Below are 55,533 nucleotides of genomic sequence, written 5' to 3'. Positions count from 1 at the left end.
GCGGCCGTATTTGCAGCAGCGCCCCGGGCAGATTTGGCGGGCTTGCGCGGGCCGGTCGGCACCGAGGCACCCAGCCCCATGGCGGTCCAGAACAGGGCCAGTGCGGGCACGGCAATGATGATGGCAAACAGCACGGTGGTGACAGCCTGAGGCTGCGCGCCCGTGACCAGTGCAGCCAGCGTTGTGAACAGCGAGCCAATCAGGCCGCCCAGCCCGGTTGGCAGGGGCCAGCTGGCCGGCATGGCGACAAAGGCCAGCACGCCGGCGCCCAGCAAGGTTGCGCCGATCCAGCCCAGCAGGCGCAGACCCATGCGGGTAGGCATGCGGCGGCGGGCAAAGGTCCAGCCCCACAATGCAGGTGGCACCAGCATGACGAGCGCGGCCAGACCAAACACCTGAAACAGCGTGTCGGCGATCACGGCGCCCGGAAAGCCCAGCCAGTTGGCGGCGGGTTTGGCGGTGGCATAGGTAAAGCTTGGATCATCGACGGACCAGGACGCCAGGGCGGCCAGGCAGATAGCGACCAGTGCCAGAACCAGCAGACCAGCGACGCGCACGGGAATGCGAATCGCCAGCGCCGGTGGCGGCGTGGGCAAGGGCTTGGTCGAGGCGCGGGTGCCACGCTGTGGCACTGAGCGAATTTCGTCGAGTACGGGCGAAGGTGAGCTGGGCATGGGCGTGTCCGAAGTGGCCCGGCACGTTCCGGGCTCAATCAGCGGCCATGCTAGTGGGGTCGGGTTAACCCAAGGCTAACCATCGCCGCGGGCGGGCGAAAACCCCTGTGGGACAACAAAAAGACCCGGCGGTGAGCCGGGTCCGGGATGGTTGAGCGCGGAGTGCAGCCCGTGCTGTTTGCGAGTGGGAAGCCTCTGTGGCGGGCCAAGAGGGACACGAGCCGCACGCCGCGCTCAACCAGTCTCGAGACAGGTCCCGGCGGCAGCGATCCGCCGCCGGGCCTTGCGGGACTAGTTGTTGTAGGCGCGTTCGCCATGGGTGGAGAGATCCAGACCATCGCTTTCGGCCGAATCGGGCACACGCGCGCCGCCAAAGATGGCCTTGACGATCAGCATGGCTACCAGGGCCACCACACCCGACCAGACCACGGCGATCGCCACGGCAGTCAGCTGGATCATGAACTGGCCACCGATCGCGTAATCGGCCGCTTCGCCCAGCGGGTAGCCGCCAAAGGCCGGCGCAGCAACAATGGCAGTGCCCAGGGCACCCACGATACCGCCGACACCATGGATGCCGAAGACGTCCAGGCTATCGTCATATTTGAGCATGGGCTTGAGATTGACCACGGCCCACAGGCAGACCACGCCAGAGACGGCGCCAAGCACGATGGCGCCACCGACACCAGAGAAGCCTGCAGCCGGGGTGATGGCCACCAGACCGGCAACGGCGCCGGATACCGCACCTAGCGCAGAGGCATGACCACGGGTGATCTTTTCACCCAGCGCCCAGGCGAGCGCACCAGCGGCGGGCGCCAGAACGGTATTGATCAGCGCCACGGCTGTCAGCGCATTGGCTTCGAGATTGGAGCCGGCATTAAAGCCGAACCAGCCGAACCACAGCAGGCCGGCACCGACATAGGTGACCATCAGATTGTGCGGGGCCAGCGGCTCTTTCATATAGCCAAGACGCGGGCCAAGCACGATGGCGGCGACCAGGGCGGCGACACCGGAATTGATGTGCACGACGGTGCCACCGGCAAAGTCATAGGCGCCCAGATTGAACAGCAGGCCGGGACCGGCCCAGACCATGTGCGCCATGGGGATGTAGGAGAAGGTGAACCAGATGGCCAGAAAGGCCATCAATGCGCCAAACTTCATGCGCTCGGCAATGGCACCCACGATCAGGGTCGAAGTGATGCAGGCAAAGGTCAGCTGAAACACGACAAAGACCATTTCGGGCAGCTGGAAGCCAGCCGAGAAGGTGTCGATCGTGGAATCAAGGGTGACCCCGGAGAGGAAGAATTTGGAGAAATCGCCGACAAAGGCGGACAGGCCTCCTTCGGTCGGGCCGGCAAAGGCCAGCGAATAGCCATAGGCCACCCACAAAATGGCGATCATGGAGAAGCCGAGAAACACCTGGGTGAGAACCGACAGGATGTTCTTGGCGCGCACCAGGCCACCATAGAACAGAGCCAGGCCCGGAATGGTCATGACGATCACGACCATGGTCGAGACCAGCATCCAGGCCACATCGCCCTTGTCCACGACCGCAGCCGCTTCAGCGGCGGGCGCGACGGCGTCCTGGGCAAAGGCTGGCAGTGCCAGCAGAAGGGAGGCCAGTGCAGCGCCCCCGAGGATTTTAGACGTCTTCATCTTGGTTTCTCCGATGACGCTTAGAGGGCTGACGCGCCGGTTTCACCGGTGCGAATGCGGGTGACGGCCAGCAGATCGAGAACGAAAATCTTGCCATCGCCAATGCGGCCGGTCTGGGCGCTGTCGCGGATGGTGTTGGACACGTCATCGGCAATGGCGTCGTCGACGCCGATTTCGAGCTTGAGCTTGGGCAGGAAGTGCACGGCGTATTCGGTGCCGCGGTAGATTTCCGAGTGCCCCTTCTGACGGCCATAGCCCTTGACCTCGGTGACGGTCATGCCGTGCACATCGAGCGAGGAAAGAGCCTGACGAACGTCTTCGAGACGGGATGGCTTGATAATGGCGATTACCAGTTTCACGTGTGCCCCCTTTGCAGCTTGGCGCTTGGTCTGGATGGTCCAGTAGACTCAAGCGCCGTGCCAACTGGCACGGCGCTTTAAAGCTGAACATTTCCAAGACGTTACAGGCTGGTGGCGTGACGAACCGCAAATGGCAGCAGGATTTTGCCTGCCATTTGTGCAGAAAGCGCAATGACTGTGCATTTTTCAGGCATTGCTTGTCGCAGGGGTGCGGCCCACGGTTTTGCGAGTGGGAAGCCTCTGTGGCGGGCCAAGAGGGTGAGCCGCACGCCTTCGACAAGGAAGGCCGAAGTGGAAGGCCGGGCGGGCCCGACCTTCCCAAGGCGTATTACTTGAACTCTGGATAGGCTTCGATGCCGATCTCGGAGAGATCCAGACCCGCATCTTCATCTTCAGCCGATGGGCGCAGACCCATGGTGGCCTTGAGGATGAACCAGATCACGAAGCTCACCACGAAGACGAAGACACCGACGATGGCGATGGATGCCAGCTGACCACCGATGGTCGCGTCAGAGTTGGTGAAGACCACGGCGATAGTGCCCCAGATACCGGCCAGCAGGTGGACGGGGATAGCACCGACAACGTCGTCGATCTTGAGCTTGTCGAGCATTGGCACAGCCAGCACGACGATCACGCCGCCAACGGCGCCGATCAGCGTTGCAGTCCCCAGACCCGGGGTCAGCGGCTCGGCGGTCACGGCCACAAGGCCAGCCAGCGCACCGTTGATGACAAAGGTCAGATCGAACTTCTTGTAGAGGATGCCCGAGAGAACCAGGGCAGCCAGGGCACCACCGACAGCGCCGGCATTGGTGTTGGCCATGATGCGACCGACATCGGCCACGTCACCCACCGAACCCATGGCGAGCTGCGATGCACCGTTAAAGCCGAACCAGCCGAGCCACAGGATGAACATGCCCAGGGTTGCCAGTGGCATGGACGAACCAGGCATGGCGTTGGCGGTGCCGTCAGCATTGTACTTGCCACGACGGGCGCCGAGCAGAATGGCACCGGCCAGAGCGGCCCAGCCACCCACGGAGTGCACAACGGTGGAACCGGCGAAGTCAAGGAAGCCGAACTGGCTGTCCAGGAAACCACCGCCCCACTTCCAGGAGCCAGCGATCGGGTAGATCAGGCCGGTCAGCACAACGGTGAAGACCAGGAAGGGTGCCAGCTTGATGCGTTCAGCCAGCGTGCCCGAAACGATCGAGGCAGCGGTGGCGCAGAACATCACCTGGAAGAAAAAGTCCGAGCTGGTAGCAGCGTAGGAGAAGTCATCAGCGCCATCAGCGGTAATCCCTACAGCCTCAAGAACGGCGATACCGAAGGCGCCGAGATAGCCGCCGGTTTCGTCAGAGCCCATGGCCCAAGTGCCCAGCGGATACATCAGATTGTAGCCGATGAGGTAGTACATCAGGCAGGCTATGCCGAAGAGCGAGATGTTCTTCAGCAGCTGCATAGAGACGTTCTTGGTGCGCACCATGCCCGCTTCGACCATGGCAAAGCCAGCAGCCATGAAGAATACCAGAATGCCGCCCAGCAGCATCAGCAGCGAGTTGAGAATGAAGACGACGTCAGCGGAGACGCCTTCACTGACCGTTTCGACGGCTTCGGCTGCAGCTTCCTGGCCAAGTGCCGGAAGGGTGAGCAGCATGCCCGCCAGGGCAACGCCCCCGAGCAGGCGCCACGGTGTTTTCTGACCTGTCATTGTTCTTGTTCTCCGGAGAATTCGATTAAAGCGCTGACGAACCGGTTTCACCGGTGCGAATGCGCGTTATGGCCAAGAGGTCGAGCACGAAGATCTTGCCGTCGCCGATGCGCCCGGTCTGGGCACTGTCGCGGATCGCGGTGGTGACCGGATCGGCCAGATCGTCGTCAACGGCGATCTCGACTTTGAGCTTTGGCAAGAAGTGCACCGCGTATTCCGTACCGCGGTAGATTTCGGAATGGCCCTTCTGGCGTCCGTAACCTTTGACTTCGGTGACAGTCATGCCGTGGACGTCCAGTGAGTTGAGGGCCTGACGGACCTCCTCCAGACGTGATGGCTTGATGATCGCAACAATCAGCTTCATGTAATCTCCCACAGCGCTGCAATGTCTTTACGGCCAACTAGACTCAAGACCCGTGCCAGAATTGCGCCGCAATCGCTAGACGACTGAAATCTTTGCCATAATCTGGATGGATACTGTTTCTGACCGCTGATTAATCAGCGCCAGCGCAAAGTGAGTGCACAAAATATTGGCAACTGCGCAAGTTTTGCCCAAAAGCTGCTCAGCTTGGCAGCGTGGCCAGATCGGCGTAGGTGTCTGGCCAAAACTAGGAGGCCGGAATGGGCGATCAGGGTCGTTTTGATGTCATCATCGTGGGCGGCGGGCCGGTGGGTCTGACGCTGGCCCTGGCACTGACCCAATCGGCTCGCGGCATCCGCGTGGCGCTGGTCGACCGGCGCCCACTGTCAGTGCCGCGCGACAATCGTGCCTCGGCCATTGCCGCCGGCGTGCGGCGCGTGTTCGAGGCGCTGGGGGTGTGGCCGGACATGCTGGCCCAAGCCCAGCCGATCCACTCGATGCGGATTACCGATTCGGGCGAGGGCGACATTTCCCGGCCGCTATTCCTTACCTTTGATGGCGATGTCGCCCCCGGCGAGGCGTTTGCCCATATGGTGCCCAACAAGGTCAGCACCCAGGTGCTGATGGACAAGCTGGGCGATGCAGCCCGCATTATCGCCCCAGCCGAAGTCACCGGTTACAGCACGCAGGGCGATCTGGCCGAACTGGCGCTGACTGATGGCCAGCTATTGAAGGCGCCGCTGATCGTGGCGGCCGATGGTGGCCAGTCGGCGCTGCGCGGCATGGCAGGCATTGGCGTGACCGGACATGATTATGGCCAGACCGGGCTGGTCACCACCATTGCCCATGATCTGCCCCATAATGGGGTGGCTTATGAACACTTCCGGCCCGCGGGTCCATTTGCCAGCCTGCCGCTGCCCGGCAATCGCTCTTCGCTGGTGTGGACCGAGCGCCACGACGCCTCGAAGCGCTATCTTGATCTCGACAATGATGCGCTGGCCGGCGAAATCGAAGCGGTAATGGGTGCCACGCTGGGCGCGGTGAGCGTTGAGGAAAAGCTGATGGGCTTTCCGCTGCGATTGCAGATCGCCCGTGCCTTCATTGCGCCACGACTGGCACTGGTGGGCGATGCGGCTCATGTGGTGCACCCGATTGCCGGACAGGGGCTCAATCTTGGGCTCAAGGATGTGGCAGCATTGGCCGAAGTGGTGATCGAAGCGGTCCGGCTGGGGCTCGACCACGGCAGCGACGATGTGCTGGAGCGCTATCAGAGCTGGCGTCGACTCGATACGGCCAGCATGGCGGCGATGACCGACGGGTTGAACCGGCTGTTTTCCAATGATGTGGCGCCGGTACGGGCCCTGCGCGATTTCGGGCTGGGGCTGGTGGATCGGGCCGGGCCGGTCAAGACCGCGCTGATCCGCACGGCCGCAGGGGTATCCAGTGGCGGGCCCAGGCTGTTGAGCGGCCTGCCGCTCTAGCCCAGACGGCGCAGCACTGTCAGCGCCTGCTCGCGTCGAGCCCACGGCACGAACAGATGATCATGGTGATAGGCAGCCACCACATTGGCGCTGATGCCCACGCCGGTCAGCGCCGTGGCCATGGCCGCCGTCATGCCGACAGCCTCAAGCGCCGAATGCACCATCATGGTGATACGGGCCCATTGGCCGGCGCTGTCGAGCCCGGCCGCTTCCAATTGGGTGCAGGTGGCGATGATTGTCATGCCTTCGGCCTCGCGCAACAGCCCAAAGGGCGTGATACCGGCGGGGAGGGTCTGATCGGCCCCCAGCAGTGCATAGCCATATGGATCTGGATCGAGCATCGGATCGAGCCCGGCCAGCAGGCGCGACAGATCGGTTTCACCGCTCATCGCCATCGCCCCCAAGATCGGGCAGGCGGCGCAGCGCTTCGGGATCAACACTGCGCGATTCATCAAGGCTGAGCAGCGGCACGCCCCTGGTAATGGGAAAGGCCAGTCGCGCTGCCACCGAGATCAGCTCGGTGCGATCGGGCGACAGCGTCAGCCGCGTCTTGGTCAGCGGGCACACCAGCATTTCAAGCGTCTTGATGTCGAAGACGTGGCGCGGGTTGGCGGGCGAATTGGCCATCAGTTGAGCGGCGCCGCACCACCGCCGGTGCCGCGCGCCATTTCATATTCCGTCATGGCGATCAGCGTTTCGGCGCGTTGTTCGAGCGTGGGCGCTTCGAGCAGCACCTGCTTGTCGGCCGGGCCATAGGGGCCCACCATGCAGCAGAAATTGACCAGATCGGCGGTGCCGGTGCGTTCGATCTCTTCGAAATTGAGCTCGATATTGGCGAATTCGGCATAGTCGCGCATCAGTTTGACGAAGCGCTCGCGATCGACCTCGTCCTCGCCGAAATCGCGGGTGAAGTCGAAGGCAAATTCGGCAGCATCGACCACGCCCTGGCGATAGGGGGTCATCACGGTCAGCTCATGGGCCAGCCGGAAGCGGGTGACGCCCTCGAGAATGATGAAGTAGCGCCCTTCCCCACTTTCCTCGAAATGGGTGATCCGCCCCAGGCAACCAATGGCCTGCAGCGGATCGCGCCCGCGCGGGCTTTCCTCGCTGGTGTCTTCGGGCTGGATCAGCCCGATCAGCCGGTCGCCGCGCAGGGCCGCGTCGACCATATCGACATAGCGCGGCTCGAACACATTGAGCGGCCGGTGCGAAAAGGGCAGCAGCAGCGCGCCCGAGAGCGGAAAGATCGGCACGGATTTGGGCAGGTCAGCCGGAGAGGCTGGTCGCTTGAGCATGGAGCCTCCTTGCTTACGAGAACAGGGCTGCCGAGAGCATACGGCGCCCCTTGGCGGTGGCGGGGTCCTTGGGGCCCCAGGCCTCGAAGAATTCCAACAGCTTGGTACGGGCGCCATCCTCGTTCCACGTGCGATCACGCTTGAAGATGGCAATCAGTGCCTCGGCTGCCTCGACGCGCTTTCCCTCTGCATTGAGAGCCAGTGCATAATCATAACGCGCCTGATGGTCGTCTGGATTGGTGGCGAGTGCTGATTCGAGCGCTGCGGTATCGCTGAGTTCAGCCGCCTCGGCCTTGAGGCGCAGCGAATTGGTGATGCTGGCATAGGCCTCACCACTGCGCTTGTCCTCGGGCACCATGTCGAGCGTGGCCTGGGCCTGCTCGCTCTCCCCGGCAGTCAGATAGACCTGGGCCAGACCGATCAGCGCCTCGGCATTGTCGGGCTGGTGCTGGATGACCATGCCAAAGATCTGCGCAGCGCTGCCCAGATCGCCAGCGGCCAGTGCTTCATTGGCGCCTTTGACGGCGTCGGCAATCTGCGCCTCGATCGAATTCTCGGCTGCGGCGGGCGCGGGGGCGGCGGTGATCACCTTGTCGGCAAAGCGGCGCACCTCGGCTTCGGGCATGGCGCCCATGAAGCCATCAACGGGGCGACCACCGGCGAAGGCAAACACGGCCGGGATGGACTGCACGCCAAGCTGGCCGGCAATCTGGGGGTGCTCGTCGATATTGATCTTGACCAGCTTGATGGCGCCGGCCTTTTCGGTGACCACTTTTTCGAGTGCAGGGGTCAATTGACGGCAGGGGCCACACCAGGGCGCCCAGAAATCGACAAGCACGGGCTGCTGGTTTGAGGCATCGATGACGTCGGCCTTGAACGCGGCGTCACTGGATTCCTGAATCAGCCCCGGTGCAGGTGCGGCATTATTGGCGGCGGCGGCGACATCGATGATCGGGGTGGACATGACAAAAAGGCCCTTGCAGCTAGGCGAAATCTGGAAGTTCGGGGCCCTTCTTGCGCCCGCAAACCGCGATGTGACAAGCCCCTCAATCCACAAGACGACACGAAGATGACGTTGGCGTCAAAATGTGGGTTGCAATCGGGCAAGTGTTTAGGCATATAGGCCCGCGTCGGCGGCGCACAAGAGTGTCGCAGGCAACGGAGCGCGGGTGTAGCTCAGGGGTAGAGCATAACCTTGCCAAGGTTAGGGTCGTGGGTTCGAATCCCATCGCCCGCTCCAAAAATCCTCAATGAGGATAATAGCTTATAGGGCTCGCTTCGGCGGGCCCTTTGCTTTTTCCGGGTTCATGCTACCACTATGCTACCAAAACAGGTGGCTTGCATGGCGTTCAGGGTCAAAAACTACAATCCTCTGCCGGATCTTGCCGAACTGACCACGGTTGTCCCCGCCGAGGACGACACCGCCACTTCGCATCAGCTGAATGTGGAGCTTCGCATTCATCCTCACGAAATCGAAGATGAGGTTGGGACCGTCATGGTCAGCTTCACAGAAGCAACTCTATCGCTGGAGCTGTCGGGGCTGAGTGTAGTCCCCAAAAGCAAATTGGGGCAGCCATTGGTGACGCCAAATGTCCGGAAGATAACAAGAGAGAGAGTTATCACCGCAGCGGTCGATGAAACGAAGGAAGGTCGCGTCGCGCTTGGGGCAACGCTAAATGCCGTAACACCTGAGGGCAGTGCGGAGTTGTCACGCGGCTCTTCCACCAATGTTGCCCAGTCAACCACCGTTACCGACTCAGAAGATATCACTTCGTCGCACATCCCTGTAAAAGCTATCGGTAACGACAATTGGCTGATCAGAGCCGATGGGGGCGGCCCACTCGATGGGGTTTTTCTGGAGTACGATACGCTGTGTGAAGTGACCGCGACTTGGGGTCAAAATCACCTGTCAATGACGTCGTCGCTCTACGTAAGGCAGCGACATGCAAAATTTGACTTCACCCCTAAGCCCGGTCTTTTCTCTGGGCTAAAATCTCTCAATCAGCGAAGACTGATGGAAATACTGATTTCCAAAAGTTTGCATAATGCCATTTCGGAAGCGCCCTTTTCAGGATCAATTTGCCTAGCTGAATCCGAGGCGTCTGATGAAGAATAACCCTTTTGCAAACGGCCTATTTTCGAATGCGGTTGCCACACAAATTGAGAACTTGGCAGACGCCGCATTCGCTTCATTTGAGGGCCAAGTTCTGGCGGCAGGTTTGCGGCGGCAGTCGGATCTGCAATTTGCAGACTTAAGCGGCGTCGACCTAAGCCACTCAAATCTTCAAGGATTTGACTTCACCGGAGCCGACCTGAGGGGCGCCGGGGGCATCAATGTTAAATGGGACCACACCACAATCTTCGACGGAGCTGACTTAGATGGGTCCGTTTTTGCTGCACCAGTGCGATTAGCGCGGCTGTTTGACGAGAACCTTAAAGCCCAAGACTTACTGCGACAGCTTCAGCGAAGCGGTACCGACAAAGCCATAATCTGGGTGGCCGACAACCTCTTGCGTGGACAGGAGGCCAGCTCGCTGGCTCAATTGATCGGGCAAGTTCTGTTTCTCACCTCAGAGGACACTTTTCTTAGATCTCAGCTTTTGTTCTTTCTCAGTTCGCGGCTGCCGCCAAGTGCCTTGGCGGAGCTTGTGACGGCCTCACTTAGTAATCACCATGAAAGTGGCCCTGTAGTCCGCGCCGCTCTGAATGTTGTGCGGCGGAGGAAATTGCAAGCCGATGCTGGCATTCGGCAGACAATATTATCTCTAGTCAAATCACCGAACTCGTCTATTCAGACTTCCAGCTTGTCCGCCATAATGCGAAGCGGCGTCCTTCCAAGAGAATTGGAATACATAAAGCTCGCAATGGAAGAAAATGAGCAACTTAGAAAAATCTATATTACTGAAGTTTCACATATACGGGGACCGGAATTTGATATTGTGACGCGCCACCCGGTTCATCGCGACACTTATAGTTTTGGACAGAAGATAACATCTCTTGAAATATATCTTATAGCAAGGCGATGGCTGAAGCTTGAGGCCAACACTCTAGAAGCACGGAAGGGCGTCCCGCTGCACAAGCGCTCCCCCGCATCGGAGACTTTCTCGGAATCCGCCGTCAGGGAACGCATGAAGTCCGTCATTGAGCTTTGGGACTCGCTGAAGCGGTGGGGCATACACTTCTCGTTTGACAGGCAGGCACCAAGCTCGCCAATACCGAATCTGCCCACTGAGAATACTCAGATGGTGGCCGGAGCGATCCGGTTGAATTTGGCACCTACGCGTAACCTAGCGGACTGAGACCGATCGGTGGGGCGCCATCTAGCGACTTATCGTAAACTGCAATTGCTATCAGCTTGAATGCATAACAAACATTGACCGGCAACAAGTCGGAGCAATTCACCATGCATACCAAGCATTCCAAGCCGCCACGCACCGGGGCGCTTTCATTTACCGATATCGCGGATGGATACGAGGCCATCCGGCGTCTCCCCGATGATGCGTTACTGACCCCACAGCAGGCAGCCGAACTTATGGGGCACTACGGAGTACCCGTGAAACCCGCAACCTTGAATCGTTGGCGATGCGTTCGGTCCGATGGCCCGGCCTTCCGCAAAGTTGGCCGCCGGGTGGTCTATACGGCTGGCGCGGTCCGCACCTACGTTGGCGCCCCGGCCTAGCTGGCCTTTGGTGACGTGCCCACCCGTCACCAATCGACGAGGCCCCGCCGCTTTGCACAGCGGCAGGGGTAGAAACAACCAAAACGTGGGAAATTCCATGAATATCGCCGAACAGCCGACGTCGCAAGTCGACGCGGATCGTACCTCTATTGCCAACTGGCTGGACGAAGAGGGTTTGGATTGGATTGCGCGTGCGGCCATGGCGCCTAACGACACTGGTCTGCCCGAACTCCGAGTCTGGCCTAGCGGGCACTTGAACGATTTTGGCCAAGCGGAGCTAGTTGGCCGCTGCCAATTGTGCGGGCAGCTTCACCAGCACAGCTTGGGCGGCTCTTTTCATCGACTGCCCCATTGCTCAATGCATTTGCCCCCGTTCTCAAACGGCGCGTCTAAGCCGCTCTTCTATGTTCTGCGGCCCGACTCTAGCGCCATGCCGGAGGATATCGCGTACGAGCTCTCCGTCGCGCACAAGCGTGTGGACCTGCTGAACCAAACGGCCAGCGCGCTACGGCAATCGCGTACCGCTAACATGCTTCAGCTTCGCGAGTCGGGGCATCGGGCCAAGATGCCCTCCAAACGCAAGTCTTGGTCGAAGGCGGAATTTGAAGTGACGTTTGCCGCACTCATTGCGTGCGGAGTTGTCGATGAGCGGGCCGCCATGATGGCCCAACATGGCTCCCTCACTCAAGAGCGCGCTGGTCGCAACGCTTTGGCGGCCTACATTCGCGATTTTAAGCATCCCGTTTCTAAGACTGGAGCAAACTCCATGCGTCGCCGTCTTTGCTTAGCATGCTTCGATGCGCACCGGCGCGTGGGCCGGGGTGAGTGCTAGTGTCATCACTCACGCTAGACGCGCTTGGCGAAGCGTTTGACATGGGCGCTACGCCCTTCGCCGAAGCGGCGACGCTGTCGGATGGGGGAAACCTGCCAATCTCGCCCGTCGTCCGACCGGGCCGACAGCCCGCTCCGCAGGCATCGCCGGTTATCGCTGCCTCCCCCTTTCAATGGCGGGAAGCGACGGCAATCCCGCCGCGCCAATGGCTGTACGGCAAACACCTGATACGCAAGTTTGTGTCGGTAACAATCGCCCCCGGTGGCGTCGGCAAATCTACCTTGGGAACCACTGAGGCTCTAGCCATGGCTGCCGGACAAAATCTCCTAGGTGATATTCCGCACGAGGGGCCCTTGAATGTCTGGGTTTGGGGAGGTGAAGATCCACTGGAGGAACTGGAGCGACGGTCGGTCGCTGCGATGCAATTCCACGGCATCAACCCTCATGACCTTAGTAACCGCCTTTTTATTGACAGCGGGCGGCACCTCTCACTTCGGCTGGCAGCCATGAAAAATGGCGGCGCCGAGTTGGCAGCCGCCACACTTGATGCGCTGGAGGCCGAAATCCGCAACCGTTCGATAGACGTGTTGATCCTTGATCCCTTGGTGTCCACTCATGATTTGGATGAGAACGCCAACGGTCCGATGGATCGGCTTATTAAGGCGTTGGCGGCAATTGCGGACCGTACGGCGTGCGCAATTGAGCTTGTACACCACTCCCGCAAGCTCAATGGCACGGAAGCCGATGCGGATAGCGCGCGTGGTGGTTCGGCCATCATCGGTGCCGTCCGTTCGGCACGAGTACTGAACCCGATGTCGGCAGATATTGCCAAAAGCTTCGGAATAGAGGGAATTGGCCGCCGGTCCTATGTTCGGATTGATGATGCCAAGGCGAATCTGGCACCGCCCGGCGTGGCCCGTTGGATGCGTCTCCAGAGCGTTGGCCTCGGCAATGGCGTGGATGGTCGACCGGAGGACTGGGTAGCCGTTGCTGCCTCTTGGACGCCACCGGACATGATGGCGGGCGTGACCGTGGAAACTCTGAAGATGGTGCAGCACGCCGTTCACCAGAAAGACTATCGAGCCAGCGCAACGGCTTCAAATTGGGCGGGACATGCAATTGCTTCGCTGCTGAATGCGGACAGCCGAACGGAGCCCGGCAAGTCGAAGATCAAGCGCGCAATTAAGGAATGGTTGGCTTCGGGCGCACTCACTGAGACTACGGTATACGACGGCCGGGCGGGCCGCGACGTACCCGTAATTGAGGTCGGGCAATGGGTCGATTGACAACCACCACACTCAATAATCCAACTGTGGAGGACTGTGGAACCGTGGGCGCGAACCGAGGTCCAAAGTTCCACACCACACTCTCTATAGAGTGGTGTGGTACTGTGGTGCGGTGGCGCTGCGGCGGAGCTTCACCCTTGTCAGATTGTGGTTGCCTGAAATGAAGGTCACTCACTCAGTGGTGGCTTGGGACCACTGGTTCGCAGAACGACGGCTGATTGCCGCTCGTGAGGAACTCACTCGTACAACGCTAGAAGCGGAAGCGCGCAACCCAGGCATCATACTGGTGGTTGACCGTCAACTGGGCGCCCCGGAGTCTTACAAGCGGACAAAGACAGCGAAAGCGGACCGTGAACGAGAGATCAACGGACTACTTGCTGAGGTTTACCGGCACTTTGATCGCTCGAATGCCGAACAAGGATTGGCACCTATCAACAGCCAGTCTGCAGCCCGCATCATCGTAACTGCTATGGGGCAACATGAGGTCTCGCGGTTTGCCTACTACCAAGGCAAGGAACTTCCGGTCGGCCAGCCAGCGCGTGGATTTCAGTTGCTTTTGGGGCTCCACACGTTCCGGGCAGGCAAGGCCCAGCGCACTCCGTCGGAACGCTCCATTCGGCGCAAATTGGATGGCCTACGCGCATCAGGAAAAATTCGGCGCTAAGGCCAAAAAACTCGATGTCTTGGCCACGCTTCGACGTGAAGATGGGGCAAGAAACGAGAGAACGAGATGCCAAACATTGACCTAGATCGTCTTCGCAACATGGTCTCGCATAGCGCGGCGTATGGGAGCCGAAGTCGGGACTTGTATCAGCGAATTCGCGACACGGATCAAGATATCCAGCGCCTAGAGCGAGATCAAATCGCAGCGGCAGCACATTTCGCTGCGGGGCATCCTCAACTGACCCGTGCAGAGGAAGCGCTTGCGAAGGCACGAAGCATCAAAACCACTCTAGTGGCCGAAAAAAACAGACGCCGACGAAAAGCACAATCTAAGCGGCCGATTGGCCAACCGAGGCCTTGAATATGCAAAGTCGTTGGGCGTGCTGCCGCCCGACCTTGAAGAGGAAATCTGAAGATGGCTCGTTCGAGTATGTTGGCAAAAGTCGCAGGCTTTATGGATGGCCACAAATCGGCGGTTGGCGAGTTTCAGTGCGCCGTTGAGGGACTTCGGAGCAAGCTTCGCGACCTTCAAATGGCACGTTCTGCCACCAGTCAGGCATTTGCCAGCGCAGAAGAAGTGCGGGCACGGATTGCGATGGCATTGGACTCAGAAGAGGCCAGCGCGCGTGCTGTTTGGCCAGAAACGCTTTTTTCTGGTGCCAACTTCGATCCAAACAACGCGGCCCGCTTCATGTCTGGCGTTTCGAAAGCTTCAGTTTGGGGGGCGCTTTGCATTGGTGGACTGCGCTCGACCGTAGAAGACGCACTAATCGCCGCAGAAATGGACAATGCCCACATTCAACGGCTGACAGATGAAGAACGGGCCTCCGCTTTGTCTGAGATCGACCGTGAAATTCATGAAAGCGAAGTCATGATTGAGAAGTTCATTCGGGCGGCTGAAGGAGCAGGGATTGTCATAACTCGCGATGAAAATGCCCGCCCCGAAATCTATCTGGCCCAGGAGCTATAGCGATGGCGAAGGTAACAGAGACGATGCTCGAAAAACGACGCCGCGTATTTGCAGACAAACGATCAGCGGGTCGTCCCGGACTCGATAGGTCAGTGGCAATCGACCGGCGCGAGCTATGGCGTCGAGCCCATGAGAAAATCAAAGCGGAGCAAACACTTTCCGCCGACCTGCTGTTGCGGCAGCAGTGAAATCAGACACCGCTGCTAGGGATCCTCACCCCTAGCAACGGAGTGCTGGAGCGGGCGACTTCGTTCGGTTCAACTTCCCACCCGGCAGGCGGTGCCGGGTGGGGCCCCCTCCCGGGTCCTTCCCATAGGGGCGGTAGGTGAGGGGGACATTGCAGCGCACTAACTTGCTAGCGGTAGAAGTTCCTAGACCCTTCGCATGAATATTCGTGACGAGTACCAATTTGGGATCTATTGTGGACTTTCGCCTAGGGTATTCACGTATCCGCATCCGCACGTGCCGTTGCCCAGATCAAGATCAACCCCATTTCGCCGCTGGCACCCAATGCGGGTCCCGTTTGGGGAAGGCGATCTGGGGCACTTTCGTAGGGTGATTATGGGTATGCTATTCATACTCAATTCCGCCCATTCTCAACGCAGAACGCACCGCATGAACATCGGCGGCGGGCACTTCATCGCTGAACAACAACAGCACCCCGCACTCTGCCGCCTTACTGAACAGGACCTCTTCCGCAACGACTGTCCAACCGGCTTCACGGAACAGCGAAGCGACTTGGGTGTGGATCGTGGTCGCCTCGGTGGCGCCGATTTCCCGCGTGATGCGTACCGAGCGCTTCTCTGCGATGATTTGGCCAAACAACCGTTCACCACTGGCCTTGGTGAGCCCATATGGATGCGGCACCGGGTATCTTTCCGCGCCGGTATCACACGCCGAATCGTGCTGAAGTTTCATCTCAAGGGACTCAATCGTCTCCTACAGTACGGCGATGCGTTCGCTCTAGATAAAACGGGCGATTGCCCATCCAAGCGTAATGCTAGCAATGACGACGGCCGTGGCAATCCATGGCGCCTTCGAAAGCAGCGGCCATTCCCGTTGAAGAATTATAAAAGGATCCATTTGCACTCGATATCAGACCGCAACGGCCCATGCTATTAGGCTGCATTCTGACTCCGTCCATAATCAGTGCGTTAAGGCGTGGTGAGGGAGTGGCCGCCAACTTACCGGATCGGTAATCTCATGGGGAAAGTCACGAAACTGATAGATAGATGCCTGCCTCGAAGCTACTGGTTGCTGATGGAAAGCGAACTCATAACTGGCCTAATCATTCTGTCTATCGGGGGCATGTTCTGGCTCGCCTACACGCATCCCCACCAGTTTTTGGCATTGGCTGCTATTTTGATGATATCAAGCGTCCTAACGCTTGGTGGCATGGCAGCGTATAACATGGGCTACAATGCTGCTGTTGGAGAGGTGCGCCTTTTAACGGCGAACGCGGCAGACAGCGCAATAACGATGCAGTTAAAAACTGATAATTGGTGGCTCTACTTAGTAGGAATGAACCTCTATTTGATCGTCCTGCTAAATTTGGAGCGGTTTGGATTGACGGCCACGCGCGGCAGCAGCAAAGATCCAAAATAGGCTTGGGATAGGGGCTTCAGTGCGCCGCGCCATCCTTTGCCAGGCTTCGATCTTAAAATCAGTGCTGATTTTCCATTCGACGCGACGCAATCTCATGGTCAGGCACCAAGAGGCAAGCATGGTGCCGATCAATCTCAACCTTTTGTAATTCTGCACCAGCCAGCGCAGCGCCGCTGTGGCGGAAGTTCGGAGCGTCCAGTCCGCCATTGATAGTAGCCGGGCCAAGCTCGCCACACTGCCTAAGAAGCTAGCGTGCGAAGAAAACAAAGGCATTTTGTACTCGCCATCTAAGGCCTTAGAAGACCGCAGGGCGTGACATCTGGCCGGTCAAGGCTCAGCGTAGTTCCGACCATTGGACGCATCTCGGTTTGCAGACGCCATGCTCGAAAACGCCCGGAAGATGTTCGCTAACCCAAAAAGCATCAACAGCTGGCCACGCCGAAGCTGGAACACCGAGATTTGAGGTAATCCTGCGCCAGCGAAATACGCCGCAAGGCCCCTATCACCCTGTCCATCGACCGTCGGGACCAAATTTATCAAGATACGTGCCCGCATCCGCAAGCCCCACGGCGTGCCACACTGTCTCAAACGCCGGTTTTAGTGCGCTCGAGTATGCTGCATAGTTAGAAAAATCGCTGATTTCCACCGGCGGCAACGGGAGAACCGCTCGGTCAAACTGGACCGGGTCATCGTAAAAAAACTGATTCTCTGACACACCTAGGTAGGCACCATGCATGTCCATCAATGTCAGCATGAGAACAACTGGACTTGCTGCGCCGGACTGCTGAATGGCGGCCATATAGCGGAACACGCGCTGCAGAACGTGGCCCACGAAATCTCTTGCGGGCAGGATGACGAGCGCATCCCGGTTCATTAGCGTACGAACTTTGGTAGCTTCAATAATGCCGTCCCTAAACATTTGGGTGTAACCAAAGCACTCAACGCCGTTGCGGATGTTCGCGAAGCCATCAAAGTTGACCCGTGGCTGTCTGGAGTCGGTGCCAAGGGGCAAGAGAAGGCTTTGGGTGCGCTCGTCGATCACAACCTGTTGCACGTCCCCCGAGAATGCTGACAGGGGCAGGACATGAAAGAGCAACTTACCGCGCTCATTGGCCAGAGGAACAATGCCTTCGTTGGCCTCAATTCTGGCTATTCGCTGATCCCGAAAAGCCTTCATCTTTTCGCGTACTGTAGCGCCGTTCGCAAAGAGAGCCCGTAATTCTTCGACACTTACCTCGTGGGCACCGGCAGACGATCTGACATAAAACCGGTTGCTGCCTTTGAAGCTAACCCTGTGAGGAGGGTTCCAGCTTTTAGGAACGCGACAAACAAAGACGTGGCCCCCGCTGACGGGCACAGCTTTAAAGCGAACTCCAACAATGCGTGGCTCAATGGCTGAGCGAACCAAATTTTCCAGTCGTTGAAGTTGTTGATCGGGATTACCCAAAACTGGTGTTAGCCCTGTCGCGGAACCTTGATCCTCAACCACGCCAATGAGGAGATGGCCTCCAGAGGAGTTCGCGAAGGAGCTTAGGTCCTTCAAAAACTCTTTCTTGTCCGCATCGGCATCGCCGTACATTTCTCGCTTGTACTCTATGAGAGCTCCCTCAGGCACGGAAGCCTCGACCAGCTTGTCTAGGTCCACCCGCTGGATTTCGTCAAAGTTCAAGTTACCCAGCATAAGTCGGCCTCCTTCTTAACGTGGTGATTTTGCTATCCGGCGCTCAAGGCTAAGTTTCAGCAAATTGACGGGCGAGCGGACAAGGATTTTGCATTTTTACGTGGCGCGGGTCCGGCGGACTTCGGCCGGGCGGCAAGGATCATGCTTCGGCGCTGCGACCGCGATACCGACCCGCGTATAGTTGCTGGACGGGAGCGGCTTAGTGCAGGGACATCAGGCCTCAAGAGGTTTCGCGTACGGTAGTCGCTGTCCGTAGTTGGATTTGCAGGCAGGACAAACATAAACCACTCCGCCCGCGCCTTTGCTTCGATCCTGCACAAGCTGGAGGAACAAGCCTTTCCTTTCGCATTGTGGGCAAATTGGATAGCCTTCCGCGTTGCCGTCTGGATTGGCTAAGTAGCGGTATGCTCCTCTGTCCACCAGCTTGGTTTGTCGGAAAGTTAGATCAGCCTTGAGTTGAGTAATTTCTTGATCTCGTATCGACGCTTCTTCGCGCGCATCTATGATCTGAATTCTAACGTCCGTTAGTTGCTCCATCAGCGCCACGACCTGAGCTTTGAGCGCAGCTTCGTCGAAACTTTTGTCTAACGCGCGCAAGTCTTTCGCGATCGTTAGTGCGGTGGATACACCTGACAATGCAGCAACCCAGTCAACCATGCTCGTTCTCCCAAAAGAATGCTGCGAAAGACGTTAGCCCGCCTTCTCAGCCGCCTCTATGCCGCGCTGAATGCGAGCGGTGAGCACGAAAAGGAAACTGGCCAAAGCTTCCGCAAACTCGACCGATTGCTTTGCTTCGTCGGTGGAAACGTGGGGACTTTCTTTGTCGGCGTGGCGCGGGCGATTGGAACCAAGTCGCACTTCGTGCGCCCAGTCGGACATGGCTTTAGTAAGAATATTCTGCTTCAGCGCTGTGTCGATGCGCGAGTACAATGACCCTTCAGTTAGGTCGTGCGCTTTCAGCATTGCATCGACGGCACTGCCTGCCATTACGGCAGCAGCATCGGGCGCATGTAGGGTCTCATACGCCTGCTGTAGAAAGGTTCTTGCTGGCTCAGGAATGTCATCGTGCGCCACCTTTGCCTCAGGCCACATCGCCTTGATGATAAACTTCTGCGGCGTGTACATAATTCGGGCCACAACTACATACTTACATGTGCCACAACGAAATGCGGCCCAGCCTAACGTACCAACATGCTTGAAACTGTCACTCCAAACCGGCTCTAGGTTGGGAGCCGCTACAGAGCAATGTGGGCAGCGCGTCAGATCATTAATCTTGCTGTTGGGCTGATTGCCCGTCTGCGACACACCGGTTCCGGTCCAAAGTTCCGTCATAATCTATATTCCCCACAGGTTCGTGAGAACCCAAATGCATGATAGCTAGCAAAATTCACAGGCGCAAAAGCCAAATGGCTGACGCAAGCGAACGCATTGTCATACATGGTCGGCCGCAAGTGAGGCTCTGGAAGTATAGACTTTCGGTTGCTTGCCGCTCATCGCCTCGACAACCGCAGCGCTGGCCCGGTTGGCGGCAAGCTGCGCTGGGCTTTCAGCAATATGCGCATAAATAGAAGTAGAGCGCGCGTTGGAATGGCCCAACATGGCGCCAACGATCAAAAGAGCTTCACCAGAGGACGCCGCTATTGATCCAAGTGAGTGACGCAGCGTGTGGGGCGTGACGCCTTGCAAGTTGGCTTTGGCAGTAATTCTGGGCCAATATCGCTTCAACCCCGAATAGCTCGCGTCTCCCTTTTCGGCTGGGAACACCCACGGCGAGTTTGAGGAAGCGGTCTTTTTCAGCTTGGCCAAGAGGGCCATTGCCTCCGAACCAATCGGTCGGTTGCTCCTGCCGGTTTTGGTGTCTTGCAGCCTGAAGAACCCGGCACCTAGGTCGACTTCTGACCATCGGAGTGATGCGATTTCCTCTTTTCGTGCGCCGGTCAGGGCCAACAACCGTACAATGTTGAGCGCCTTCAAGTTCACACCGTCGGCCTCAAGCTCATCAAGCGCAGCACCCAGCCGTTGCAGTTCTTCCGCCGATAGGAAGCGCGTGTTTTGCTCGTCCGCCTTTGGCACCTTGGCAATCAGCACCGGATTGGCGCTCACGATGCCCTGCCGCACGGCAAAAGTGAATACCGCGCTAAGGTCGCGCACCACCTTGCGCGCTGCCCCGGCGCCACCAGACGCGATTACCTTGCGGTAGGTCTGCCCCTTGGTGCCGATAACTTCCACCGTCCGAGCGGTCTTCCCCAGCTTCACATCGCGGAAGAAGCGCTCGACGTCTGACGGCGTAACGCTCTTAGCTTTCAGGCTGCCCAACAACGGCACAACATGAATTCGAAGCCTTGCAATGGTGTTCTTTGCAGTTGCGGGTTTCATTGGCTGGCCGCCGCGTTTGCCACGCTGAACGATCAACCCTTGAAGGGCGTAGAACTCGACTAGTTGCGCCATGGTTTCAGCCTTTCGGCTTGCCTGCTTTTCTGCGGCCGGGTCGTTTCCTTTTGCAACTTGCCCGAGAGCATTGGAGGCCTCTTGGCGCGCCTCATCTAGCGTTAGCGTCCCAACACGGGCAATCGTGAGCCACCGTACCCGCGCCTCATCTCGTGTTCGGTACTTCAAGACATACGTCTTTGTACCCCCGGCAGATGCCCGGACACCAAACCCGCGAAGTACGGAATCCCAAGTCGTTTCACTTCCGGCGTCCGGCGGCTCAATGGCGGCAACTAGGGCCTTCGTAAGCTTGGGCATGTGGCGCTCTCAACATTCGTGCTACCAACTTGCTACCAAATTCGAGCAATCTATGGCAATCCCGAAAACACACTCCTCAACACAAACAGAATACAGAAAATGTGCATATTCAATGGGTTAGTCTATCAACTAGCATCAAGAGACATCATCAAGCATCTAGGCGTATCAAAGGCAGATAACCTTGCCAAGGTTAGGGTCGTGGGTTCGAATCCCATCGCCCGCTCCAAAATCTTCTCTTCCGCGAGAGAGGATACGATGAAAAGGCCGGACAGCAATGTCCGGCCTTTCGTGTTTTGCGCACCAGCTTTGTTTCGTGAGCCGTTTTGACACGGGGGCCTTGACGGTGTCCCACGGCAAAAGGCCGGCCCCTGGGGACCGGCCTTTGATCACACATGCAGCGTTCTGGCGTCCGACTAGAACTCGCCTTCGGGATTGGCGCCGATGGAATGGATCGACAGATCCGCGCCGCGGCGCTGCTCGGCATCGGTGAGGCGAATGCCCAGCACGCGCTTGGTCAGCCAGTACAGCGCAAAACCGGCGATGAAGGCGTATCCTGCGGCCATGGCGGTGCCCAGAAGCTGGCTGAAGAAGCTGACGCCCCCCATGCCGCCCAGGGCTTCGAGACCAAAAACACCCGCTGCAACACCGCCCCAGACGCCGCACAGGCCGTGCAGGGGCCAGACGCCGAGCACGTCGTCGATCTTGAATTTTTCCTGGGTCAGGGTGAAGCAATAAACGAAGATGCCACCGGCAGCGCCGCCGGTGAGCAGGGCCCCGATGGGGTGCATGACGTCGGAGCCGGCGCAGACCGCAACGAGCCCGGCCAGGGCACCATTGTGGATAAAGCCGGGATCGCGCCGTCCGACAATGGTCGCCACGACGATGCCGCCAACCATGGCCATCAGCGAATTGATCGCCACCAGACCGGTGGCGCCTGCCACCGATTGCGCCGACATCACATTGAAGCCGAACCAGCCAACACAGAGCAGCCAGGTGCCTAGCGCCAGCCAGGGAATCGATGAGGGAGGATAGGGGCGGCCCTGAGGGCCATAGCGCCCGGTCCGGGCGCCCAGATGCAGCACGGCCGCCAGTGCCAGCCAGCCGCCGACGGCATGGACCACCAGAGAGCCGGCAAAATCATGCACCGGCGCACCGAAGGTATTGGCGAACCAGTCCTGAATGCCAAAATTGCCGTTCCAGACAATGCCTTCAAAGAAGGGATAGATCAGCCCGACAATGATCGAGGCGGCCAGCACCTGCGGCCAGAATTTGGCGCGCTCGGCAATGCCGCCCGAGATGATTGCCGGAACCGCTGCTGCAAAGGTCGCCAGAAAGAAGAATTTGACCAGTGCAAAGCCCTGCAGCGGGAAGGCCGCATCGGCGCCGCTGAGATCGGCGGCGCTCATGAAGAAGGTCACGCCATAGGCGACCCAATAGCCGATGAAGAAATAGGCGATGGTGGAAAAGGCGAAATCCACCATGATCTTGACCAGGGCGTTGACCTGATTCTTGTGGCGGACAGTGCCCACCTCGAGAAAGGCAAAGCCGCCATGCATGGCAAAGACCAGAATGGCCCCGAGCAAAACGAAAAAGACGTCGAGACCGACACTGGTCGTGTCCATCGGCAGATCCCCCCAAAACACGAACGCTTGAAATACGTTCTTGGCGGGGATGTATCGGAAAGCGGGCCGACGCTGTCAACGCCAAGCTGGCGCTGAAGGCCAGATTTGGCGGCGCCAGTGGCAGCCGCCATATCTGGTTGTGCAGTGACCCAGCGCCCCGCTCAGGCCAACGCCTGTGCCATGGCCTTGAACAGCGGGACGCCCAACAGGATATTGAAGGGGAAGGTGATGCCCAGCGACATGGCCAGGGGTAGGCCGATATCGGCATCGGGCAAGGCCAGTCGGATGGCGGCCGGCACAGCGATATAGCTCGCACTACCGGCCAGGATGCCCAGCGCCGCGACCGAGCCGGTATCGAGCCCGATCAGCGTGCCGACCAGCACACCAATGGTGCCATTGACCAGCGCCAGCGCGATGGCAAGTCCGGCCAGAGGCGGTGTCAGGCTTTTGGTCTTGTGCAGGAAGCGGGCCGCCACCAGACCCATATCGAGCAGGAACAGGCACAATATGCCCCGGAAGGCGCCTTCAAAGACGGGCTGGATGGGGGCAAAGCCCTTTGGCCCGGCGATCAGGCCGATGGCGAAGCTGCCCACCATGAGCAGAACCGAACCATTGGTCAGGGCCTCGCGCAGATGACCTTTTGGACTGGCCGAATCGGTACTGGCGGATTTGCGCACCAGCCAGAGCCCGGTCAGGATGGCGGGCGTTTCCATCAGCGCCAGCACGGCCACCATATAGCCCGCCGGCGGCAGGCCATGCGCACCCAGAATTTCGACACCGGTCACGAAGGTGACCACGGAAACCGAGCCGTAATGGGCGGCGACGGAACCGGCATTGAGTGGATCAAGCTTGCCCAGCCGACGCAGCACCCAGAAGGCGGGCAGCGGCAACAGGAAGCTCAGGGCCACGCCGGCGACACCCGCCAGTGCCAGTTCCGTGGTGAAGCCGGACTGGGACACCTGCACGCCGCCCTTGAGCCCGATGGCGGCCATCAGATAGAGCGCCAGCGCCTTGCCCACGACGTCGGGGATGCTCAGATCGCTGCGCACCAGAACGGCAAGCGCACCGAGCACGAAGAACAGGATCATGGGAGAGAACAGGGTTTCCATTGGGGTCTCAAGAGTTTTTGTCAGACGTCACTGGCGCTGATGTAGTCCGCAAAAATCATTCTGATAAATTCATTGATCAGATCGAAACGATCTATAAAACAGAACAATGAACAGCCTGAACTATAAGCATTTGCGCTATTTCCTCGAAGTTGCCCGGCAGGGCAATCTGACCCGCGCTGCCCGCATGCTGGGCGTGGCACAGTCAGCTTTGTCGACCCAGATCCACACCCTCGAAGAACGGCTGGGGCATCATCTGTTCGAGCGGGTCGGGCGCCAGCTGGTGCTGACCGAGGCGGGCCGGATTGCGCAGGACCATGCCGAAGCCATCTTTGCTGCAGGCGATGATCTGCTGGCGACGCTGCGCGTGGGTTCGGGGCGGCGACAATTGCTGCGGGTGGGGGCGCTGGCGACGCTGTCGCGCAATTTCCAGATCGATTTCGTGCGGCCCTGTCTGGGCCAGCCGGACCTTGAAGTGATTCTGACCTCGGGCAGTCTGGCCGAACTGGTGGGTCAATTGCGCCATCTCGAACTCGATGTGGTGCTGTGCAATGCGCCGCCCGCCACCAGCCCCGCCGATGGCCTGATCGTTCACCGGCTCGCCCAGCAGACCATCAGCCTGTTTGCTGCGCCCACGCTGGACTGCTTTTCGCTCTCGCTGCGCGATGCCCTGGTCAGCCAGCCGGTGATCCTGCCCACCGGCGCAAGCAGCATCAGGGCCGAGTTCGACGGGCTGTGCGATCGTCTGGGGGTGTCGCCGGTGATCGTGGCGGAAGTGGACGACATGGCCATGTTGCGTCTGATGGCCCGCGAGGGGATTGGCCTGGCGCCCCTGCCCGCCATTGTCATTCGCGACGAGCTTGAAGCGGGCATGCTGCGCGAAGTGGTACAACTGCCAGCCATTCGCGAGGCGTTCTACGCCCTGACCTTCCAAAGGCAGTTCCCCAGCCGCGTCGCCGACGCGTTGATAGCCTCGGCATCAAGCTGGCGAAACGAAGCGGGCAACAACGCTACCGACCCCTGATCAGCATCAGGGGTATGGTTTGATGTCCATCAATGCACTTGGCTCACCCTTGGGTTTCAATCCAAGGGACGGCCTTGGTCGATCCGGGCCTGGTCCAGTGCGCCCCCGCCCTGTGGCAATGGCTGCAAATCCTGAGGAGACAGCGATGACAGTATTGATTGCCTATGCCACCAGCGAAGGGCAGACGCGCAAGATTGCCCGCCATATCGCAGACCGGATCGCCGATGGCGGCGGGGCGGTAGAACTTGTTCACGTTGCCGATGCGGAGGAGATCGAGCTGGGCCGGTTTGATCGGGTGATCCTGGCCGGCTCCATTCATATCGGGCACTACCAGCGTGCCCTCTCAGACTTTGCCGCCCGGTATGCCGATCAGCTCAACAGCAGGGCGACACTGTTTGTCTCGGTATCGCTGGCGGCCGCTGGTCACGACGCCGATGACTGGAACGGCTTCGAACCCATACTGGACGACTTCAAGGCGGCGACGGGCTGGACCCCGGGGCACGTGGCGCAGGTCGCCGGTGCCTATCAGCCGTCCAGATACGACATTTTCCGGAGGTTCGTGATGCGCCGCATCGTGGCATCCAAACAGCCAGCGGGAACCGATCTGGACGCCGACAAGGAGTATACCGACTGGCCGGCGCTGGACGCATTGGTCGATGGATGGATCAGGACACCTGCGCAATAGTCCGAGCGGACAGCCGGGCCAGGGCCCGGCCGTCCGGCCCTCTTATCAGGGCAGTTTGTGTCCCGCCGCGGTGAACAGGCGATACCATTCCTGACGGGTCAGGGTGACGTCGGCACCAGCGGCAGAATCGGCGACGCGGCCGGGATTGGTGGTGCCCAGAACGACCTGGATATTGGCCGGGTGGCGGATGATCCAGGCCACGGCAATGCCGGTCGGGGTGACGCCATATTGGCCAGCCAGTTCGTCGATGACGTCGTTGAGTTCGGCGAAGTTCTCGCGATCGCCCAGGAATACCCCATCGAAGAAGCCCTTCTGGAAGGGCGACCAGGCCTGCAGCATCATGTTGTTGATACGCGAATATTCGAGCAGACCATTATCGCGGTCGATCGACTGATCGAGCCCGGCCATATTGGCCGCCACGCCCTGGGCGATGAGCGGCGCATGGGTGATCGAAAGCTGCACCTGATTGGCAACAAGCGGCTGCTTGACGGCGGTCTTGAGCAGGTCGATCTGGCCGGGCGTCTGGTTGGAGACACCGAAATTGCGGACCTTGCCGGCAGCAAGCAGCTTGTCGAAGGCCGATGCGACCTCGTCGGGCTCGACCAGCGTATCGGGGCGGTGCAGCAGTAGCAGATCGAGATAATCGGTGCGCAGCGCCTTGAGTGAGCCCTCGACAGATTTGAGGATGTGCTCCTCGGAGAAATCGAAATAGCCCTTGCCGATACCGGTCTTGGACTGGATGAAAACATCCTCGCGCTCGGCCGCATTGAAGCTGATGGCTTCGCCAAAGCGCGCCTCGCAGGCATGGCGGGCGCCGCCATAGATGTCGGCGTGGTCGAATACATTGATACCCGCGTCACGCGCGGCGCCGACCAGTGTCTGGACTTCCGCATCGCTCATCTTGGGAATGCGCATCATGCCCAGCACGACGCTGGACAGGGTGCGGTCGGTATGGGGCAGTTGATAGGTCTTCACGGGGCAAATTCCGGGACGGAGAACAGGATGCGTTGAATAGCCCAAACCTATCAGCCGCCGCCGTGCCTGACCATGTCGGAAGGGGCGATACCGCGCAGTCGCGGGGCTATTTTTTGGCCGGAGGCAGCTTTTGTTTATTGGGCTTTGGCCTGACCCGGATCCTGAGCGTGCCGCCCGTGGGGTGCTGAATGTCGAAAGCGTTGGCGCCGCGTACCAGATCGCTCAGCTTGCGAAAACCGTAGGTGCGGGGATCGAAGTCCGATGCCAGATTGGACAATTGACTACCCACCTGTCCCAGCGCCACCCAGCCGTCATCGCTTTCCATCTGGGCGATGATACCGCTGATGATTTTTGTCGCCGCTGCGACCGGTTGCAGCGATCGGGGTGCAGCACTGTCGGCGGCCACGGTTGGCGTGGGCAGCAGGTTCTCGGTGTAGATGAAACGCCGACAGGCCTGGCGGAAGCTCTCGGGGGTTTTCTGTTCGCCAAAGCCGAATACATCAACGCCCTGCTCGCGAATGCGGGCGGCGAGCCGGGTGAAGTCGCTATCCGATGACACCAGACAAAACCCGTCGAGGCGGCCACCATGCAGCAGATCCATGGCGTCGATGACCAGGGTGATGTCGGAGGCGTTCTTGCCTATGGTATAGGCGAATTGCTGTTGCGGGATGATGGCATGTTTGGCCAGCACATCGATCCAGCCCTTTGAGCGCGGGCTGGAAAAGTCGCCATAGATGCGCCGCACGCTGGCCTCGCCGATCTTGGCGATTTCTTCAAACAGACCATCGGCAATCTTGGCCGATGCATTATCGGCATCGATCAGTACGGCAAGGCGCAAAGAACGTGGCTCTGATGGCATGGCGACCCCCTCAAATCATCGAGGATAGCCCATTGATCAGCCCTGTGCCGATGCTGATCGCGCGAGATGGTTGAGCAATTCCTTGGCCGCGGCCGCGCCGGCGCGGTTGGCGCCGATGGTGGAGGCTGAGGGGCCGTAGCCGACCAGATGGATGCGCGGGTCGCGGGCAACCTGGGTGGCCAGCCGCCCGGTCATGGTGATGCCACCCGAGGGTTCGCGCAATTGCAGCGGCGCCAGATGGTCGAGGGCGCTGCGAAAGCCGGTGCACCACAGGATGACATCGACGGCCTGCTCGCGCCCATCGGCCCAGCGCACGCCGGTGGGGGTCATGGATTCAAACATGGGCTGGTTGTTCAGCGCGCCGCGCTGTTCCATGGCCGCAATGGCCGGGCTGCGTGGCAGGCCCGTGACCGACACCACCGAGCCCGGTGGCAGGCCGGCGCGTACGCGGTCTTCGACCAGCTTGACGGCAGCGCGGCCATCCTCGGGCGTGAAACTGCCGTCGCGGAAGTGCGGCGGGGTGCGGCTGACCCAGCTGGTGGTGGTCACCCGGGAGATTTCATCGAGCAGCTGGATGGCGGAAATGCCCGCGCCGACCACCATGACGTGCTGACCGGCAAATTCGCTGGCCGTCTGGTAGTCGCGCGTATGCAACTGGCGACCGGCAAAACTGTCGGCACCGGGATAGTCGGGGATGAAGGGTTTTTCCCAGGTGCCGGTGGCGTTGATCAGGCCGCGGGCGGAGTAGAGCCCGTGATCGGTTTCGATGCGCAGGCGCTCGCCGCGATTGCACACCACCCTGGCCGTGCTGGGGCGCTGCACCTGCAGGTCGAAGCGGTCTTCATAGGCGGCAAAATATTGCGGCACGGCGACCGCGGCCTGCACGCTGGGGTCTTCGCCCGCACTCTCGGTAAAGCTCATGCCGGGCAGATCGTGCACCCGGTTGACCGTGGACAGCGTCAGCGAGGGCCAGCGAAACTGCCAGGCGCCGCCGGGCCGGGGCGCAGAATCAAGAACCAGGAAATCGCGATTGGGGACCAGCCCGGCTCCTTTGAGATGATAGGCAGCACTGAGCCCGGCCTGCCCGGCGCCGATCACCACGATATCGAGCTTGCGCGCGATGCGGATGGCGGGTGTAGGGTCGGACATGGCGGGCTCCTGCTGGACCGCTACCATGTCGGGCAGTGCGGGCACATTGCAAGGCGCGCAACTTCCCGCCGTCTGCCGAGTTCTGTTTTCAACAAGGAGACTGGCAATGACACATGTGACCTATGACGTGGTCGAACACGATGGCGGCTACGCCTACAAGGTCGGGGACGTGTTCTCCGAGACCTTCCCGACCCATGATGCTGCGCACAAGGCGGCGGAATCGGCAGCCCACCGTCAGCAATTGGGCGGCGAGACCGAGGCAATCCAATATCAGGGTGCCAATGGCAAGTGGCATGAGGAGCTGGCGCAGGGCGGCGACCGGCCCGAGACTGATGTCGAGGATAGGCTGGACGACTAATCCCTCACCCCAAAAAGAAAGGAGAAGTCACCCATCAGGGCGCTTCTCCATTCTGCATCGCCAGGGAGGCGGAACTGTTGGACGGCTGCGCTAGATCGCGTCGCCGGCCGCATTGAACAGATGCAGGCGCGCGGGGTCGATGTGCACCGCAACCGTTTCACCCAGCTCGACGGCGCGCTGGCCCTCGAGCACGATATTGATGGGCTGGTTGTCCTTGGTGGTCGCATAGACCACGGTCTGGCCACCCAGATTTTCCACCAGATCCACGCGGACCTCGGCCAGCTTGGTGCCGCTGCCTTCAGCCAGGGTGATGTGCTCGGGCCGCACGCCCAGCGTGGTGGCGCCGTCAACGGCACGGCCGATTTCGAGCGCATTGCCGGCAACGGTCAGCTTGCCGCCTTCGCTAGTGGCGGTCAGGAAGTTCATCTTGGGCGAGCCAATAAAGCCAGCCACGAACAGGTTCTTGGGGTTATTGTAGAGCTCGAGCGGGGCACCGGCCTGCTCGATGACGCCTGCGCGCAGCACCACGATCTTGTCGGCCATGGTCATGGCTTCGACCTGGTCATGGGTCACGTAGATCATGGTGTTACCCAGATCATTGTGCAGCTTGGCGATCTCGACACGCATCTGCACGCGCAGCTCGGCATCGAGGTTGGACAGGGGCTCGTCGAACAGGAAGATGCGGGGCTCGCGCACAATGGCCCGGCCAATGGCCACGCGCTGGCGCTGACCGCCCGAAAGCTGCTTGGGCTTGCGCTTGAGCAGCGGCTCGATCTTGAGGATCTCGGCAGCCTTTTGCACGCGCTGCTCGATCTCGGCCTTGGGCATCTTGGCGGTCTCAAGACCGAAAGCCAGGTTCTGATAGACGTTCATGTGCGGATAGAGCGCATAGCTCTGGAACACCATGGCGATGCCGCGGCGGGCCGCCGGCACATCATTCATGCGCTCATCGTCGATGATCAGATCACCGCCGGTAATCGGCTCGAGCCCGGCGATCATGCGCAGCAGGGTCGACTTGCCGCAGCCCGAGGGGCCCACAAACACGGTGAACTCACCGGGATTGATGGTCAGGTCGATGCCGTGCACGACTTTGACGTCGCCATAGGACTTGATGATGTTGCGCAATTCGATGTTGGTCGACATGGCGAACTCCTAAGCGGTCCGGAACTGAGCCGGGACCCAGCTTTCATAGAGGGAATGGCCGGGGCCGAGCGGTAGGACGACGTCCTCGCCCGTTGCCGATGAATGGTAGAACGCGGTCACCAGTTCGAGCGAGCGGCGCGAATCGGTGCTCGTGACGGGCAGCGGCGCGGCGCCGATCAGGGCAGCGTGGAAACGCTCCATCTGCGTCTGGAAGCGCGATGGCACATGCTTCCAATTGGCGAGCAGGGCGTCGATCTTGGCCTTGGTCTCGTCATTGCGCGGCTGGATCTTCCAGAGCTTTTCGCCGGGATTATAAGCGGCGTGATCGCTTTCGAAGGTCACATTCTCAAAGGCCAGACGAATCCGGGTGGTATCGTCGGCGGCGCCCAGCGTTGCGGTCAGGCTGGCCAGAGCCCCGCTCTTCATCACCAGCGATGCCGAGATGGTATCCTCGACCTCGATCGGATTGACGCGGGTGGCGACACGGCCGAACACCTGGCTGATATCGCCCATCAGATAGGTGAACAGGTCATGGGGGTGGATGGCATGACCCATCAGCACACCACCGAGTTCGGTGGCCCATTTGCCGCGCCAGGGCACAGCGTAGTAATCGGCGTCGCGGCGCCAGAAGGTTTCCACCGTGCCGGTATAGGCCTTGCCGGCCAGACCTGCATCGATAATGGCCTTGGCCTGCTCGATGCCATCGCCGAAGCGATACTGGAACACCGGCATCAGCTTGCCCTTGGAGATCTTCTCCTGGGCCATGACTTCATCAACCTGGGCGAGCGAGCCGACCAGCGGCTTTTCGCAGATGACGTGCTTGCCAGCCTTGAGCGCGGCCATCACCATGGGATGGTGCAGCATAGGCGGGGTGCACACATCGATGATGTCGATATCGTCCATGGCCAGGACGTCGTCAAAGTCGGTGACGCGGCGCTCAATGCCGAATTCATCGGCAACGGTGCCCATGCGCTCCTGGTTGAGATCGCACAGCGCGACCACCTTGAACTTGTCGCCATTGGGCAGATAGCCCTCGACGATGTGGCTGCGGCCAATGCCGACGCCGATAATGGCTACGTTGAAAATCTTGCTCACTGTGCCCACTCCGTGCCGCGCTCAGCCAGTTGCTGAGCCGTCAGGGCCAGCTTCATGGCGTTGAAGCAGCGCTCCTGCGGCATGGCAGTCTCGGTGCGGTTGCGCACATCGTCAAGGAACTGGCGACCGAATGGCAGATCGACATCGGAGCAGTCGATATGGCGTGGGCCTTCGGCATTGACGATGAACAGGTGGTTCTCGCCTGGCTTGCCGGCAATATCGATATATTTGCGCAGTTCGATATAGCCTTCGGTGCCCAGAATGGTCAGGCGGCCATCGCCCCAGGTCGGCAGACCCTTGGGGGTGAACCAGTCAACGCGGATATAGCCGGTGGTATCAGGTGTCTTGAGCGCCACGTCGCCCACATCCTGCAGGCCGGGACGGTGCGGATTGGCGCGGTTGGCGACGCTGGCCGAGACGATTTCGGCATCCATGGCATCCGAGAAGAACAGGAACTGCTCGAACTGGTGGGCGGCGATGTCGCACAGAATGCCGCCATAGCTCTGACGATCGAAGAACCAGTCAGGGCGCGGATTGTTATTGAGTGCGTGGGGGCCAAGGCCAACGGTGTTGATCACCTTGCCGATGGCGCCCTGGGCAATCAGATTGCCCGCTTCAACGGTCGCCCTGACTTCGAAGTGCTCCGAATAGAGCACGGCATAGATGCGACCGGTCTCGGCCTGCACCTTCTTGATCTCGTCGAACTGGGCAAAGCTGGTCATGCCCGGCTTGTCCGAGAGCACGTCCTTGCCATGCTGCATGGACTTGATCGAGATCGCGGCGCGGTCGGCAGGGATAGCCGCCGTGGTGATCACGGCGATGGATTCGTCTTCGTAGATTTCCTGGGGGTCAGCAACGCGCTTGGCCTCGGGAAACTTTTCGGCAAACGCTGCGGCCAGATCGTCTTCCACTGCGTGGAAGGCGACAAGCTGGGCGCCGGCGCGCTTGAGGCACTGCACCTGGCCGTAGATATGGCTGTGGTTGATGCCGATAGCGGCGAATTTGATATCAGTCATAGGTCTAGCGTTTCATACCGGTAGTGGCGATGCCCTCGATGAGCATGCGCTGGAAGAAGAGGAAGAACAGGAAGATCGGCACCAGGCTGAGCACGCTCATGGCGAACAGTCCGCCAAAGTCGCTCTCACCGGTACTGTCGGTGAAGGTCCGCAGACCCAGCATCACCGTGTAGGACTTCATTTCGCTCAGATAGATCAGCGGGCCAAAGAAGTCGTCCCATGTCCAGATGAAGGTGAAGATGGCAGCGGTGGCCAGCACGGGCGTGGAGAGCGGAAGAATGATCTTCCAGTAGATACGCCATGGCGAGCAGCCATCCATCTGTGCGGCCTCATCGAGTTCGCGGGGCAGACCCCGGAAGAACTGCACCATCAGGAAGATGAAGAAACCATCAGCCGCCAGGAATTTTGGCACCACAAGCGGTAGGAAGGTGTTGACCCAGCCCAGGCTGCGGAACAGCACATATTGCGGGATCAGGGTCACCTGATAGGGCAGCATCAAGGTCATCAGCATCATGGCGAACCAGAAGCTCTTGAACTTGAAATTGAGGCGCGCAAAGGCATAGGCGGCCATCGAGCAGGCCAGCACATTGCCCACAACCGACAGCCCCGAAATGATGAAGCTGTTGATGTAGAAGGTGCCAAAGCTGGTGCGCAGACCATTCCAGCCACGAATATAGGAGTCGATGCTCCAGCTACTCGGGATGATGCTGGCCGAGGTGAAGATCTCGTTTTCCGGGCGGAAAGAGGCCGCCAGCAGCCAGAACAGCGGATAAAGCATCAGTATCGACGCGGCGAGCAGCGCCACATGGATCAGTACCGAGGTCATCCTGGAGCGGGTCGGCGACTCGTTGCCGGTCACTACAGTGAGTTGGGCCGGGACATCACTCATCGTAGTGCACCCAATATTTTGAGGTCAGGAAGGAGAAGGCGGTAAACAGACCGACCAGAGCGAGCAGGACCCAGGCCAGTGCCGAGGCATAGCCCATCCGGAAGAAGCCAAACGCCTCCTGATAGAGATAGAGCGTGTAGAACAGCGTCGAATTGATCGGATTGCCGGTACCGCCCGAGATGATGAAGGCGGGCGTGAAGCTCTTGAAGGCTTCAATGGTCTGGATGATGGCGTTGAAGAACACCACCGGGGTCAGCAAGGGCAGGGTGATCTTGACGAACTGCCGCCATTTGCTGGCGCCGTCCAGACTGGCCGCCTCATACATGTCGGTGGGGATCTGACGCAGGCCGGCCAAAAAGATGATCATGGGCGAGCCGAACTGCCAGATCGAGAGCACGATTAGGGTCCAGAGCGAGTATTTCGGATTGGAAATCCAGCTCGGGCCTTCAATGCCGATCATCAGCAGCAGCTTGTTGACCAGGCCGTCACCGGCGAAAATCTGGCGCCACAGGATGGCGATGGCGACCGATGCACCGAGCAGGCTCGGAAGATAGAACAGGGCGCGATAGAGCGGCAGGCCGCGGATGCCGCGATTGAGCAGCATGGCGACTGCCAGCGCGAAACACAGCTTGAGCGGGACCGAAAAGATCACGAAGAACATGGTCACGCGCATCGACGTCCAGAACTTGGCGTCGTTGGTGAACATGCGGATATAGTTGTCTGCGCCCACCCAGTCAGGGGAGGTCAGCAGATCGAAATTGGTGAAGCTGAGATAGAGCGAGGTGGCCATCGGGCCAATCGTCAGACCCAGAAAACCGATCAGCCAGGGCAGCAGGAACAGATAGCCAGGCGCATCATTCTGCCAGATCCGGGACCACACCGATTGGCTGGAGGCCGGTTTGCCGACGGCGCTGCTATTGGCGCTCAGAGTATCATTGACCGCCATCGTCAGTTCACCTGAGGCAGCGTGGTCGTCGTCGCAACGACACCATGAGAAGAATGCGACATGAAAGGCTAATCCTTGCGGTCACTGGAAAGAGCCGCGCGCCCGTAGGACGCGCGGCGAGGTATCAGACTCAGGAACGGCTGAGGATGTCGTTGGCACCGCTGACCAGATCACGGCCAGCCTGTTCCGGCGACTTGGCGCCGAAACCGACTTCCTGACCCAGGGTACGGATCAGCGAGGCGTCGATTTCACCAGCCGATGGTGGTGGTGGTGGTGGCAGCGCACCCAGCAGATCGCCGAGGTTGGCCACGAAGTTCAGGGCAATCTGACCCTTTTCGTCGAGCGTAGGCGCGACGACTTCGCGGGTCGAAGGCAGGCAAGGAATGCCGCGCTCGACACCCAGAACCTTGGCGGCTTCTGGATTGGAGATGAAGAAGTTCAGGAACTCGGCTGCCTTCTCCTTGTTGGCGGAGCTGCCGCCAACCGAGAAGAACATCGAAGGCTTACGGTAGTGACCGCCGCCCGAACCGGCAGCCGCACGTGGGTAACCGATCATGTTGAGGTCGTCCTGAACGATGGTCTGGTAGGCGACCAGCTGGTTCGAGTTGGACGGCATCAGGGCGGACTTGCCCAGAACGATCATCGTGGTTTCGAGCGGACCGCTATCGAGGGCCTGGTCTTCAGCCGATACGCAGGCACCAGCCTTACGCAGCTTGTCCCACATGGTGTACCATTCGATGGCATCATCTTCATCAAAGGCCAGCTTGCCTTCAGGCGTATAGAGTTCCTTGCCGCGCTGGCGCAGCCAGTTGTGCAGCATGGGCTCGGTGTAGGAGCCATCCGACATCACCTTCATGCCGCCACGAATGTTGGCGCTGTTGAAGGCTTCCGCCATTTCCATGATGTCGTCATAGGTCCAGGCATTGGTCGGTGCGTCGATGCCGACTTCGGCAAAGGCGTCGGTGTTGACCAGCGTGGCCACCGAGTTGGCGCCAAGCGAGATACCGAACAGCTGACCGCCGACCTTGCCGCCGTCGAGCTGATCCTGATCAAAGCTGTCGAGCTTGAGCGGACCACCAACGAATTCATCAAGCGGGGCAATCGCGTTACGCGATGCGTATTCAACGATATAGCGGTAGTCCATCTGGACGATGTCAGGGGCGTTGCCGCCAGCGGTCTGGGTTGCCAGCTTGGGCCAGTAATCGGACCAGGACAGGAACTCAGGCTCCATCGACACGCCCGACGCTTCGGTGAACATGTCAGAGACCGCATAGGTGCGGTCGGCGCGATCCTGGCCACCCCAGAACAGCAGACGCAGCGCGTCGGACTGGGCAAAGCTGGGCGATACGCCAGCAGCGCCGGCCGCGAGCAGCGCGGAGCTGCCCATCAGGAATTTGCGGCGATCGATACGAATAGTCATCAGGTTTCCTCCCATGAACTGTGGTCGTTCCGGCACGCGGAACGCTTTGCAATCCAGCGACCTCCCGTCGCTAAATCACCAACCGGTTACATAATTCCGCAGCCCGACATCCCTGTCACTTACGGGTCCCTGCGTTTTTTGAGAATTTTCCAATTCGCAAGCTGCGCAAATAACCGACTAGTTACGACATAGCACACTGATTTGGCGGGGCGCAATCGACTTGTATGGAAGATTGCCAGAGTCGTGAATGCCACGCTAACCAGATCTGCTCTTCGTCGATAATCCCTTGAATTAGTGCGTCTTTTTGGCATTGAGTCAAGCTGTGACCGCTGCCGCCTCCGGCGCCCTTTGCGGGCGTATTCTTGTTCTCACACAAAAGTTTGGCCCAGACTCGACCAAAAGAAAAATACGAAATACCGTTGGTATTATAGATTTTTTCTATGGACAGGATATCCCGATGGACAAGCTGCTGAACCAGTTTCTCGCCGTGGCCGAGGCGGGCACGATCAGCGGCGCGGCGACGGCCCTGTTCATCACCCAGCCCACGCTGACCTTCAACATGCGCAAGCTCGAGGAATCGATGGGGGTACCGCTGCTGACGCGCTCCTCGCGCGGGGTGGAGCTGACCGCCTATGGAGAGACGCTGTACCAGAACGCCCGGCTGATGCGGCGGCTGCATGACAATATGCTCAAGGCGATCGAGCAGCAGCGCGGGCGCATCGAGCAGGGGCTCAATATCGGCACCGGCTATTCGTGGTGGAATCTGTTCATCCGCGACATGGTGGTCGGCTATTCCAATGCCTTTCCCAATGCGCGGGTGCATATCAGTCTGGGCAATCAGCTGCGCCTGATGGACCAGTTGCTGACCGGCGATATCTCGCTGTTTGTCGGGCACGAGATCGAGGGGCTCAATCGCAGCGCCGGGGCCCGCTTTATCCCGCTGAGCAAGGTGGGTAATGGCTATTTCGTGCGGGCAGGCCACCCGCTGCTGGCGGCGCCGCGCAGCATTGCCGAAATCGAGATGTATCCGGCGGTCACCAGCGCCCTGCCCGAGACCCGGCATCAGCGGTTCTTCGAGACCTGGAGCCGGACCACCGCGGCCAGCGCCAATTTCGACCGGGGCAAATATGCCTTTGCCTCCAATTCGATGGCGGCGTGTCTGGACTATGTGGCGCGCACCGATGCGGTGATCGGCCATACCGAGGTGATGGATGCCGAATTCGTGCGGCGCGGGCTGGCGCGCGTCACGGTGACCGAAACCACGGCACCCTCGGTGATTGGCATGTATGCGCTCAATGAGCGGCTGGACGAGCCGCGTGTGGCCGAGCTGATCAGCTGGCTGCAGGAGGCTGCCAAGGCGGTGCTGCCGCCGCTGGACTAGCCCTGCCCAACCGGCTTGGTGCGCAGATAGTCGAGCACCATCTGCACCGCCTGGGCCTCGCGCTCCTGCACCATGTCGATGCCGGAGAGATCGCGGGCGAAGATCACCGAGAGCGTGGCCATGTTGGACACGTAGAAAAAGCCCAGCGCGGCAATCGAAATATAGAGCTGGACCGGATCGACATCGCGGCGGAAGACGCCGATTTCGGCGCCGCGTTCGACAATGGTGGTGATCTGACCAACCAGCGGCGAGTGCAGCGCCTGGATATCGGTCATGGTCTTGAGAAAGCGCGCATTCTCGATGTTTTCGGTATTGAGCAGGCGCGGAAACCAGGGATTGGCCAGAAAGTGCCGGAAGGTGAAGCGCACCAGCCGGTCCATGGCTTCGGCGGGTCCGAACTGATCCAGGCTGAGCGCCCGTTCGCCGCGCCGGATCTCCTGATAGGCATCGAGCAGGACGGCGCGGTAGAGCTCTTCCTTGTTGCCATAGTAGTGGTAGAGCAGCCGCTTATTGGCGCCTGCCAGCGCGGCAATGGCGTCCACCCGCGCCCCTTCAAAGCCGCGCTCGGCAAATTCGGCGCGCCCGGCGACCAGAATTTCCGCCTTGGTGCGGGCGCTGTCGCGAACCCGCTTGGCCCGCGGCGGCTTAGCCTTGGGCGGCGGGGTCGGTTTTGCCGCGATTGAAGAGGGCTCTGACACGCTTGGATACCGCCGGAATGGACATCAGGATGGTGAAAACAATGATCAGGCAAATAACAGCACTGATGGGACGGGTAAAGAAAGGGCTTGGATCGCCATTGGTCAGCTTGAGGCCGCGCCGCAGGTTCAGATCGAGCAGATCGCCCAGAATGATCCCGAGCACCAGCGGAGCCATGGGGTATTTCATTTCACGCAGAATGAAGCCGGTAATGCCGAAGCCCACCATGACATAGACGTCGAACATGCGCTGGGTAATGGCAAACGAGCCCACCACGCACAGCACATAGACCACCGCCATCAACCGCTCGCGCGGCACAGCGAGCACCTTGAGCAGCGGCTTGGTCAGGGTCAGGCCGAACACCAGAATGGCCAGGGTCGAGAACAACAGGATGGCCACGATCTGGTAGAGCACTTCGGGGGTTTCGGTCATCAGCAGCGGGCCGGGCCGAATGCCGTGAATGAACATGGCGGCGATCAGCACGGCGGCGGCGGCCGAGCCGGGCAATGCCAGGGTAAGAGTGGGGATCATGGCGCCGGGCACCACGGCCGAATTGCCGGTTTCGGCGGCAATCAGGCCTTCCTGACTGCCCCGGCCGAACATGTGCGCTTCCTTGCTCGAGCGCTTGGCTGCGGCATAGCTGGCCCAGGCGCCGACATCCTCGCCCACGCCGGGCACAATGCCCACAAAGGTGCCGATCAGGCCCGAGCGCAGCGTGGTCTTCCAGTATTTGAGCACATCCTTGAGGCGCGGCACGACGCGGTCCGAGGACGAAACGATGCGGGCCTGGGCGCTGCGCTTCATGACGCCAAGGATTTCGGCAAAACCAAAGGCACCTACCATGGCCGGGATCAGATCGACCCCGCCACCGAGCGAGGAAATACCAAAGGTGAAGCGCTGATGGGCATGCAGGGTTTCCATGCCGACCATGGCGACCAAAAGGCCCAGAATACCGGCAATATAGCCTTTGAGCGGATCATCCATGGCCGTGAGCTGGCCCGAAATGATGACGCCGAACAGCGCCAGCCAGAAGAATTCATAGGTGCCGAATTTCAGCGCCGCCTCGGCGAGCAGGGGCGCGATCAGGGCGAGCGCAAAAATGCCGATGACCGTACCCAGCGCCGAAGAGGTGGTGGCCAGGCCCATGGCCATGCCGGCCTTGCCCTGCAGCGCCAGCGGATGGCCATCCAGCGTGGTGGCGGCACTGGCGGGCGTTCCGGGAATGGCGAGCAGAATGGCGGTGCGGCTGCCACCATAAATGGCGCCAGAATAGATGCACATCAGGCACAGGATCGCCTGATCGGGCGCCATTTTGTAGGTCAGCGTCACCAGCAGGGCCACGCCCATGGTGGCGGTCAACCCCGGCAGGGCGCCGATGACGATGCCCAGCAGTGTCGCCCAGACGATGTTGAACAGCGAGATGGGGGTCAGGAAATGGGCGATACCAGTGGCCAGCAGGCCAAGACCGTCGAACATGATTAGATAACTCCGGTCAGGGTAGACGCACGAGGAACAGGCGCTGGAATACCAGTGTGACGACCGTTGCGGTGACCACGGCCAGTCCGAGCGCCCAGGGCAGGGTCTGGATCAGGGTGCGGCGCGGCGATGCCAGCCACACTTCAAACACCAGAATGAAAACAAAGACGAAAATGCCGGTCGCCAGCCAGAAGGGCAGCCAGCCGACCAGCACCAGCGTGTAGCTCAGGGTCAGCACCAGCACGGCGGCAGCCCGCTGGGCCGAGGTGGAAATGATGGCGTTGCCCAGACCGCTCCAGCCGCCCGGCGCGGGCGAACGCAGGGAGCGCACGGTCAGGATCAGGCCGCAGATCATCAACGCAATGGCAAGCATGCCGGGCACCAGGCCGGGCACGGTCAGCGGATTGATGCGGCGCACTTCAAGCCGATCCATGGTCCAGGAGCCAAAGAAGGTGGCTGCGGCCAGCACGATAAAGAATAGCCCGGCCACCAGATCCGCCTTGATCATGGCAGGGGGTTCGACCTCCACGGTCCGGGATGTCTGCATCGCTTCGGCGGGTTTTGAATCGTCGACCATGGGGGAATAATCTCGTTAAAGAAGTCCGGCCCGACGGGAACACCCGCCGGACCGCAGACACAGGGTCTGTCAGGCGCTTTTTACATGCCGGTTTCGGTGCGGGTTTCGCAATCGATACCGATGGTGGAGGGGTCGTTGACCGCTTCACCGCGCTCCATGGCCGAGCAGGCTTCCAGGATCACCACCGGCATGGCCAGGGCACGCGCCTCTGCACCATAGGAGGGGGCGAACACGGCACCGAAGTTTTCGGCATAGGCCTGGATCTCAGGCGAGGTCATCACCTTTTCTTCCCAGATCTTGTCGACGGTGGCGAGCACTTCGGCAGGCACATCCGATGGGATGAAAATGCCGAAATAGTCCGGGGCCAATGGCATGTCGGGCAGCCAGTCGGTGATGGGTGGAATGGGATCGACGCCATCAAGCTTGAGGGGCTGGTTGGACAGCACGGCGAGCGCACGCAGACGGCCGCCACGGATCAGTTCGGTCTGTTCCACAGCAAGCTGGGTGGTGACCATGGCTTCGCCCGATGCGGTGGCGATGGCTGCAGGGCCGCCGCCATCATAGGTGACCATGTTGTATTCAAAGCCACCTGCCGCGTCGGACAGCGCCGCGATAGCGGTGCCGCCAGAGGAGGTCACGCCCGCTGTTGCCACGGTAATGCCGCGGCCGCCATCGGACTGAAGGGCTTCGAGCAGCTGACCGAAATCAGCGAACTGGCTATCGGCGGGAACGGCAACCACGGGCACGTTGGCGACCGAGAGATAGACGTGCCAGGCGTCGATATTGGTGTTTTCAAGCAGACCCGACACCGAATAGGTGGCGTTGTTGGCGATGGCGTTGGCGGTCCAGGTGTAGCCGTCATGGGGTGCATTGAGCACTTCCTGGGTGCCAATGGCGCCCGAGGCGCCCGGTTGGTTGACGACGACGACGTCGACGCCCAGCGCTTCGGCCAGAATTGGCGCGGTGACGCGGGTCACCTGGTCGGTCGATCCGCCAGCACCCCATGGCACGATCAGATTGATCGGCCGGTCGGGCTTCCATTCCTGCGCAAAAGTCATCGTGGTACCAACAAGTACCGTAGCGGCACTGCAGGTCAGCAGAAGTCGCATGGTGCGATTCATGGTGATCCTCCCTCAAAATGTGTTTTGGGCCGGCTATTACCTGTTGGCCCTGCGCTAGACTGGTCCTAACATGTCAGCGCTGTCAACCATCAAGTAACCAGACGGTGATTTTTGATTTCTGGCGATGAGAGCCTCGCTATCCCCCGTTTCACGGCCCGCCAAGGCACGGCGCCAAAGCACGCCCTGCCCCCGGCTCGGCCTGAGCACACGATAGAAAGTTTACGCAATGGATTTGAGTTCAGCCGTGATCATGGCCCTGGCGCTGGCTGCCGGCGCGATCGTCAAGGGCGCCACCGGCATGGGGCTGCCCCTGGTGGCCCTGCCGGTGCTGACCGCAGCTTTTGGCCTGCAGCATGCGGTGGGCTTGCTGACCATTCCGCTGATCGTGACCAATGCCTGGCAACTCTGGCGGTTCAGGGGCGAATCGGGCTCGCCGCGCATGGCCTTCATGCCGCTGTTTCTGGTGGGGGGTGCCGTTGGCATCGGCGTGGGCACATGGGCGCTGACCAATTTGCCCGAACGTCTGCTGATACTGGCGCTGGGGATTATCCTGCTCGCCTATGTCGTGTTGCGCCTGATGACCCCACATTGGGTTCTGAGCACCGCAATGGCCAGGCGCTGGGGGCCGCTGGCGGGGCTGGGCGGCGGTACGCTGCAAGGCGCCACGGGCATTTCGGCGCCGATCGGGGTCACCTTCATTCACGCCATGGGAATGGATCGCGCCGCCCATGTGTTTGCGGTCTCGGCCATGTTCCTGCTGTTCGCGGTGGTGCAATTGCCCGCGCTGTGGGCTGCCGGCGTCATGCAGCCGCTCTGGATGCTGCAGGGCCTGCTGGCGCTGATTCCGATCCTGATCTTCATGCCGGTGGGACAATGGGCCAGCGGCAAGCTCAGCCGGCAGGCGTTTGACCGCATGATCCTGATCTTCCTTGGTGTAATCGGGCTGAAAATGGTGCTGGGGCTATGAGGCCCCGCCCCTGTGCTTTTGCGCGATAGCGGCTTGACGAACGGACAGGCTCGTTATACCGAAGTAACTAATCAGTTACACGCAATTGGCGTATGGGAGGAATTGGAATGGCGGATAAGCGGCTTGGCCTGATCATGCATGGCGTGACCGGGCGCATGGGATACAACCAGCATTTGGTGCGCTCGATCCTGGCGATCCGGGACCAGGGCGGCGTGATGCTGTCCAATGGTGACCGGCTGGTGGTCGACCCGATCATTGTCGGCCGCGATGCTGACAAGATCGAGCGTCTGGCCAAAAAGCATGGCATCAAGCGCTGGAGCAGCGATCTCGATGCCGCGCTCGCCAATCCTGATGACACGGTGTTTTTTGACGCTGGCACGACGCTGATGCGCGCCGGGCTGATCGAAAAGGCGCTGGCCGCGGGCAAGCATGTCTATTGCGAGAAGCCGACCTCGGACAGCCTTGAGATCGCCGTCAATCTGGCCAAGACCGCTCGCGCCTCGGGTCTCAAGCATGGTGTGGTGCAGGACAAGCTGTTCCTGCCCGGCCTGATGAAGCTCAAAATGCTGCGCGATAGCGGCTTTTTCGGCGACATTCTGTCGGTGCGCGGCGAGTTCGGCTACTGGGTGTTTGAGGGCGACTGGCAGCCAAGCCAGCGTCCCAGCTGGAACTACCGCAAGAAGGATGGCGGCGGCATCATTCTCGATATGCTGTGCCACTGGCGCTATGTGCTCGACAATCTGTTCGGCGAAGTCAAAGCCGTGTCCTGCCTGGGCGCGACCCATATTCCAGAGCGCGTCGATGAGAAGGGCAATCGCTATAAGGCCGATACCGATGATGCGGCCTATGCAACCTTTGAACTGGAAGGCGGCGTGATCGCCCAGATCAATTCGAGCTGGACCACCCGCGTGCGTCGCGACGATCTGGTGACCTTCCATGTCGATGGCACCCATGGTTCGGCCGTTGCGGGCCTGCACAAGTGCTGGAGCCAGCATCGCGTCAACACGCCCAAGCCGGTGTGGAACCCCGACCAGCCCCAGACCATGAACTTCTTTGAAGACTGGGAAGAAGTGCCGGACAACTGGCCAGCCGAGAACGGCTTCAAGGCGCAGTGGGAAATGTTCCTCCGCCACGTCGCCGAAGACGCGCCATGGGAATATGGCCTGGAAGCGGGCGCCAAGGGCGTGCAGCTGGCCGAACTGGGCCTCAAGAGCTGGGATGAACGCCGCTGGCTCGATGTGCCCAAGCTGGATTTCTGATCCATTTCGCGTGAGGCACGGCCTCACCCCACCCACGGTGTCACCCCGGCCTTGAGCCGGGGCCCACCCTGAGATGTTACGGCGCTCGGTGAACGTTGAAGGACCTCAGGATGGATCCCGGCTCAAGGCCGGGATGACATCGCGTTCTTTGACGCTTTCGAGGAAGCCGAGATGCCCACCATCAACCTGCCCAATGCCGACCGGTCCATCAGCGCCTATACGCTGAGTGGCACCCCGATCCCCTTCGTTCAGCACAAGGCCAGCGATTTCAATCGCATCGCCTATGCCGCCGCCCATGTCGTGGCGGACCCGCTGGCCAGCAATGATCCATGGCTGACCCCGGCGATCGACTGGGACACGACGCTGAAATTCCGTCACCGCCTGTGGGATCTGGGTCTGGGTGTTGCCGAGGCCATGGATACCGCCCAGCGCGGCATGGGTCTGGGCTGGGCCGAGGCGCAGGAGTTGATCCGCCGCGCCCAGGCCGAAGCGCGCACCCGTGATGACAGCCTGATTGCCTATGGCGCCGGTACCGATCACCTGCAGCCGGGGCCCGATGTCACCATTGATGCGATCATTGCCACCTATGAAGAGCAGGTCGGCTTTGTCGAGGGCGAAGGCGGTCGGGTTATCCTGATGGCCAGCCGCGCGCTTGCCGCTGCAGCCAAGACCCCCGATGATTACGCCAAGGTCTATTCGCGCATTCTGAGCCAGGTGAAGCAGCCGGTGGTGATGCACTGGCTGGGCGAGATGTTTGATCCGGCCCTGGCCGGCTATTGGGGTCATGTCGACCACGACGCGGCCATGGATGTGTGCCTGGACGTCATCGCCGCCAATGCCGACAAGGTCGATGGCATCAAGATCTCGCTGCTCTCGGCAGAAAAAGAGATCGCCATGCGCCGCCGCCTGCCTGCATCGGTCAAAATGTATACCGGCGACGACTTCAACTATGCCGAGCTGATCGCTGGCGACAATCAGGGCTACTCACATGCCCTGCTGGGCATTTTCGACGCCATCGCCCCGGCCGCCTCGGCGGGCCTTGCCGCTTTGGGCAAGGGTGATGAAACGGCCTTCCATGACCTGCTTGCACCGACCGTGCCGCTGAGCCGGCATATCTTTGCCGCGCCGACGCGGTTCTACAAGACCGGCGTGGTGTTCCTGGCCTATCTCAACGGGCTGCAGGACCATTTCCAGATGATCGGCGGTCAGCAATCGACCCGTTCGGTGCAGCATCTGAGCGAGCTGTTCCGGCTGGCCGACAAGGCGCGTGTGCTGAGTGACCCCGAACTGGCCGTAAAACGCATGAATGCCGTGCTCAACGTGAACAGTGTGTCAGCATGAAGACCGATCGCGCTATCTCGATAAACCTTGCCACCACCCGTCAGGTCTGGGGCTTTGCCGAAGCCGTCGATGGCTGCCTGAAGGCCGGCATTACGGCGATTTCACCGTGGCGCGACCAGATCGCAGCCATTGGACTGGATGAAGCGGCGCGCATTGTGCGCGACAACAAGATTCAGGTCACCGGCGTGTGCCGTGGCGGCATGTTCCCCGCCGAAACCGCGGCCGGACGCCAGGCCCAGATCGACGATAACCTGCACGCCATTGACGAGGCGGCGGCACTCAATGCCGATTGTCTGGTGCTGGTGGTGGGCGGATTACCCGGTTCTTCCAAGGACTTGGTGGGTGCCCGGCAGATGGTGACCGATGGTATTGCGGCCATGCTGCCCCATGCCAAGGCCTCGGGCGTCAAGCTGGCCATCGAGCCGCTGCACCCCATGTATGCCGCCGACCGCGCCTGCATCAACACCATCGATCAGGCGCTGGATGTCTGCGAGGTTCTGGGCGAGACGGTCGGCGTCGCGATCGACGTCTACCATGTCTGGTGGGACCCGCAGCTGGCCAATGCCATTGCGCGCGCCGGCCGGATGAACCGGATTTTCGCCCATCACATCTGCGACTGGCTGGTGCCGACCAAGGATATGCTGCTTGATCGCGGCATGATGGGCGATGGCGTGATCGACCTCCCCGGTATCCGCAAGATGGTTGAGGATGCTGGCTTTTTTGGCCCGCAGGAAGTGGAAATCTTCAGCCAGGACAATTGGTGGAAGCGGCCCGGCGACGAAGTGCTCGGCGTGATCAAGGAACGCGTCGCCAGCGTCTGCTAAGAAAAGGACCCCCGGAGAGCAATCCCCGGGGGTCTTTTCAAATTCGGTGTCAGGACGCTTTGTTGTACGACAGCGTCTTGCAAAGAATGGCCGCGCGGCACCCCTGGATTGTCACCGTATTGGGGTCGATCTGCGTGATCGTGGCATCCGCGCTCATCCCGCCGGCAGCCAGAGAGCCCTTCCAGGCATTGGGGGCAATCTGCTCGGCTTCGATGACCTGCTTGCCGACAAAAGCGAGATTGTCTTCAGTAGCTGAAGCGCCTTCGAGATTGGTCAGCACCGCGCACAGGGCGGTACCGGCGCCACAAGGCTGAAATTCAAACGACGTCCCATATTCGTCGACGAAGGTGCCGCTGGGCACGGTTTCGTCACCCGCAAAGGTCGGCATGGCGATGCTGGCGCACAGTGCGGCAGCGACAAGACTGGTTTTCAGAATACGCATGAGTCTCTCCAAACGCGACAGCGCCCGCCCCAAGCAGTCGCTTAAAATTACGATTGGTTACGCAACGTCCCGAGATGCGGATCAGTTGCGTGAGACTGCCTAGCGGACAATCATCGCCGGAATGTGGCAGCGATCTCGATATGGGTGGATTGGGTAAACTGGTCCACCGCCACCAGATCGCTCATGGTGTAGCCACCGCCGATCAGAATGGCCGCATCGCGGGCAAAGGTGCGCGGATCACAGGCAATCATGACGACGGTCCTGACCTTGGACTTGGCCAGTTCCCTGACCTGCGCCTCGGCGCCGGCCCGTGGCGGGTCGAGTACGACGAAATCGTAGTTCAACTCGAACTGGGTCAGCGGATCCCGGAACAAATCGCGCGCCTTGGCGGTGATTTCGCGCAGCCCCTTGGTAAAGCGTCGAGCATGGTCAAGCGCTGCAATGCCGGGCTTGTCGGCATCGAACGCAGCCACAGGGCGCTGCTCGGCCAGTCGCAATGCGAAGGGCCCCAACCCGCAGAACAGATCAGCCACGGTCTTGGTCTTGCGATCGAGCGCCCCCAGCACGTACTCGGCCAGGGCGTTTTCAGCAGCAGCTGTGGCCTGCAGAAAGCCGCCAATCGGCAGTTCGACGCGGGCACGGCCCATTTCTATGATGGGGGGCTGGGCCTGCAGCACCATTTCGCCATTCAGGGCCAGTCGCGCCAGCTTGAAGCGGGCAACCAGCGGCGCGACACGCTCGACACGGGCCTGCTTTTTTTCGGTGCGGATGGCGACATCGAGCCCGGAAAGGCTGGCGACGAAGCTCACATCAGCCTCACCCACGGCCTGAAACACGGCGCGGGTGATATCGGGCGCCCGGGCCAGACCGGGCACCAGAATGGGGCAGGCATCAAGGTCATGTACTTCATGGCTGCGCAACCGCATATAGCCGGCGCCTTCGCGACGGGCATGCAGGCTGGCGCGGCGGCGGCCATCGCCTGCAGCATCGATAAAGCGGGTGACGCTGGCCCCAATTCCGGCGAACCGCAGCGGCGTTTCAACCAGGCCGATCTTGAACGCCTCATAGCTGGGGCGGTCCATATGCTGGAGCTGACATCCACCGCAGGCACCAAAGTGCGGGCAAAAAGGCTCAATGCGGCTTTCGGCCGGTTTGATAACCCCCATCAATGTCCCGCGATCACCATCGACAGCGATCTCGACCGTCTCTCCGGGCAGGGTAAGCGGCACGAAGACCTTGTGGCCATCGAGCTCGACGACGCCCTCGCCCTTGTGGCCGAGATTGAGAATGGTGGCGGTGCTGGTCATGATTATCCGGGGCTTGCTGAACCCGTTCAGTAGCGGCAAGCCCCGGTCAGGTCTAGTGCAGCGGTCGGCTGGCCCATTCGAGCAGGCTGGCCAATCCCACAAAAGGCACTTGGGTGTGTTCGCTCAAACCCGAGGCACAGGTGCTCACCGTTGATACCCCCAGGGTGCACGCGGAGGGGATATCCTGCTTGGCAAAGCGGGTGGCATGCGCGTTCAATTCGGGCACGAACAGGCCTTTGTCGCCGGCATAGCCACAGCAGGTGACCGAGCTGAGCACGGCAATATTGTCGGCACAGGCCCGCGCGATGGCTTCGGTCATGGGCTGCTCAGCCAGACGCTGGGCCGAGCAATTGTGATGCACCGCGACGGTTGGCAGCTTTTGCGTAATGGTCAGGCCGGGCAGGATATGGCTGAGCAGGAACTGGCTCGAATCGAGCACAGGCGCATCGCCGGGGAACTCCCGCAAATGCTTGGCGCAGGTTGAAGCATCGGTGACCACGCTCAAGCGGCCCGCATCGGAAAGGGACGATAGTTCGCGCTTGAGCTCGCTGCCAACACTGGCAGCCTGCTCGGGAAAACCCTTGGACCGGAAAGGTTGGCCACAGCACTGACCGTTGAGATGTTCAGGCATGATCACATCGAACCCGGCGCGTTCGAGCAGGGCCAGCATCGCATCGGGCACCGATAGCAGGCCATGGTCGGTTTTGGGGGCGCCAAACATGCGGGTGGCGCAGCTGGGGAAATAGACGATCGACTGTCGACCGCTCTGGGCGATGGGCACCGGAAACCCGGCCTGGCGCGGGTCCTGCCTGCTCTGACGTGGCTGGGGGGCACCCGGCCCGGCATGCAGAGCGTGGGAAACGCGTGGTATTCGTTTTCCAGTCAACCGACGGGCACCCTCGGTCATCGTCTCCACCGCCGCGGCGGGAATGACGACGCGGGCCGCATCGGCCAGGCCGACGCCGGCGCGCATCAAGGTTTCGACACCGCCACGATGATCAGCGACAAAGCCCGCGATGGATCGTGCTGTGTCGCCGCGACGCTGGGCGCGCTGGTCCATGATCATGGTGCCGGTTTCAATGCCCACGGGGCACCGCACAGAGCACAGATTGCACGCGGCGCAGGTATCAAGACCTGGATACTGGAAATCCTCATCCAGCTTCCTGAGACGTTCTGGGTCCTCGCCGGTGGCGCGCAACCGGGCGCGCTCACGGGTGACGGCGATTCGCTGACGTGGCGACAGGGTCATCTGGTGGCTCGGGCAAGCCGGTTCGCAAAAGCCGCATTCGATGCACATATCGACCAGTTCATCGGCCAGCGGCATGACTTTGAGGTTCTTGATGTGGATCTTGTCGTCGGGATTGAGCAAGACCCCCGGATTGAGCAGTCCTTCGGGGTCGAAAAGCGCCTTAATGCGGTGCATCAGCGCATAGGCTGTGCTGCCCCATTCGGCTTCAACGAAGGCGGCGATGGCACGGCCCGTCCCGTGCTCGGCCTTGAGCGAGCCGCCATATGCCACCGATACGAGATCGCTCAGTGCCTTGGAAAAAGCATCGAAACGCGCGGCAGCATCAGGCTGGGAGAAGTCGTCGCTCATCTGGAAGTGCAAATTGCCGGCCAGAGCATGGCCAAAAATTATGGCATCGTCATAGCCGTGATCATCGAGCAATTGACGCATGTCGATAACGAACTCGGCCAGCCGTTCAATCGGCGCAGCAACGTCTTCGGTCAACATGGCCGTGCCCTTGGGGCGGGCGGCGCCGCCCGAGGCAAAAAAGCCCTTGCGGATGTCCCACAGCGCATGGCTGCGCGCTTCGTCGGTCGAAAAATCAACATGGGTGGCGCCATGGCGAGACAGCAGTTCAACCGCCTTGGCGACTTCGGCTTCAAGCGTGTCGGAGTCTGGCGCGGTTACGTCGATCAGTACGGCGGGGGAGTTGTCCGTCAGCCAGGGCAACAAGGGCGCCATGGGGGCAAGGTGTTCCACCGTCGCCAGGGCACGGCGCTCAATATATTCGGCGGCGGTGACGCCCGTGGTCACCTGCACGCCGCCATTGGCCATTTCAATGATGGCCCGTCCAGCCGATTGCGGATCAGGAAACGGGACTAGTGCGGTGGATTTGAAAGGGTGCTCGGGGACCGTATTGTAGGTCACCTCGGAAACGAAGCCGAGCGTGCCCTCAGAGCCGACCATCAGATGGATCAGGATGTCGAGCGGGTCGTGAAAATCGATCAACGCATTGAGCGAATAGCCCACCGTGTTCTTGATGGCGTATTTCTTGCGGATCAGGGCGACCAGTTCGGCGTCGCCGGCAACCTCGTGATGGAGTTGGTGCAGCCCCTCAAGCATGCTGGCGTGACTTGCCCGGAAGGCGTCGCAACTGGCCTGATCGCCCGAATCAAGCATGGTGCCATCGGTCAGCACGATGCGCAGGCGCGCCATGGTATGGTAGGTGTTCTGGGCCACCCCACAGCACATGCCCGAGGAATTGTTATTGACCACGCCGCCGATCTTGCAGGTGGCCTGGCTGGCCGGATCGGGCCCGATCTTTTTGTCAAATGGCTTGAGGGCCTTGTTTGCATTGGCCACGATAATGGCGGGACCCAGCGTGATCTGCTCGGCTCCTGGATGGATGTCGAGCTTGCGCCAGCCATCGCCGAGTACGGCCAGAACGCCATCGGTGACGGCCTGCCCCGATAGTGATGTACCGGCAGCGCGGAAGGTGATGGGCAGGTTTTCGGCGCGGGCGGCGGCCATGACGGCCCGCACCTCATCTTCTGAATTGATGAAGACCACCGCGGCCGGAATGAGCCGATAGGAGCTGGCATCGCCGCTCCAGGCATAGGTCATCAAGGGATCGGTATACATGCGGCCGGCCACCTGCCCCTTGAGGCGGGCGACGAGGCGTTCGCCGGCGGCCTGACGGTCGGGCGTGACCTGATGTACTGGAGATTTGGGGGCGGGTCTGAGATCGGCTTGCTGCATGCCCCCTAACTAACATGTTAGCATTTGGATGCGAAGGGGCTTGTTTGGGGCGCGCGCAATGTCGCGCCCCAAAATGTCAGATATCGACGTCGTCCTCGCTGAGGGCATGAAGGCGTCGCGCCGCGCGCTGCAGGACTTCGGCTGCCTTGCGCTGCTGATCCTCGGAGCCGTGCCGTACCGCCTTGATCGCCGCCTTGAGTTCACGACGGGCTCGGTTGAGTTCGGGGACCACGTTCTTGAGGTCCTGATCGGGCTTTGGCGTGCCCCGGGGCCGCTCGGCGTCCTCGCCCTGCGCTTCCTGCTGCGCCGACCAGTCGGCTTTGGCGAATTCGCGGAAGCGTTGCATCTGCTCGCCGGCCTTGGCCAGGAAGCTCAAGGTTGATTCAATGGCCTCGCGATTGTCGCTCAGATGCGCCCGGCCTTCATCGGTGATGGTATAGAGCTTCTTGTTGCCATCCGCATGGGAGCTGGCAAAGCCGGCTTCCTCGAGGAAGGTCAATGCCGGATAGACCACGCCGGGACTGGGCGAATAGAAGCCGCCAGATTTTTCTTCGATTGCCTTGATCAGGTCATAGCCATGACGCGGCTGCTCTTCGATCAGGAACAACGCCACCAGCCGCAGATCACCTGAAGCCAGCATGCGGCCGATGCGGAAATTACCGCCCATATTGCCCCAGTTTTCGGCGCTATCGATGCCAGCGGCAACACGGCCCCAGCCGCGACGGGCCATGGCCTCCATGCGGCGCCAATTGGGCTCGCCATCTTTCCAGTATGTACTCATATATGTTCTCCGATATATCTTAAGTTCGATTGAGACAGCACATCATGGCAAAATCACGCAGTTTCAAGATATATCGCAGAAGTGTTATCGAAGGGAGTGCGCAGCAAAAAGCCCGCAGCGAAACTGCGGGCTGATTGAAGTCGGATCGCGCTGACGATCAGGCGGTGCCGGCTTCGTCTGCCAGATTGGACGCCTTGTCGAACTGGCCATGCTTGCGGAAGCGCCAGAGATAGGTTGGCAGGATGGTGTCCATTGCGGTGGGCACGATGCCCATGCCGGCAAAGGTACGTTTTTCCTTGATGGCCGCGTCGGACACCACGTTGTCGACGCTGAGCAATTCGACCTGATCGGCGGTCAGCAGCGGCGGGAAAGGCAGGATGGACATGATGCCGGCCAGCATCTTTCCCATGCCGAACGATAGCGGCAGCAATGGCCGGCTACGCAGCGCTTCGCGCTGAATGCGCTCGAGCAGCTCGCGATGGGTTTCGACCTGCGGGCCACCAAGTTCATAGATTTTGCCGGGCTTGAGCTGGCCTTCACCCGCCAGCACGAATGCTTCGGCCACGTCCGCGACATAGGCGGGCTGGAATTTGGTGTCGCCACCAATCAGCGGCAGCACGGGGAACAGGCGCGCCAGACCTGCCATAAGATTGAAGAAACCGTCGCCCTGACCAAACAGCAGCGAGGGACGCATCACAATGGCGCCGGGAAAGGCGTCGAACACGGCCTGTTCGCCAGCCAGTTTGGAAGCTGCATAGGCGCTGATCTCGGCGGCCTTGTCGACGCCAAGCGCTGACATATGCACCAGCGCACCGGCACCAGCAGCCTTGGCAGCCTGGGCGATGGTGCGCGCGCCATCCACATGGACCGCCTGAAATGTCTGAGCACCCTTGTTGGCGCCGATACCCACCAGATTGATGACGATATCAGCCCCGGCCACGGCACGTTCAATCGAGGCCATGTTGCGGATATTGGCCTGAACCGGAACAACCTGCCCCACTGTACCAAGCGGACGGACATGGCCAGCCAGGTCGGGACGCCGGACGGCGACCCGGACACGATGGCCCTTGGCAGCCAGCAATTGCACGATCTGTGTTCCCACAAAGCCCGAGCCGCCAAACACGGTAACGAGTTTTGGATCAAGACTTTGCATGGATGGGCTCCGGTATAAGGGGCAATACGTTCCCGCTTCTAGCGCAAGGCTGCGCCTACTGTCGAGGGCAGAAACCCTGTTTCGGCTTGACTCCGCTCCACCGATGTTCTTCTTTTGTTCACTATCAAGACGAGGAAACACCATGGCAACTCTAGAACGAGAATATCACGGGCACTGCCATTGCGGTGCCGTCCGGTTTACGGCGCGGACCGATCTTGCCGGCATGGGTGACTGCAACTGTTCACGCTGCCGGCGTCTGGGCTGGGTGATGCAATCGGTGCCTGCCAGCGACTTTGCGCTTATTTCGGGTGCGGACAATCTGACGCTCTACCAGTTCAGCACCCAGACCATCGCGCATCTATTCTGCAAGACCTGCGGAATTGAAGCGTTTGCACGCGGCAGCGACGGCAAGGGGCAGGAGTTGGTGATGGTCAATATCAACTGTCTGGAGGATGTGCCGCCCATCGATCGCAGCGCCATCAAGCACTGGGATGGTGCGAATTGGTGAGCGCTGCGCGAATAGGTGATTGACAACGCTCACCGCTGCCCCTAGTTACCGCCCTGCTTGCCCAGATGGCGGAATTGGTAGACGCGCACGGTTCAGGTCCGTGTACCGCAAGGTGTGGAAGTTCGAGTCTTCTTCTGGGCACCAAGTTTAGACCCCGGTCCGACGAAAGTCGTGGCCGGGGTTTTTGGTTTTCGGGACCCCTGGCGCGAGCCCAGGTGAAATGCAGGGTGCGCATTGCCAGCGCATCGATCACAGCCGCTTCGTCACAGGTGAGCGATTGTTGTGCAGCGCACGCCAAATCTTGCTCCGTTAGCGCGCCTCATCATATCAAGCTTTCTTTATATCCTCCTTGACCGGTTGGCTCATGGGTGTCACAAACCCCATAGAAATGCTCGTTTTGAGCGCTTTTGAGCAAAATCAGGGGATGTTGCGTGGTCCGATCATCTTTTCTCTTCACCTCGGAATCGGTTTCCGAAGGTCATCCGGACAAGGTCTGCGACCGGATCAGCGACGAAATTGTTGATATGGTATTCCGCGAGGCCAAGAAGGCCGGCATGAGCCCAGCCCAGGTCCGCACGGCCTGCGAAACCCTGGCCACGACCAATCGCGTCATCATCGCGGGCGAAGTACGCGTCCCCGAATCGCTGCTGAAAAAGGACAAGGCGGGCAACATCATGCTCGATGCCGCCGGCAATCCAGTGGTCAATCCATCCAAATTCAAGTCGGCAGCGCGCAAGGCCATTCGCGCCATTGGTTATGAGCAGCCTGGTTTCCACTGGAAGACCTGCCGCATTGACGTGCTGCTGCACGGCCAGTCCGCCGATATCGCCCAGGGCGTCGATGAGTCGGGCAACAAGGATGTTGGCGCTGGCGATCAGGGCATCATGTTTGGCTATGCATCGCGCGAGACGCCGGAATTGATGCCGGCGCCGGTCTATTACGCCCACAAGATCCTCGAATCACTGACATTGGCGCGCAAGGAAGGCACCGGCCCCGCCAAGGTGCTGGGCCCCGACGCCAAGAGCCAGGTGACGATGCGCTATCAGGACGGCAAGCCCGTCGCGGTGACCCAGATCGTGCTGTCGACCCAGCATCTGGACGAGACGCTGACGTCTGCCGATGTCCGCAAGATTGTCGAGCCCTACATCCGCGAAGCCCTGCCCGATGGCTGGATTTCCGATGAAACGGTCTGGCACATCAACCCGACCGGCAAGTTCGTGGTTGGCGGCCCCGATGGCGATGCCGGTCTGACCGGTCGCAAGATCATTGTGGACACCTATGGTGGCGCAGCCCCGCATGGCGGCGGCGCGTTCTCGGGCAAGGATCCCACCAAGGTTGACCGCTCGGCTGCCTATGCCGCGCGTTATCTCGCCAAGAATGTGGTGGCAGCCGGCATGGCCGAGCGCGCCACGATCCAGCTCAGCTATGCCATCGGCGTGGCGCACCCACTCTCGATCAATGTCAATCTGCATGACACCGGCACGGTGGACGAGGAAGTGGTCGAAGCGGCTCTGGCCAAGGTAATGGATTTGTCGCCGCGCGGCATCCGCACCCATCTCGATCTCAACAAGCCCATCTATGCCAAGACTGCAGCCTATGGCCATTTCGGTCGCAAGGCGGGTCGCGATGGCAGCTTCTCGTGGGAAAAGACCGATCTGGTCAGCGCCCTCAAGGCCGCCGTAAAGTAGGCTCGACATGTCGCACGAACTGCCAAAAACGCGCGATGGCGCGCCCCGCGCGTTTTTTGGCCGTCGGTCTGGCAAGAAACTGCATGGCGGGCAGCAGGCGGTGTTCGACGCCACCCTGCCCAATCTGGAAATCAAGCTCGCGGGTCCGCTTGATCCGCGCAGCCTTTTTCCCGATGCCGACAGGCTGATTGTTGAAATCGGTTATGGCGGCGGCGAGCATCTGGCGCTTGAGGCGGCAAACCATCCCGAGACCGGCTATATTGGCTGCGAGGTTTTTACCGGCGGGATCGGCAAGATGGTGCAGACCATCGCTGCCGAGGGTCTGGAAAATATTCGGCTGTTCACTGACGATGCCTTCAAGCTGCTGACCGAGTTGCCCGATGCGAGCCTGGATGAGGTTTATCTGCTCTATCCTGACCCCTGGCCCAAGACGCGGCATCACAAGCGGCGCTTTGTGTCACCCACCACGCTGGCCGAGCTGGCGCGGGTGATCCGGCCAGGTGGCGTTTTTCACTTCGCCACCGATATCGAAGACTACGCCAACTGGACGCTGGCCCATATCGTGCGCACGCCAGAATTTGCGTTTGCGCCGGAAAAACCGGGCGACTGGCACCAACCCTATCCGGGCTGGCAGGCGACGCGGTATGAGCAGAAAGCGCGCCGCGAAGGCCGCATGATCAGTTTTTACCTGAGCTTCACGCGCGCCTGAGCGGCCAGCAATTTGGTAAGCATGGCGACGATTTCAGCCCGTCAGCACTGGAACATGCACCATCACGCCCCATATGCGGGACTTGGTCCACTGTTCCGAGATGCGTCATGTCCCAGTCGAGAAGCCTGCCACCGGATTCAGACATGCTGGTGGTCAGGCCCGGCAAATGGACATTGGTTATCGTCACCCTGCTGCGCGCCGAGACACTGCGGTTCAATGAACTCAAGCGCGTTTCGGGCGGCATCTCTCAAAAAATGCTGACCACCACGCTGCGGGAGCTGGAGCGCGATGGTTTCGTGACACGAACCATGTTCGCCACGATCCCGCCCCGTGTTGATTATGAATTGACCGAACTCGGCCGCGAATTGCTTGAGCTGGCCGATAGCTGGCGAGTGTTTGCCGCGCGCAATCGAACACAAGTCGAAGCGGCGCGGCAGCGCTTCGACACCTCGGGCGGTGAGCCGGCTGTCCGACTCATCCATTCCGCCTGAGCTACGGGCGCCGTCGGCCAGTACCGCCGGCGCCGTGGTTTTCTGGCCTTAGTACGTTACTGGCTGCAGCAAGCCGGGTGTGAACAACTGCATGGACTGCGTGCCATCAGGGTTGGTCACGAAGGCGCGGACCAGATCGCCCCATTCTTCGACATCGGTGGCGGCGACGCCCTGCTGCTGCAGGCGAACGAGAATGCTGTCGGCGATGAATTCGCGCATTTCGGGGGTGCCATCACCAAAGGCGGTGTCGGCCATGGCGGGCGCAGCGACGCCAACCATAGAGGCGGCAGCAACAAGGGCGATGAGTGTGTTCTTGATCATTTCAATATTCCTTCTTGGTGGGGTTAGAGCGTTACTGGCTGCAGCAAGCCGGGAGTGAACAACTGCATGGACTGCGTGCCATCAGGGTTGGTCACGAAGGCACGGACCAGATCGCCCCATTCTTCGACATCGGTGGCGGCGACGCCCTGCTGCTGCAGGCGAACGAGAATGCTGTCGGCGATGAATTCGCGCATTTCGGGGGTGCCATCACCAAAGGCGGTGTCGGCCA

The 55,533-nt window shown here is 60.4% G+C and carries 57 protein-coding genes and 2 tRNA genes (1 of these 59 only partly in view); 23 read left to right on the top strand and 36 right to left on the bottom strand.

Translation table 11 applies throughout. From position 1 onward, the window contains the following. The 5 genes from KD146_RS17560 to KD146_RS17540 form a co-directional block, all read right to left on the bottom strand. Positions 1-674, bottom strand: the 5' portion of a protein-coding gene (locus KD146_RS17560; protein ID WP_212660151.1) for a DNA translocase FtsK. 2,071 nt of this gene lie to the left of the window's left edge; only the first 674 of its 2,745 coding nucleotides appear in the window; it begins with the start codon at positions 672-674; its stop codon lies beyond the left edge, outside the window. 291 nt (positions 675-965) lie between these two features. Further along, positions 966-2,327 (bottom strand): ammonium transporter, encoded by a 1,362-nt coding sequence (locus tag KD146_RS17555; RefSeq protein ID WP_212660150.1) that lies wholly within the window; start codon positions 2,325-2,327, stop codon positions 966-968. A 20-nt stretch (positions 2,328-2,347) separates the two neighbouring features. After that, the gene (locus KD146_RS17550; RefSeq protein ID WP_212660149.1) at positions 2,348-2,686 is read right to left on the bottom strand and encodes a P-II family nitrogen regulator; all 339 of its coding nucleotides are present in this window, start codon (positions 2,684-2,686) and stop codon (positions 2,348-2,350) included. A gap of 328 nt (positions 2,687-3,014) precedes the next feature. Then, positions 3,015-4,391, bottom strand: coding sequence for an ammonium transporter family protein (locus KD146_RS17545; protein WP_212660148.1), 1,377 nt, complete (start codon positions 4,389-4,391; stop codon positions 3,015-3,017). 25 nt (positions 4,392-4,416) lie between these two features. Then, positions 4,417-4,755, bottom strand: coding sequence for a P-II family nitrogen regulator (locus KD146_RS17540; protein ID WP_212660147.1), 339 nt, complete (start codon positions 4,753-4,755; stop codon positions 4,417-4,419). 257 nt (positions 4,756-5,012) lie between these two features. On the opposite strand from KD146_RS17540, the gene KD146_RS17535 reads away from it, so the two are divergent. Next, entirely contained in the window at positions 5,013-6,233 is a 1,221-nt protein-coding gene (locus KD146_RS17535; protein ID WP_212660146.1) for an FAD-dependent oxidoreductase, read from the top strand. On the opposite strand, the gene KD146_RS17530 is transcribed toward KD146_RS17535, so the two are convergent. From KD146_RS17530 to trxA, 4 genes are read right to left on the bottom strand one after another with little or no spacing between them, the layout of a single operon-like run. After that, positions 6,230-6,622: an ACT domain-containing protein gene (locus KD146_RS17530; RefSeq protein WP_212660145.1), complete on the bottom strand. Its 393-nt coding sequence runs from the start codon at positions 6,620-6,622 to the stop codon at positions 6,230-6,232. The genes KD146_RS17535 and KD146_RS17530 overlap by 4 nt on opposite strands. Next, positions 6,612-6,860 (bottom strand): Trm112 family protein, encoded by a 249-nt coding sequence (locus KD146_RS17525; protein WP_212660144.1) that lies wholly within the window; start codon positions 6,858-6,860, stop codon positions 6,612-6,614. The genes KD146_RS17530 and KD146_RS17525 overlap by 11 nt, the downstream gene beginning before the upstream one ends. After that, positions 6,860-7,528, bottom strand: coding sequence for an LON peptidase substrate-binding domain-containing protein (locus KD146_RS17520; protein ID WP_212660143.1), 669 nt, complete (start codon positions 7,526-7,528; stop codon positions 6,860-6,862). The genes KD146_RS17525 and KD146_RS17520 overlap by 1 nt, the downstream gene beginning before the upstream one ends. 13 nt (positions 7,529-7,541) lie before the next feature. Further along, positions 7,542-8,492 carry a thioredoxin gene (gene trxA, locus KD146_RS17515; protein ID WP_212660142.1) on the bottom strand — a complete coding sequence of 317 codons (951 nt, stop codon included), beginning with the start codon at positions 8,490-8,492 and terminating at the stop codon, positions 7,542-7,544. A 201-nt stretch (positions 8,493-8,693) separates the two neighbouring features. Here trxA and KD146_RS17510 point away from each other — a divergent pair. From KD146_RS17510 to KD146_RS17475, 8 genes are all read left to right on the top strand, one after another. Further along, positions 8,694-8,768, top strand: a tRNA-Gly gene (locus tag KD146_RS17510). Positions 8,769-8,870: 102 nt separating this feature from the next. Continuing rightward, positions 8,871-9,644 (top strand): hypothetical protein, encoded by a 774-nt coding sequence (locus KD146_RS17505; RefSeq protein ID WP_212660141.1) that lies wholly within the window; start codon positions 8,871-8,873, stop codon positions 9,642-9,644. Beyond that, the gene (locus KD146_RS17500; protein WP_212660140.1) at positions 9,634-10,827 is read left to right on the top strand and encodes a pentapeptide repeat-containing protein; all 1,194 of its coding nucleotides are present in this window, start codon (positions 9,634-9,636) and stop codon (positions 10,825-10,827) included. Before KD146_RS17505 ends, KD146_RS17500 begins: the two co-directional genes overlap by 11 nt. A gap of 477 nt (positions 10,828-11,304) precedes the next feature. Continuing rightward, positions 11,305-12,039: a hypothetical protein gene (locus KD146_RS17495; RefSeq protein WP_212660139.1), complete on the top strand. Its 735-nt coding sequence runs from the start codon at positions 11,305-11,307 to the stop codon at positions 12,037-12,039. A gap of 41 nt (positions 12,040-12,080) precedes the next feature. Continuing rightward, positions 12,081-13,325 carry an AAA family ATPase gene (locus KD146_RS17490; protein ID WP_212660138.1) on the top strand — a complete coding sequence of 415 codons (1,245 nt, stop codon included), beginning with the start codon at positions 12,081-12,083 and terminating at the stop codon, positions 13,323-13,325. A gap of 160 nt (positions 13,326-13,485) precedes the next feature. Then, entirely contained in the window at positions 13,486-13,989 is a 504-nt protein-coding gene (locus KD146_RS17485; RefSeq protein ID WP_212660137.1) for a hypothetical protein, read from the top strand. A gap of 414 nt (positions 13,990-14,403) precedes the next feature. Further along, a complete protein-coding gene (locus KD146_RS17480; RefSeq protein WP_212660136.1) occupies positions 14,404-14,958 on the top strand; it encodes a hypothetical protein in 555 nt (184 codons plus the stop codon). A 2-nt stretch (positions 14,959-14,960) separates the two neighbouring features. Further along, the gene (locus KD146_RS17475) at positions 14,961-15,146 is read left to right on the top strand and encodes a hypothetical protein (protein ID WP_212660135.1); all 186 of its coding nucleotides are present in this window, start codon (positions 14,961-14,963) and stop codon (positions 15,144-15,146) included. Between the two features lie 382 nt (positions 15,147-15,528). Here KD146_RS17475 and KD146_RS17470 read toward each other — a convergent pair whose 3' ends face one another. Next, entirely contained in the window at positions 15,529-15,876 is a 348-nt protein-coding gene (locus tag KD146_RS17470; RefSeq protein ID WP_212660134.1) for a hypothetical protein, read from the bottom strand. Positions 15,877-16,218: 342 nt separating this feature from the next. Between KD146_RS17470 and KD146_RS17465 the strand changes: the two genes are divergently transcribed. Continuing rightward, on the top strand, positions 16,219-16,563 hold the full coding sequence (locus KD146_RS17465) for a hypothetical protein (protein ID WP_212660133.1): 345 nt from the start codon (positions 16,219-16,221) through the stop codon (positions 16,561-16,563). A gap of 502 nt (positions 16,564-17,065) precedes the next feature. Here KD146_RS17465 and KD146_RS17460 read toward each other — a convergent pair. The 6 genes from KD146_RS17460 to KD146_RS17435 form a co-directional block, all read right to left on the bottom strand. Beyond that, positions 17,066-18,244, bottom strand: coding sequence for an AlbA family DNA-binding domain-containing protein (locus KD146_RS17460; protein ID WP_212660132.1), 1,179 nt, complete (start codon positions 18,242-18,244; stop codon positions 17,066-17,068). A gap of 213 nt (positions 18,245-18,457) precedes the next feature. Beyond that, positions 18,458-18,901, bottom strand: coding sequence for a hypothetical protein (locus KD146_RS17455; RefSeq protein ID WP_212660131.1), 444 nt, complete (start codon positions 18,899-18,901; stop codon positions 18,458-18,460). 33 nt (positions 18,902-18,934) lie between these two features. Then, positions 18,935-19,576: a DUF4145 domain-containing protein gene (locus tag KD146_RS17450; RefSeq protein ID WP_212660130.1), complete on the bottom strand. Its 642-nt coding sequence runs from the start codon at positions 19,574-19,576 to the stop codon at positions 18,935-18,937. 99 nt (positions 19,577-19,675) lie between these two features. Then, positions 19,676-20,989, bottom strand: a complete 1,314-nt coding sequence (locus KD146_RS17445) for a site-specific integrase (protein WP_212660129.1) — start codon at positions 20,987-20,989, stop codon at positions 19,676-19,678. A 413-nt stretch (positions 20,990-21,402) separates the two neighbouring features. Further along, a complete protein-coding gene (locus KD146_RS17440) occupies positions 21,403-22,611 on the bottom strand; it encodes an ammonium transporter (protein WP_212660128.1) in 1,209 nt (402 codons plus the stop codon). Positions 22,612-22,772: 161 nt separating this feature from the next. Further along, on the bottom strand, positions 22,773-23,720 hold the full coding sequence (locus tag KD146_RS17435; protein WP_212660127.1) for a sodium-dependent bicarbonate transport family permease: 948 nt from the start codon (positions 23,718-23,720) through the stop codon (positions 22,773-22,775). Positions 23,721-23,826: 106 nt separating this feature from the next. Here KD146_RS17435 and KD146_RS17430 point away from each other — a divergent pair, with 106 nt between their 5' ends. Both KD146_RS17430 and KD146_RS17425 read left to right on the top strand, forming a co-directional pair. Then, positions 23,827-24,741, top strand: a complete 915-nt coding sequence (locus tag KD146_RS17430; protein ID WP_212660126.1) for a LysR family transcriptional regulator — start codon at positions 23,827-23,829, stop codon at positions 24,739-24,741. Between the two features lie 145 nt (positions 24,742-24,886). Continuing rightward, the gene (locus KD146_RS17425) at positions 24,887-25,426 is read left to right on the top strand and encodes a flavodoxin domain-containing protein (RefSeq protein WP_212660125.1); all 540 of its coding nucleotides are present in this window, start codon (positions 24,887-24,889) and stop codon (positions 25,424-25,426) included. Between the two features lie 45 nt (positions 25,427-25,471). On the opposite strand, the gene KD146_RS17420 is transcribed toward KD146_RS17425, so the two are convergent. From KD146_RS17420 to KD146_RS17410, 3 genes are all read right to left on the bottom strand, one after another. Then, positions 25,472-26,401: an aldo/keto reductase gene (locus KD146_RS17420; protein WP_212660124.1), complete on the bottom strand. Its 930-nt coding sequence runs from the start codon at positions 26,399-26,401 to the stop codon at positions 25,472-25,474. A gap of 106 nt (positions 26,402-26,507) precedes the next feature. Next, entirely contained in the window at positions 26,508-27,260 is a 753-nt protein-coding gene (locus KD146_RS17415; protein WP_212660123.1) for an NYN domain-containing protein, read from the bottom strand. Between the two features lie 36 nt (positions 27,261-27,296). After that, positions 27,297-28,409, bottom strand: coding sequence for an NAD(P)-binding domain-containing protein (locus KD146_RS17410; protein ID WP_249327984.1), 1,113 nt, complete (start codon positions 28,407-28,409; stop codon positions 27,297-27,299). Between the two features lie 106 nt (positions 28,410-28,515). Here KD146_RS17410 and KD146_RS17405 point away from each other — a divergent pair, with 106 nt between their 5' ends. Next, complete coding sequence (locus KD146_RS17405; protein WP_212660122.1) at positions 28,516-28,767, top strand: DUF2188 domain-containing protein; 252 nt, start codon at positions 28,516-28,518, stop codon at positions 28,765-28,767. A gap of 90 nt (positions 28,768-28,857) precedes the next feature. Here the strand turns inward: KD146_RS17405 and KD146_RS17400 are convergent, their stop codons facing one another. The 6 genes from KD146_RS17400 to KD146_RS17375 form a co-directional block, all read right to left on the bottom strand. Then, a complete protein-coding gene (locus KD146_RS17400; RefSeq protein ID WP_212660121.1) occupies positions 28,858-29,910 on the bottom strand; it encodes an ABC transporter ATP-binding protein in 1,053 nt (350 codons plus the stop codon). Between the two features lie 9 nt (positions 29,911-29,919). Continuing rightward, positions 29,920-31,005 (bottom strand): Gfo/Idh/MocA family protein, encoded by a 1,086-nt coding sequence (locus tag KD146_RS17395; RefSeq protein WP_212660120.1) that lies wholly within the window; start codon positions 31,003-31,005, stop codon positions 29,920-29,922. Then, positions 31,002-32,021 (bottom strand): Gfo/Idh/MocA family protein, encoded by a 1,020-nt coding sequence (locus KD146_RS17390; protein WP_212660119.1) that lies wholly within the window; start codon positions 32,019-32,021, stop codon positions 31,002-31,004. Before KD146_RS17390 ends, KD146_RS17395 begins: the two co-directional genes overlap by 4 nt. Positions 32,022-32,025: 4 nt before the next feature. Beyond that, positions 32,026-32,910: a carbohydrate ABC transporter permease gene (locus KD146_RS17385; RefSeq protein ID WP_212660118.1), complete on the bottom strand. Its 885-nt coding sequence runs from the start codon at positions 32,908-32,910 to the stop codon at positions 32,026-32,028. Then, positions 32,903-33,856, bottom strand: coding sequence for a carbohydrate ABC transporter permease (locus tag KD146_RS17380; RefSeq protein ID WP_212660117.1), 954 nt, complete (start codon positions 33,854-33,856; stop codon positions 32,903-32,905). The genes KD146_RS17385 and KD146_RS17380 overlap by 8 nt, the downstream gene beginning before the upstream one ends. 130 nt (positions 33,857-33,986) lie before the next feature. After that, entirely contained in the window at positions 33,987-35,276 is a 1,290-nt protein-coding gene (locus tag KD146_RS17375; RefSeq protein WP_212660116.1) for an ABC transporter substrate-binding protein, read from the bottom strand. Positions 35,277-35,733: 457 nt separating this feature from the next. On the opposite strand from KD146_RS17375, the gene KD146_RS17370 reads away from it, so the two are divergent. Further along, positions 35,734-36,657: a LysR family transcriptional regulator gene (locus KD146_RS17370; RefSeq protein WP_212660115.1), complete on the top strand. Its 924-nt coding sequence runs from the start codon at positions 35,734-35,736 to the stop codon at positions 36,655-36,657. Here KD146_RS17370 and KD146_RS17365 read toward each other — a convergent pair. The 4 genes from KD146_RS17365 to KD146_RS17350 form a co-directional block, all read right to left on the bottom strand. Beyond that, complete coding sequence (locus KD146_RS17365; protein ID WP_212660114.1) at positions 36,654-37,355, bottom strand: TetR/AcrR family transcriptional regulator; 702 nt, start codon at positions 37,353-37,355, stop codon at positions 36,654-36,656. The two genes, KD146_RS17370 and KD146_RS17365, sit on opposite strands and share 4 nt — an antisense overlap. After that, entirely contained in the window at positions 37,303-38,829 is a 1,527-nt protein-coding gene (locus KD146_RS17360) for a tripartite tricarboxylate transporter permease (RefSeq protein ID WP_212660113.1), read from the bottom strand. Before KD146_RS17360 ends, KD146_RS17365 begins: the two co-directional genes overlap by 53 nt. Positions 38,830-38,845: 16 nt before the next feature. Next, positions 38,846-39,406, bottom strand: a complete 561-nt coding sequence (locus tag KD146_RS17355) for a tripartite tricarboxylate transporter TctB family protein (protein WP_212660112.1) — start codon at positions 39,404-39,406, stop codon at positions 38,846-38,848. 80 nt (positions 39,407-39,486) lie between these two features. Then, complete coding sequence (locus tag KD146_RS17350) at positions 39,487-40,527, bottom strand: Bug family tripartite tricarboxylate transporter substrate binding protein (protein WP_249327983.1); 1,041 nt, start codon at positions 40,525-40,527, stop codon at positions 39,487-39,489. A 226-nt stretch (positions 40,528-40,753) separates the two neighbouring features. On the opposite strand from KD146_RS17350, the gene KD146_RS17345 reads away from it, so the two are divergent. The 4 genes from KD146_RS17345 (at position 40,754) to KD146_RS17330 (ending at position 44,918) form a co-directional block, all read left to right on the top strand. Beyond that, positions 40,754-41,494, top strand: coding sequence for a sulfite exporter TauE/SafE family protein (locus tag KD146_RS17345; RefSeq protein ID WP_212660111.1), 741 nt, complete (start codon positions 40,754-40,756; stop codon positions 41,492-41,494). Between the two features lie 107 nt (positions 41,495-41,601). Continuing rightward, positions 41,602-42,753, top strand: a complete 1,152-nt coding sequence (locus tag KD146_RS17340; RefSeq protein ID WP_212660110.1) for a Gfo/Idh/MocA family protein — start codon at positions 41,602-41,604, stop codon at positions 42,751-42,753. Between the two features lie 171 nt (positions 42,754-42,924). Further along, positions 42,925-44,094 carry a dihydrodipicolinate synthase family protein gene (locus KD146_RS17335; protein ID WP_212660109.1) on the top strand — a complete coding sequence of 390 codons (1,170 nt, stop codon included), beginning with the start codon at positions 42,925-42,927 and terminating at the stop codon, positions 44,092-44,094. Further along, positions 44,091-44,918, top strand: a complete 828-nt coding sequence (locus KD146_RS17330; protein WP_212660108.1) for a sugar phosphate isomerase/epimerase family protein — start codon at positions 44,091-44,093, stop codon at positions 44,916-44,918. The genes KD146_RS17335 and KD146_RS17330 overlap by 4 nt, the downstream gene beginning before the upstream one ends. 49 nt (positions 44,919-44,967) lie before the next feature. Here the strand turns inward: KD146_RS17330 and KD146_RS17325 are convergent, their stop codons facing one another. From KD146_RS17325 to KD146_RS17305, 5 genes are all read right to left on the bottom strand, one after another. Further along, on the bottom strand, positions 44,968-45,360 hold the full coding sequence (locus KD146_RS17325) for a hypothetical protein (protein WP_212660107.1): 393 nt from the start codon (positions 45,358-45,360) through the stop codon (positions 44,968-44,970). Positions 45,361-45,470: 110 nt separating this feature from the next. Then, positions 45,471-46,667, bottom strand: a complete 1,197-nt coding sequence (locus KD146_RS17320; RefSeq protein ID WP_212660106.1) for a class I SAM-dependent RNA methyltransferase — start codon at positions 46,665-46,667, stop codon at positions 45,471-45,473. A 52-nt stretch (positions 46,668-46,719) separates the two neighbouring features. After that, positions 46,720-49,653, bottom strand: a complete 2,934-nt coding sequence (locus KD146_RS17315) for an FAD-binding and (Fe-S)-binding domain-containing protein (RefSeq protein ID WP_212660105.1) — start codon at positions 49,651-49,653, stop codon at positions 46,720-46,722. Positions 49,654-49,729: 76 nt separating this feature from the next. Continuing rightward, positions 49,730-50,434 (bottom strand): PadR family transcriptional regulator, encoded by a 705-nt coding sequence (locus tag KD146_RS17310; protein WP_249327982.1) that lies wholly within the window; start codon positions 50,432-50,434, stop codon positions 49,730-49,732. A 157-nt stretch (positions 50,435-50,591) separates the two neighbouring features. After that, positions 50,592-51,587: a complex I NDUFA9 subunit family protein gene (locus KD146_RS17305; protein WP_212660104.1), complete on the bottom strand. Its 996-nt coding sequence runs from the start codon at positions 51,585-51,587 to the stop codon at positions 50,592-50,594. A gap of 142 nt (positions 51,588-51,729) precedes the next feature. Here KD146_RS17305 and KD146_RS17300 point away from each other — a divergent pair, with 142 nt between their 5' ends. From KD146_RS17300 to KD146_RS17280, 5 genes are all read left to right on the top strand, one after another. Beyond that, entirely contained in the window at positions 51,730-52,095 is a 366-nt protein-coding gene (locus tag KD146_RS17300; RefSeq protein WP_212660103.1) for a GFA family protein, read from the top strand. 59 nt (positions 52,096-52,154) lie between these two features. Then, positions 52,155-52,239, top strand: a tRNA-Leu gene (locus KD146_RS17295). Between the two features lie 263 nt (positions 52,240-52,502). Next, on the top strand, positions 52,503-53,783 hold the full coding sequence (gene metK / locus KD146_RS17290; RefSeq protein ID WP_249327981.1) for a methionine adenosyltransferase: 1,281 nt from the start codon (positions 52,503-52,505) through the stop codon (positions 53,781-53,783). Positions 53,784-53,790: 7 nt separating this feature from the next. Continuing rightward, on the top strand, positions 53,791-54,492 hold the full coding sequence (gene trmB / locus KD146_RS17285; RefSeq protein ID WP_212660101.1) for a tRNA (guanosine(46)-N7)-methyltransferase TrmB: 702 nt from the start codon (positions 53,791-53,793) through the stop codon (positions 54,490-54,492). Positions 54,493-54,599: 107 nt separating this feature from the next. Next, positions 54,600-54,983, top strand: a complete 384-nt coding sequence (locus KD146_RS17280; RefSeq protein ID WP_212660100.1) for a winged helix-turn-helix transcriptional regulator — start codon at positions 54,600-54,602, stop codon at positions 54,981-54,983. A 48-nt stretch (positions 54,984-55,031) separates the two neighbouring features. Here KD146_RS17280 and KD146_RS17275 read toward each other — a convergent pair whose 3' ends face one another. Both KD146_RS17275 and KD146_RS17270 read right to left on the bottom strand, forming a co-directional pair. Further along, on the bottom strand, positions 55,032-55,304 hold the full coding sequence (locus tag KD146_RS17275; protein WP_212660099.1) for a hypothetical protein: 273 nt from the start codon (positions 55,302-55,304) through the stop codon (positions 55,032-55,034). A gap of 23 nt (positions 55,305-55,327) precedes the next feature. After that, positions 55,328-55,533 (bottom strand): hypothetical protein (locus tag KD146_RS17270; protein WP_212660098.1); only part of this gene is annotated, 206 nt, incomplete at its 5' end.

Origin of the sequence: Devosia litorisediminis (genome assembly GCF_018334155.1) — a bacterium.
Classification (GTDB): domain Bacteria; phylum Pseudomonadota; class Alphaproteobacteria; order Rhizobiales; family Devosiaceae; genus Devosia; species Devosia litorisediminis.
This window is presented reverse-complemented; position numbering and strand designations above follow the sequence as displayed.

Excerpts from the sequence above, each read along its gene's own strand:
- KD146_RS17410 (WP_249327984.1), bottom strand. The coding sequence starts at position 28,409 with ATGTCCGACCCTACACCCGCCATCCGCATCGCGCGCAAGCTCGATATC.
- KD146_RS17490 (WP_212660138.1), top strand. The coding sequence starts at position 12,081 with ATGGGCGCTACGCCCTTCGCCGAAGCGGCGACGCTGTCGGATGGGGGA.
- KD146_RS17495 (WP_212660139.1), top strand. The coding sequence starts at position 11,305 with ATGAATATCGCCGAACAGCCGACGTCGCAAGTCGACGCGGATCGTACC.
- KD146_RS17325 (WP_212660107.1), bottom strand. The coding sequence starts at position 45,360 with ATGCGTATTCTGAAAACCAGTCTTGTCGCTGCCGCACTGTGCGCCAGC.
- KD146_RS17455 (WP_212660131.1), bottom strand. The coding sequence starts at position 18,901 with ATGGTTGACTGGGTTGCTGCATTGTCAGGTGTATCCACCGCACTAACG.
- trxA (WP_212660142.1), bottom strand. The coding sequence starts at position 8,492 with ATGTCCACCCCGATCATCGATGTCGCCGCCGCCGCCAATAATGCCGCA.
- KD146_RS17330 (WP_212660108.1), top strand. The coding sequence starts at position 44,091 with ATGAAGACCGATCGCGCTATCTCGATAAACCTTGCCACCACCCGTCAG.
- KD146_RS17305 (WP_212660104.1), bottom strand. The coding sequence starts at position 51,587 with ATGCAAAGTCTTGATCCAAAACTCGTTACCGTGTTTGGCGGCTCGGGC.
- KD146_RS17275 (WP_212660099.1), bottom strand. The coding sequence starts at position 55,304 with ATGATCAAGAACACACTCATCGCCCTTGTTGCTGCCGCCTCTATGGTT.
- KD146_RS17525 (WP_212660144.1), bottom strand. The coding sequence starts at position 6,860 with ATGGCCAATTCGCCCGCCAACCCGCGCCACGTCTTCGACATCAAGACG.
- KD146_RS17355 (WP_212660112.1), bottom strand. The coding sequence starts at position 39,406 with ATGGTCGACGATTCAAAACCCGCCGAAGCGATGCAGACATCCCGGACC.
- KD146_RS17500 (WP_212660140.1), top strand. The coding sequence starts at position 9,634 with ATGAAGAATAACCCTTTTGCAAACGGCCTATTTTCGAATGCGGTTGCC.
- trmB (WP_212660101.1), top strand. The coding sequence starts at position 53,791 with ATGTCGCACGAACTGCCAAAAACGCGCGATGGCGCGCCCCGCGCGTTT.
- KD146_RS17385 (WP_212660118.1), bottom strand. The coding sequence starts at position 32,910 with ATGAGTGATGTCCCGGCCCAACTCACTGTAGTGACCGGCAACGAGTCG.
- KD146_RS17350 (WP_249327983.1), bottom strand. The coding sequence starts at position 40,527 with ATGAATCGCACCATGCGACTTCTGCTGACCTGCAGTGCCGCTACGGTA.
- KD146_RS17345 (WP_212660111.1), top strand. The coding sequence starts at position 40,754 with ATGGATTTGAGTTCAGCCGTGATCATGGCCCTGGCGCTGGCTGCCGGC.
- KD146_RS17555 (WP_212660150.1), bottom strand. The coding sequence starts at position 2,327 with ATGAAGACGTCTAAAATCCTCGGGGGCGCTGCACTGGCCTCCCTTCTG.
- KD146_RS17480 (WP_212660136.1), top strand. The coding sequence starts at position 14,404 with ATGGCTCGTTCGAGTATGTTGGCAAAAGTCGCAGGCTTTATGGATGGC.
- KD146_RS17425 (WP_212660125.1), top strand. The coding sequence starts at position 24,887 with ATGACAGTATTGATTGCCTATGCCACCAGCGAAGGGCAGACGCGCAAG.
- KD146_RS17465 (WP_212660133.1), top strand. The coding sequence starts at position 16,219 with ATGGAAAGCGAACTCATAACTGGCCTAATCATTCTGTCTATCGGGGGC.
- KD146_RS17390 (WP_212660119.1), bottom strand. The coding sequence starts at position 32,021 with ATGACTGATATCAAATTCGCCGCTATCGGCATCAACCACAGCCATATC.
- KD146_RS17405 (WP_212660122.1), top strand. The coding sequence starts at position 28,516 with ATGACACATGTGACCTATGACGTGGTCGAACACGATGGCGGCTACGCC.
- KD146_RS17475 (WP_212660135.1), top strand. The coding sequence starts at position 14,961 with ATGGCGAAGGTAACAGAGACGATGCTCGAAAAACGACGCCGCGTATTT.
- KD146_RS17335 (WP_212660109.1), top strand. The coding sequence starts at position 42,925 with ATGCCCACCATCAACCTGCCCAATGCCGACCGGTCCATCAGCGCCTAT.
- KD146_RS17435 (WP_212660127.1), bottom strand. The coding sequence starts at position 23,720 with ATGGAAACCCTGTTCTCTCCCATGATCCTGTTCTTCGTGCTCGGTGCG.
- KD146_RS17340 (WP_212660110.1), top strand. The coding sequence starts at position 41,602 with ATGGCGGATAAGCGGCTTGGCCTGATCATGCATGGCGTGACCGGGCGC.
- KD146_RS17520 (WP_212660143.1), bottom strand. The coding sequence starts at position 7,528 with ATGCTCAAGCGACCAGCCTCTCCGGCTGACCTGCCCAAATCCGTGCCG.
- KD146_RS17460 (WP_212660132.1), bottom strand. The coding sequence starts at position 18,244 with ATGCTGGGTAACTTGAACTTTGACGAAATCCAGCGGGTGGACCTAGAC.
- KD146_RS17440 (WP_212660128.1), bottom strand. The coding sequence starts at position 22,611 with ATGGACACGACCAGTGTCGGTCTCGACGTCTTTTTCGTTTTGCTCGGG.
- KD146_RS17415 (WP_212660123.1), bottom strand. The coding sequence starts at position 27,260 with ATGCCATCAGAGCCACGTTCTTTGCGCCTTGCCGTACTGATCGATGCC.
- KD146_RS17470 (WP_212660134.1), bottom strand. The coding sequence starts at position 15,876 with ATGAAACTTCAGCACGATTCGGCGTGTGATACCGGCGCGGAAAGATAC.
- KD146_RS17370 (WP_212660115.1), top strand. The coding sequence starts at position 35,734 with ATGGACAAGCTGCTGAACCAGTTTCTCGCCGTGGCCGAGGCGGGCACG.
- KD146_RS17505 (WP_212660141.1), top strand. The coding sequence starts at position 8,871 with ATGGCGTTCAGGGTCAAAAACTACAATCCTCTGCCGGATCTTGCCGAA.
- KD146_RS17380 (WP_212660117.1), bottom strand. The coding sequence starts at position 33,856 with ATGGCGGTCAATGATACTCTGAGCGCCAATAGCAGCGCCGTCGGCAAA.
- KD146_RS17400 (WP_212660121.1), bottom strand. The coding sequence starts at position 29,910 with ATGTCGACCAACATCGAATTGCGCAACATCATCAAGTCCTATGGCGAC.
- KD146_RS17545 (WP_212660148.1), bottom strand. The coding sequence starts at position 4,391 with ATGACAGGTCAGAAAACACCGTGGCGCCTGCTCGGGGGCGTTGCCCTG.
- KD146_RS17310 (WP_249327982.1), bottom strand. The coding sequence starts at position 50,434 with ATGAGTACATACTGGAAAGATGGCGAGCCCAATTGGCGCCGCATGGAG.
- KD146_RS17300 (WP_212660103.1), top strand. The coding sequence starts at position 51,730 with ATGGCAACTCTAGAACGAGAATATCACGGGCACTGCCATTGCGGTGCC.
- KD146_RS17530 (WP_212660145.1), bottom strand. The coding sequence starts at position 6,622 with ATGAGCGGTGAAACCGATCTGTCGCGCCTGCTGGCCGGGCTCGATCCG.
- KD146_RS17540 (WP_212660147.1), bottom strand. The coding sequence starts at position 4,755 with ATGAAGCTGATTGTTGCGATCATCAAGCCATCACGTCTGGAGGAGGTC.
- KD146_RS17450 (WP_212660130.1), bottom strand. The coding sequence starts at position 19,576 with ATGACGGAACTTTGGACCGGAACCGGTGTGTCGCAGACGGGCAATCAG.
- KD146_RS17535 (WP_212660146.1), top strand. The coding sequence starts at position 5,013 with ATGGGCGATCAGGGTCGTTTTGATGTCATCATCGTGGGCGGCGGGCCG.
- KD146_RS17280 (WP_212660100.1), top strand. The coding sequence starts at position 54,600 with ATGTCCCAGTCGAGAAGCCTGCCACCGGATTCAGACATGCTGGTGGTC.
- KD146_RS17485 (WP_212660137.1), top strand. The coding sequence starts at position 13,486 with ATGAAGGTCACTCACTCAGTGGTGGCTTGGGACCACTGGTTCGCAGAA.
- KD146_RS17315 (WP_212660105.1), bottom strand. The coding sequence starts at position 49,653 with ATGCAGCAAGCCGATCTCAGACCCGCCCCCAAATCTCCAGTACATCAG.
- KD146_RS17430 (WP_212660126.1), top strand. The coding sequence starts at position 23,827 with ATGAACAGCCTGAACTATAAGCATTTGCGCTATTTCCTCGAAGTTGCC.
- KD146_RS17360 (WP_212660113.1), bottom strand. The coding sequence starts at position 38,829 with ATGTTCGACGGTCTTGGCCTGCTGGCCACTGGTATCGCCCATTTCCTG.
- KD146_RS17375 (WP_212660116.1), bottom strand. The coding sequence starts at position 35,276 with ATGACTATTCGTATCGATCGCCGCAAATTCCTGATGGGCAGCTCCGCG.
- KD146_RS17445 (WP_212660129.1), bottom strand. The coding sequence starts at position 20,989 with ATGCCCAAGCTTACGAAGGCCCTAGTTGCCGCCATTGAGCCGCCGGAC.
- KD146_RS17320 (WP_212660106.1), bottom strand. The coding sequence starts at position 46,667 with ATGACCAGCACCGCCACCATTCTCAATCTCGGCCACAAGGGCGAGGGC.